The 53,272-nt window shown below is 70.6% G+C and carries 59 protein-coding genes and 1 pseudogene (1 of these 60 cut by a window edge); 42 read left to right on the plus strand and 18 right to left on the minus strand.

Going from position 1 to position 53,272, the window contains the following annotated elements:
- The 24 genes from ACSURM_RS39190 to ACSURM_RS39305 all read left to right on the plus strand — a co-directional run.
- Positions 1-175, plus strand: partial view of a DUF2637 domain-containing protein gene (locus ACSURM_RS39190; RefSeq protein ID WP_436961462.1) — the final stretch only. It extends 2,036 nt beyond the left edge of the window; 175 of the gene's 2,211 nt are visible here — the last part of the coding sequence; the start codon falls outside the window, past its left edge; the stop codon is at positions 173-175.
- A 203-nt stretch (positions 176-378) separates the two neighbouring features.
- Positions 379-894 carry a DUF6197 family protein gene (locus tag ACSURM_RS39195; protein ID WP_436961463.1) on the plus strand — a complete coding sequence of 172 codons (516 nt, stop codon included), beginning with the start codon at positions 379-381 and terminating at the stop codon, positions 892-894.
- Position 895: 1 nt separating this feature from the next.
- Positions 896-1,519, plus strand: a complete 624-nt coding sequence (locus tag ACSURM_RS39200; RefSeq protein WP_436961464.1) for a hypothetical protein — start codon at positions 896-898, stop codon at positions 1,517-1,519.
- A gap of 1,309 nt (positions 1,520-2,828) precedes the next feature.
- On the plus strand, positions 2,829-3,620 hold the full coding sequence (locus tag ACSURM_RS39205; protein WP_436961465.1) for a hypothetical protein: 792 nt from the start codon (positions 2,829-2,831) through the stop codon (positions 3,618-3,620).
- A 21-nt stretch (positions 3,621-3,641) separates the two neighbouring features.
- Positions 3,642-4,022, plus strand: a complete 381-nt coding sequence (locus ACSURM_RS39210; RefSeq protein ID WP_436961466.1) for a hypothetical protein — start codon at positions 3,642-3,644, stop codon at positions 4,020-4,022.
- A gap of 94 nt (positions 4,023-4,116) precedes the next feature.
- Complete coding sequence (locus ACSURM_RS39215) at positions 4,117-6,444, plus strand: hypothetical protein (protein ID WP_436961467.1); 2,328 nt, start codon at positions 4,117-4,119, stop codon at positions 6,442-6,444.
- A 312-nt stretch (positions 6,445-6,756) separates the two neighbouring features.
- Positions 6,757-7,221, plus strand: coding sequence for an RRQRL motif-containing zinc-binding protein (locus ACSURM_RS39220; RefSeq protein WP_436961468.1), 465 nt, complete (start codon positions 6,757-6,759; stop codon positions 7,219-7,221).
- 29 nt (positions 7,222-7,250) lie between these two features.
- Positions 7,251-7,805: a hypothetical protein gene (locus ACSURM_RS39225; RefSeq protein WP_436961469.1), complete on the plus strand. Its 555-nt coding sequence runs from the start codon at positions 7,251-7,253 to the stop codon at positions 7,803-7,805.
- Between the two features lie 4 nt (positions 7,806-7,809).
- Positions 7,810-8,094 (plus strand): hypothetical protein, encoded by a 285-nt coding sequence (locus ACSURM_RS39230; RefSeq protein WP_436961470.1) that lies wholly within the window; start codon positions 7,810-7,812, stop codon positions 8,092-8,094.
- 56 nt (positions 8,095-8,150) lie between these two features.
- Positions 8,151-8,612, plus strand: coding sequence for a Pycsar system effector family protein (locus ACSURM_RS39235; RefSeq protein ID WP_436961471.1), 462 nt, complete (start codon positions 8,151-8,153; stop codon positions 8,610-8,612).
- Complete coding sequence (locus ACSURM_RS39240; protein ID WP_436961472.1) at positions 8,612-8,962, plus strand: hypothetical protein; 351 nt, start codon at positions 8,612-8,614, stop codon at positions 8,960-8,962. The genes ACSURM_RS39235 and ACSURM_RS39240 overlap by 1 nt, the downstream gene beginning before the upstream one ends.
- Positions 8,962-9,129 (plus strand): pRL2-8, encoded by a 168-nt coding sequence (locus ACSURM_RS39245; RefSeq protein WP_397944067.1) that lies wholly within the window; start codon positions 8,962-8,964, stop codon positions 9,127-9,129. The genes ACSURM_RS39240 and ACSURM_RS39245 overlap by 1 nt, the downstream gene beginning before the upstream one ends.
- Positions 9,130-9,223: 94 nt before the next feature.
- Positions 9,224-10,177 (plus strand): AAA family ATPase, encoded by a 954-nt coding sequence (locus ACSURM_RS39250; RefSeq protein WP_436961473.1) that lies wholly within the window; start codon positions 9,224-9,226, stop codon positions 10,175-10,177.
- A gap of 88 nt (positions 10,178-10,265) precedes the next feature.
- Complete coding sequence (locus tag ACSURM_RS39255) at positions 10,266-11,108, plus strand: hypothetical protein (protein WP_436961474.1); 843 nt, start codon at positions 10,266-10,268, stop codon at positions 11,106-11,108.
- Between the two features lie 110 nt (positions 11,109-11,218).
- The gene (locus tag ACSURM_RS39260) at positions 11,219-11,719 is read left to right on the plus strand and encodes a hypothetical protein (protein WP_436961475.1); all 501 of its coding nucleotides are present in this window, start codon (positions 11,219-11,221) and stop codon (positions 11,717-11,719) included.
- Positions 11,716-11,910 (plus strand): hypothetical protein, encoded by a 195-nt coding sequence (locus ACSURM_RS39265; protein ID WP_436961476.1) that lies wholly within the window; start codon positions 11,716-11,718, stop codon positions 11,908-11,910. The genes ACSURM_RS39260 and ACSURM_RS39265 overlap by 4 nt, the downstream gene beginning before the upstream one ends.
- Positions 11,911-11,924: 14 nt before the next feature.
- A complete protein-coding gene (locus ACSURM_RS39270; protein ID WP_436961477.1) occupies positions 11,925-12,068 on the plus strand; it encodes a hypothetical protein in 144 nt (47 codons plus the stop codon).
- A gap of 110 nt (positions 12,069-12,178) precedes the next feature.
- Complete coding sequence (locus ACSURM_RS39275; RefSeq protein WP_436961478.1) at positions 12,179-12,361, plus strand: hypothetical protein; 183 nt, start codon at positions 12,179-12,181, stop codon at positions 12,359-12,361.
- A 209-nt stretch (positions 12,362-12,570) separates the two neighbouring features.
- Positions 12,571-13,248 (plus strand): GGDEF domain-containing protein, encoded by a 678-nt coding sequence (locus tag ACSURM_RS39280; RefSeq protein ID WP_436961479.1) that lies wholly within the window; start codon positions 12,571-12,573, stop codon positions 13,246-13,248.
- Positions 13,245-13,688 carry a hypothetical protein gene (locus tag ACSURM_RS39285; RefSeq protein WP_436961480.1) on the plus strand — a complete coding sequence of 148 codons (444 nt, stop codon included), beginning with the start codon at positions 13,245-13,247 and terminating at the stop codon, positions 13,686-13,688. Before ACSURM_RS39280 ends, ACSURM_RS39285 begins: the two co-directional genes overlap by 4 nt.
- The gene (locus ACSURM_RS39290) at positions 13,685-13,969 is read left to right on the plus strand and encodes a hypothetical protein (protein WP_436961481.1); all 285 of its coding nucleotides are present in this window, start codon (positions 13,685-13,687) and stop codon (positions 13,967-13,969) included. The genes ACSURM_RS39285 and ACSURM_RS39290 overlap by 4 nt, the downstream gene beginning before the upstream one ends.
- A 20-nt stretch (positions 13,970-13,989) precedes the next feature.
- The gene (locus ACSURM_RS39295; protein ID WP_436961482.1) at positions 13,990-14,193 is read left to right on the plus strand and encodes a hypothetical protein; all 204 of its coding nucleotides are present in this window, start codon (positions 13,990-13,992) and stop codon (positions 14,191-14,193) included.
- Complete coding sequence (locus ACSURM_RS39300) at positions 14,193-14,675, plus strand: hypothetical protein (RefSeq protein WP_436961483.1); 483 nt, start codon at positions 14,193-14,195, stop codon at positions 14,673-14,675. The genes ACSURM_RS39295 and ACSURM_RS39300 overlap by 1 nt, the downstream gene beginning before the upstream one ends.
- The gene (locus ACSURM_RS39305; protein WP_436961484.1) at positions 14,675-14,857 is read left to right on the plus strand and encodes a hypothetical protein; all 183 of its coding nucleotides are present in this window, start codon (positions 14,675-14,677) and stop codon (positions 14,855-14,857) included. The genes ACSURM_RS39300 and ACSURM_RS39305 overlap by 1 nt, the downstream gene beginning before the upstream one ends.
- 501 nt (positions 14,858-15,358) lie before the next feature.
- Here ACSURM_RS39305 and ACSURM_RS39310 read toward each other — a convergent pair.
- Entirely contained in the window at positions 15,359-16,384 is a 1,026-nt protein-coding gene (locus ACSURM_RS39310) for a ParB/RepB/Spo0J family partition protein (protein WP_436961485.1), read from the minus strand.
- A complete protein-coding gene (locus ACSURM_RS39315) occupies positions 16,381-17,430 on the minus strand; it encodes a ParA family protein (RefSeq protein WP_436961487.1) in 1,050 nt (349 codons plus the stop codon). The genes ACSURM_RS39310 and ACSURM_RS39315 overlap by 4 nt, the downstream gene beginning before the upstream one ends.
- Before the next feature lie 257 nt (positions 17,431-17,687).
- Between ACSURM_RS39315 and ACSURM_RS39320 the strand changes: the two genes are divergently transcribed.
- A complete protein-coding gene (locus tag ACSURM_RS39320; protein WP_436961489.1) occupies positions 17,688-19,010 on the plus strand; it encodes a hypothetical protein in 1,323 nt (440 codons plus the stop codon).
- Between the two features lie 361 nt (positions 19,011-19,371).
- Entirely contained in the window at positions 19,372-21,342 is a 1,971-nt protein-coding gene (gene mobF / locus ACSURM_RS39325; protein ID WP_436961491.1) for a MobF family relaxase, read from the plus strand.
- Between the two features lie 367 nt (positions 21,343-21,709).
- Here mobF (ACSURM_RS39325) and ACSURM_RS39330 read toward each other — a convergent pair whose 3' ends face one another.
- The gene (locus ACSURM_RS39330; protein ID WP_436961492.1) at positions 21,710-22,159 is read right to left on the minus strand and encodes a hypothetical protein; all 450 of its coding nucleotides are present in this window, start codon (positions 22,157-22,159) and stop codon (positions 21,710-21,712) included.
- A gap of 685 nt (positions 22,160-22,844) precedes the next feature.
- Between ACSURM_RS39330 and ACSURM_RS39335 the strand changes: the two genes are divergently transcribed.
- Both ACSURM_RS39335 and ACSURM_RS39340 read left to right on the plus strand, forming a co-directional pair.
- Complete coding sequence (locus ACSURM_RS39335; protein ID WP_436961494.1) at positions 22,845-24,461, plus strand: replication-relaxation family protein; 1,617 nt, start codon at positions 22,845-22,847, stop codon at positions 24,459-24,461.
- Between the two features lie 68 nt (positions 24,462-24,529).
- Positions 24,530-24,877, plus strand: a pseudogene (locus tag ACSURM_RS39340) (NF041680 family putative transposase); the annotation flags it as partial.
- A gap of 433 nt (positions 24,878-25,310) precedes the next feature.
- Here ACSURM_RS39340 and ACSURM_RS39345 read toward each other — a convergent pair.
- From ACSURM_RS39345 to ACSURM_RS39355, 3 genes are all read right to left on the minus strand, one after another.
- Positions 25,311-25,760 carry a hypothetical protein gene (locus ACSURM_RS39345; RefSeq protein ID WP_436961496.1) on the minus strand — a complete coding sequence of 150 codons (450 nt, stop codon included), beginning with the start codon at positions 25,758-25,760 and terminating at the stop codon, positions 25,311-25,313.
- Between the two features lie 120 nt (positions 25,761-25,880).
- Positions 25,881-26,267 (minus strand): ATP-dependent DNA ligase, encoded by a 387-nt coding sequence (locus ACSURM_RS39350; protein WP_436961497.1) that lies wholly within the window; start codon positions 26,265-26,267, stop codon positions 25,881-25,883.
- Between the two features lie 79 nt (positions 26,268-26,346).
- Positions 26,347-26,706 (minus strand): DUF6233 domain-containing protein, encoded by a 360-nt coding sequence (locus ACSURM_RS39355; RefSeq protein WP_436961499.1) that lies wholly within the window; start codon positions 26,704-26,706, stop codon positions 26,347-26,349.
- A gap of 65 nt (positions 26,707-26,771) precedes the next feature.
- Here ACSURM_RS39355 and ACSURM_RS39360 point away from each other — a divergent pair, with 65 nt between their 5' ends.
- Complete coding sequence (locus tag ACSURM_RS39360) at positions 26,772-26,990, plus strand: LexA family protein (RefSeq protein ID WP_436961501.1); 219 nt, start codon at positions 26,772-26,774, stop codon at positions 26,988-26,990.
- A complete protein-coding gene (locus tag ACSURM_RS39365; RefSeq protein ID WP_436961503.1) occupies positions 26,987-27,184 on the plus strand; it encodes a hypothetical protein in 198 nt (65 codons plus the stop codon). Before ACSURM_RS39360 ends, ACSURM_RS39365 begins: the two co-directional genes overlap by 4 nt.
- Before the next feature lie 20 nt (positions 27,185-27,204).
- Here the strand turns inward: ACSURM_RS39365 and ACSURM_RS39370 are convergent, their stop codons facing one another.
- Both ACSURM_RS39370 and ACSURM_RS39375 read right to left on the minus strand, forming a co-directional pair.
- Positions 27,205-27,453 (minus strand): hypothetical protein, encoded by a 249-nt coding sequence (locus tag ACSURM_RS39370; protein ID WP_436961505.1) that lies wholly within the window; start codon positions 27,451-27,453, stop codon positions 27,205-27,207.
- A 144-nt stretch (positions 27,454-27,597) separates the two neighbouring features.
- On the minus strand, positions 27,598-28,260 hold the full coding sequence (locus tag ACSURM_RS39375; RefSeq protein WP_436961507.1) for an HNH endonuclease family protein: 663 nt from the start codon (positions 28,258-28,260) through the stop codon (positions 27,598-27,600).
- Between the two features lie 1,127 nt (positions 28,261-29,387).
- Between ACSURM_RS39375 and ACSURM_RS39380 the strand changes: the two genes are divergently transcribed.
- The 3 genes from ACSURM_RS39380 to ACSURM_RS39390 all read left to right on the plus strand — a co-directional run bounded on the left by ACSURM_RS39380 (position 29,388) and on the right by ACSURM_RS39390 (position 31,888).
- Positions 29,388-30,221, plus strand: a complete 834-nt coding sequence (locus tag ACSURM_RS39380; protein WP_436961509.1) for a helix-turn-helix domain-containing protein — start codon at positions 29,388-29,390, stop codon at positions 30,219-30,221.
- Positions 30,222-30,258: 37 nt separating this feature from the next.
- Positions 30,259-30,789 carry a hypothetical protein gene (locus ACSURM_RS39385; protein WP_436961511.1) on the plus strand — a complete coding sequence of 177 codons (531 nt, stop codon included), beginning with the start codon at positions 30,259-30,261 and terminating at the stop codon, positions 30,787-30,789.
- 193 nt (positions 30,790-30,982) lie between these two features.
- Positions 30,983-31,888: a Ku protein gene (locus tag ACSURM_RS39390; RefSeq protein WP_436961513.1), complete on the plus strand. Its 906-nt coding sequence runs from the start codon at positions 30,983-30,985 to the stop codon at positions 31,886-31,888.
- Positions 31,889-31,922: 34 nt separating this feature from the next.
- On the opposite strand, the gene ACSURM_RS39395 is transcribed toward ACSURM_RS39390, so the two are convergent.
- Together ACSURM_RS39395 and ACSURM_RS39400 are read right to left on the minus strand one after the other, a co-directional pair.
- A complete protein-coding gene (locus tag ACSURM_RS39395; RefSeq protein WP_436961515.1) occupies positions 31,923-32,216 on the minus strand; it encodes a hypothetical protein in 294 nt (97 codons plus the stop codon).
- 218 nt (positions 32,217-32,434) lie between these two features.
- Complete coding sequence (locus ACSURM_RS39400; RefSeq protein ID WP_436961517.1) at positions 32,435-32,638, minus strand: hypothetical protein; 204 nt, start codon at positions 32,636-32,638, stop codon at positions 32,435-32,437.
- 218 nt (positions 32,639-32,856) lie between these two features.
- Between ACSURM_RS39400 and mobF (ACSURM_RS39405) the strand changes: the two genes are divergently transcribed.
- Positions 32,857-34,602: a MobF family relaxase gene (gene mobF, locus ACSURM_RS39405; RefSeq protein WP_436961545.1), complete on the plus strand. Its 1,746-nt coding sequence runs from the start codon at positions 32,857-32,859 to the stop codon at positions 34,600-34,602.
- Entirely contained in the window at positions 34,599-34,946 is a 348-nt protein-coding gene (locus ACSURM_RS39410) for a hypothetical protein (protein ID WP_436961518.1), read from the plus strand. Before mobF (ACSURM_RS39405) ends, ACSURM_RS39410 begins: the two co-directional genes overlap by 4 nt.
- A gap of 502 nt (positions 34,947-35,448) precedes the next feature.
- Here the strand turns inward: ACSURM_RS39410 and ACSURM_RS39415 are convergent.
- Positions 35,449-35,898, minus strand: coding sequence for a hypothetical protein (locus ACSURM_RS39415; protein WP_436961520.1), 450 nt, complete (start codon positions 35,896-35,898; stop codon positions 35,449-35,451).
- A 548-nt stretch (positions 35,899-36,446) separates the two neighbouring features.
- Here ACSURM_RS39415 and ACSURM_RS39420 point away from each other — a divergent pair.
- The 3 genes from ACSURM_RS39420 (at position 36,447) to ACSURM_RS39430 (ending at position 39,073) form a co-directional block, all read left to right on the plus strand.
- On the plus strand, positions 36,447-37,220 hold the full coding sequence (locus ACSURM_RS39420; RefSeq protein ID WP_436961522.1) for an SDR family NAD(P)-dependent oxidoreductase: 774 nt from the start codon (positions 36,447-36,449) through the stop codon (positions 37,218-37,220).
- A gap of 372 nt (positions 37,221-37,592) precedes the next feature.
- Positions 37,593-38,603 carry an aldo/keto reductase gene (locus ACSURM_RS39425; protein WP_436961523.1) on the plus strand — a complete coding sequence of 337 codons (1,011 nt, stop codon included), beginning with the start codon at positions 37,593-37,595 and terminating at the stop codon, positions 38,601-38,603.
- 50 nt (positions 38,604-38,653) lie between these two features.
- Entirely contained in the window at positions 38,654-39,073 is a 420-nt protein-coding gene (locus tag ACSURM_RS39430; RefSeq protein ID WP_436961525.1) for an SRPBCC family protein, read from the plus strand.
- 80 nt (positions 39,074-39,153) lie between these two features.
- Here ACSURM_RS39430 and ACSURM_RS39435 read toward each other — a convergent pair whose 3' ends face one another.
- Complete coding sequence (locus tag ACSURM_RS39435; protein WP_436961527.1) at positions 39,154-39,348, minus strand: hypothetical protein; 195 nt, start codon at positions 39,346-39,348, stop codon at positions 39,154-39,156.
- A 769-nt stretch (positions 39,349-40,117) separates the two neighbouring features.
- On the opposite strand from ACSURM_RS39435, the gene ACSURM_RS39440 reads away from it, so the two are divergent.
- The gene (locus ACSURM_RS39440) at positions 40,118-40,543 is read left to right on the plus strand and encodes an RICIN domain-containing protein (protein WP_436961529.1); all 426 of its coding nucleotides are present in this window, start codon (positions 40,118-40,120) and stop codon (positions 40,541-40,543) included.
- A gap of 456 nt (positions 40,544-40,999) precedes the next feature.
- On the opposite strand, the gene ACSURM_RS39445 is transcribed toward ACSURM_RS39440, so the two are convergent.
- The 3 genes from ACSURM_RS39445 to ACSURM_RS39455 form a co-directional block, all read right to left on the minus strand.
- The gene (locus ACSURM_RS39445) at positions 41,000-41,956 is read right to left on the minus strand and encodes a hypothetical protein (protein ID WP_436961531.1); all 957 of its coding nucleotides are present in this window, start codon (positions 41,954-41,956) and stop codon (positions 41,000-41,002) included.
- A gap of 2 nt (positions 41,957-41,958) precedes the next feature.
- Entirely contained in the window at positions 41,959-42,567 is a 609-nt protein-coding gene (locus ACSURM_RS39450) for a TetR family transcriptional regulator (RefSeq protein WP_436961533.1), read from the minus strand.
- 427 nt (positions 42,568-42,994) lie between these two features.
- The gene (locus tag ACSURM_RS39455) at positions 42,995-43,426 is read right to left on the minus strand and encodes a hypothetical protein (RefSeq protein WP_436961534.1); all 432 of its coding nucleotides are present in this window, start codon (positions 43,424-43,426) and stop codon (positions 42,995-42,997) included.
- A gap of 299 nt (positions 43,427-43,725) precedes the next feature.
- On the opposite strand from ACSURM_RS39455, the gene ACSURM_RS39460 reads away from it, so the two are divergent.
- A complete protein-coding gene (locus tag ACSURM_RS39460; protein ID WP_436961535.1) occupies positions 43,726-45,213 on the plus strand; it encodes a replication-relaxation family protein in 1,488 nt (495 codons plus the stop codon).
- Positions 45,214-45,432: 219 nt separating this feature from the next.
- Here ACSURM_RS39460 and ACSURM_RS39465 read toward each other — a convergent pair whose 3' ends face one another.
- Positions 45,433-46,143: a GmrSD restriction endonuclease domain-containing protein gene (locus ACSURM_RS39465; protein WP_436961536.1), complete on the minus strand. Its 711-nt coding sequence runs from the start codon at positions 46,141-46,143 to the stop codon at positions 45,433-45,435.
- A 454-nt stretch (positions 46,144-46,597) separates the two neighbouring features.
- Between ACSURM_RS39465 and ACSURM_RS39470 the strand changes: the two genes are divergently transcribed.
- Both ACSURM_RS39470 and ACSURM_RS39475 read left to right on the plus strand, forming a co-directional pair.
- Positions 46,598-47,410 carry a hypothetical protein gene (locus ACSURM_RS39470; RefSeq protein ID WP_436961538.1) on the plus strand — a complete coding sequence of 271 codons (813 nt, stop codon included), beginning with the start codon at positions 46,598-46,600 and terminating at the stop codon, positions 47,408-47,410.
- Between the two features lie 573 nt (positions 47,411-47,983).
- Positions 47,984-48,331 (plus strand): peptidase inhibitor family I36 protein, encoded by a 348-nt coding sequence (locus tag ACSURM_RS39475; RefSeq protein ID WP_436961540.1) that lies wholly within the window; start codon positions 47,984-47,986, stop codon positions 48,329-48,331.
- Between the two features lie 1,431 nt (positions 48,332-49,762).
- On the opposite strand, the gene ACSURM_RS39480 is transcribed toward ACSURM_RS39475, so the two are convergent.
- The gene (locus tag ACSURM_RS39480) at positions 49,763-50,059 is read right to left on the minus strand and encodes a hypothetical protein (protein ID WP_436961541.1); all 297 of its coding nucleotides are present in this window, start codon (positions 50,057-50,059) and stop codon (positions 49,763-49,765) included.
- The gene (locus tag ACSURM_RS39485; RefSeq protein WP_436961542.1) at positions 50,059-52,581 is read right to left on the minus strand and encodes a Helicase associated domain protein; all 2,523 of its coding nucleotides are present in this window, start codon (positions 52,579-52,581) and stop codon (positions 50,059-50,061) included. Before ACSURM_RS39485 ends, ACSURM_RS39480 begins: the two co-directional genes overlap by 1 nt.
- Positions 52,582-53,272 lie beyond the last annotated feature (691 nt).

A 53,272-nucleotide genomic window follows, 5' to 3' on the forward strand; every position in this document is an offset into this window, starting at 1 on the left:
CACCGAGCTCGGGCGCCGCCCGCAGTGGACGGAGATCCGCGACGCGCTCACGAAGGCGGGCCTGTCCGACAAGCCCGTCTCCCGCCCCACCGCCCAGCGCCTGCGTGAGCAGGTTGAGGAGAGCGCCCAGGACGCGCTCGTGAACGCGAAGGCGAGCGCCCCGGTGAACGCCTGAGCTTCTCCACCCCGGCACAGCACCTGCCGCTCATGGTCGCCCCCGGCACCCCGCTCACGCCTCCGAGCGTGAGCGGGGTGCCGGTGACGGCCACGGCCGGCAGGCCGCCCGGCCGCACCCGCCGCGAGCGGGCGCGGCCGATGGAAACGAGAACAGCGGGGGCCTTCGGCTTTCCCCTGACGACGCGTGAAGAAAGGAGCACGATGGCACCCACGACCGTGGGGCTGGCCCCCGAGCAGGGGCCTGTCGCACGTACGACGAGGCCGCCGACTCCCCGGCTGGCACCGCCGGCGGTCATCCCGCCGGCCCTGGCGATCTGGGCGCCGGACCCCCCGACCTGGGGGCAGCGGCTGATCCCGAAGGCGGTCCGGGCCGGGATGGCTGACCTGGGCCTGTGGGTGGAGCCGCGCCCCTTGAAGCCCTCGTTCCACCTGGTCCAGGTGATCCAGGTACTTGAGCGATACGGCTGGTGTCAGTCCTTTGACTTCAGCCCGACGGGAAAGATGTGCATTCGCGGCGCCCAGACGTTCCTGGAATCCACCGGGCACGTTTCGGCTATCGGTCGCGGTAAGGCCGTGAACTATCTTCAGTCCGCCCTCCGCAATCAGGGCAGCGGTATGGAGTTCTGGGCCTGGAATGACCTTCCCCACAACACCTTCGAAGGCGTGCGGGCGATGATCTCTCACGCCTCCGATATTGCACGGAAGAACGGAGAATGACATGACCCCCGAAGAGGAGGCCATGTTCCAGAGCATTTCCCAGGGAATCAACCAGGGAATGGCTTTCGGGAATGACGACCCGTACGAGGACGTCAATGCATACGGAACCCCGGTCACGAAGAACCAGAAGGCCGGTCTGACACGCCGCGGAAAGGTCGCCATCGCGGTAGCCGGTGTCGCACTCGTGGGCGGCGGAACCATCTGGTGGAACGTCCACTCCGCCAACGTGGAGGCCGACCGCAAGGAGGCCGCGGCACTTCAGGTCCAGATGAAGAAGCTGGAGCTGGAGGAGCTGCGGATCCGGAACGAGGCGAAGGCGAAGGACGACAAGGCCGACCAGGCGGCTGCTGCCGCCCGCCAGGCCAGCGTGGACCGGTGCGTGAAGGCCTCCTCCAACCTCCTCGGCAAGGGGTACGGAGCACCGTCGAAGGCCGACGTGATCGCGGACTGCAAGCAGCAGTACGACGCGGGCGTGAACAACTCCGACATGGCCGCGGTCGGCTCCGCGACGAACACCGACGGGGACGGCGGGGGGATCAACTCCGCCACCCTGCTGGGCCTCGTCGCCGGCGGCGCCCTGGTCGTCGCGGTGGTCGCGAACAAGGGCAAGAAGACCGCCAGCTAGTAACCCAGTGTAGTCAACGTGGTTACTCCTTACTTACTCCCGACCGCCTTGAACAGCGAAATGGCCCCTCTGAGGGTGCCGTAGGCGCTCTCTCGGCCTGGGAAGTAGGTAAGGAGTAACCACCCTGAGTAACAATCGAGGGGAATGACGCATGTCGACCGATACGGCTCCTCCTGCGGTCCCCGGGCCGCCGGATCCGCCCGCGACACCGGCCGCCAGCGGGGGGCCGACGCCGGTGACCGGGACCGGAGCCACCCCCAGCTGGCTGGCCGCGATCGAGCCGGCCCGACCCACCATCGACCCCTCCGCCGCGCGGCCGGCCGACGACGACCTGGGCAGCAAGACCAACGGCATCGTGGACGCGGACGGTGCCCTGGACCGGTCCGCGCCCGGGGCCTCCAGCGCCACCTACCGCGGCGCCGACGACCTCGTCGGCAAGGGATCCGACGCGGCCGGTGTGAAGCACAAGCGGAGCGTGATCAAGGAGTTCGGTCTGGCCATGGCCCAGCGCTGGGCCAAGGGCGGCGGGACCACGAACAAACGCCTGGACCTGGAGAAGGCCCGAGCCCAGGCACACCAGGTCAAGGAGGCCCGGACCACCACGGTCACGAAATCGGGTGGCCTGCCTCCCCGGAACAACTCCGGAGGATCTGGTGGGGGCGGAAGGAATTCCGGAGGAAACAGCGGTGGGAATTCTGGTGGGAAGGCCCAGCAGAATTCTTCCGGAAACGGATCGAGCGGCGTCGGCGGGCGCGGATCGGGAGGCGGCCGCAGCTCGTCCGGAGGATCCGGAGGCCCCGGAAGTGCCTGGGGTTCCGGGAGTTCCGGTTCTGGTGGATCGGGTGGTGGAAAGCAGCAGGCCAGTGGCGGAAAGCAGCAGACTGGCGGCGGTAAGGATGAAAGGACAAACAGCGCCGGTGGTCAGGGTGCGTCCGGTTCGGGCGGTTCGAGTGGCGCATCCGGAGGGCCCGGGAAGAACACTGGGTCCTCCGATTCCGGTAACGGGCCCGGGAAGGGATCGCAGGGCAGCGGGACGGGCTCCGGCGGCGGGTCCGGGAAGCCGGGCGCGCCTGGCAAGGACGGGAAGTCCGGCGGGACTGGCTCGTCCGGCTCCGGCGGCGGATCCGGCTCCGGTGGCAGGTCCGGCTCCGGCTCCGGCGGCGGCTCCGGCTCCGGTGGCGGCTCCGGCTCCGGGGGTGGGTCCGGTGGCAGGCCCGGCTCCGGTGGTGGGTCCGGCTCCGGCTCGGGCGCCGGCGGGAAGGGCTCGCAGGCCGGGCACGGCCAGGACGGAGTCGACCGTCGCACTCCGTTGGAGAAGTCCCGGGACATCGGCTACGGCGACGGAGGCGCGGTCCGTAACGGCGTCGACCACGTCAAGGCGTACGCGAAGGGCGCCAAGGACGGATGGGACGACAAGAAGGCGGAGAACGCGAAGGAACACGCGCGCCTGGACCAGGCCCGCGATGACCACCGGGCGCGGCAGGCCGCCAAGGACGGCCAGCCGAAGCAGGCCGGGGACAAGCCGGAGGACAAGGCGGGGCCGGCCCCGACCACCGCGACCACGGGCGACGGCCGGGCCGTCGTCATCACGACCGACGAGGGAGACGACGGAGTGAGCACGGACGTGAAGCCGCTGATGGTGAAGGACATCGACGCCAACACCCTGACCCTGGGCACCGACGGCTCCCGCGGGACGGTCAGCCGGAAGGAACTGCGCAACTTCAAGCAGTACGAGCGGAAGCTGGAGACCAAGGAGACCTACCTGGTCAAGATCGCGGAGGCGTGCAAGCAGCTGGAGAAGGCCGCGGAGAAGGAAGCCGAGGACTGCCAGAAGCTGCTGGAGCAGGCCAAGAGCGTCAAGGGCGGGGAGAAAGTCGCGGAGAAGCTGTCCAAGCTGGTGGAGGCGGCGAAGAGCCAGGCGGCGGAGGCCGCCGAGCTCCGCAAGCAGGCGCAGCGTGCCGCGGAGATGTGCAAGGTCGTGCGGACCAACATCGACACCCGCTACGCCCCGCTGTACAAGGCGGTCGTGGACTCCGATGAGACGAAGCCGGCGGAACTGCGCTTCTACAACGACAAGGGCTCGTACGCCGCTGCGGCGTGACCCGGGGACGGAGATCTGATCATGGCGGAACTGACGTACAAGGCCCTGGTGGCGAAGGTCGCGGCCAAGGAGAAGGCCCTGGCGCGTAACGCGGAGTCCGTGAAGAAGGCCGCAGACAACATCAAGGAGCTGGCCGACGACACGGTGAGCGACGCGCAGGCCCTGGCCGCGAAGTCGGTCGACCCCGACTCCCGCTCGGAATGCCAGGAGCTGGCGAGGATCATCCGGGGGGTGTCGCAGGGCGCGATCCAGTACGCGGCGAGGGCCCAGGACACCTCGAAGTCCGCCGCCGCAGCGGGCGAGCAGGCCCGTACTACCCACGCGGGCATCCAGGAGGCCTTCGACCGCTCGAACGTGACCGACCTGGAGAAAGTCTCCAGGGATTGGCTCGAGCAGGAGTAGCCGAACACCACTCACCACCCACTGCGCGCCCGTACCGGACTTTCGGTACGGGCGCGCTTGTGCTGACCACCCGGATCCAGGAGGAGAGTCCTCGATGCCCACGACCTTTCAGACCGTGCCGAACGCCCAGCCGGCGGAACGGGCCGCGGCCATCACCCAGGTAGTCCTCCCCATCGGGGCCGGGCTCCTGGCCCCCGCGCTGGACCCGAACGCGGCCGCGGCGGCCGGCGTCGGCTTCCTGGCCGGTGCGACCTTCGCCGGCGCCAACTACATGAACCGCCTGGGCCGCTGGGCGAACGTGCTCCCCGGCATCGACATCGCCCGCGCGCACCGCGACACCATGGGGATCTCCACGATCACCACGGGCATGTCCCTGGCGCTGGGCCTGGCCGAAGGCACCGACGGCGTCGACATGCTGATGGCCGGCGTCCTCGACCCCGTCTCTGTTCCCGGGATCCTGTCGCTGGGCTGGTGGGCCGCGGTCGGCCTGATCGGCTACCGGCTGCGCCGAGTCTTCGGCAAGCACCAGGTCGCCGTCCAGCAGCACACGCCAGCCGCCGCCGCGGCGAACACCAAGGCGCCGGCCCCGCTCACACCGGCGGAGAAGATCATGGCCGCCTGGGAGCGGACGATCTCCGACCCCGACAAGGGCCAGCACCGCCACCAGGTCCTGACCGACGTCTCGGTGTACATGACGTACTGGACCGGGCGGATCATCGCGCCCGCCGGCACGTCCGTGAACGTCACCAAGGAGGCCGTCTCCAGCGTCTACCGCGTGAATCCCGCCTGGATCACGATCCTGCACGGCGACCACGCCGGCGAAGCGCTGATCACCGTCTCCTACGTCCAGCCCACCGAACTGGACCCCAACACCCTCCAGGGCGCCTGGGAACGCGTGAAGAAGCGCATCCTGCCCAAGACCCACCTGGAAGAGGTCGGCAAGGACGAGAACACCGGCGGACAGGTGGCGCGCGTAGTGGCCGACGACGACCTGGACGCACTCCCCCGCGTCGTCAACCTCGGGGAACTGGCAGGCGCGCTGCGCCGCTCCATCGACCTCGTCTCCTACGAGCCGGGACGACGCGACCCGCGCCGGGCGGTCATCCGCGTCATGGACCACAACCCGCTGGAGGCCGGCCACGAATTCCAGGGCCTGGACTCGCTGAAGGCCACCCCGGGCGGCTGGGTCAACATCGGGAAGATCGTCTCCGGGTTCCCCGCGAAGATCCAGCTGTTCGACCCGAAGCTGGGCGCCCTCCACGTCGTGATCGCCGGTACCACCGGCTCCGGCAAGGGCGGCACGGCCCAGATGATCAGCCTGGCCTACCACGCCAACAAGATGGCCCAGATCTACGGCGACCCCAAGGGCGCGTCCAACCCCGCGATCCCGAAGATGGCCGCCTACAGCGGCCTGACCCAGGCCGGCGCCCTGGGCGCCATGCGGATCTCGTGGTGGGTCCTCAAGCACCGGATCGACGAGGCCGCCCGCCTGGAACTGAAGAACTTCCAGCCGTCCGCGATGCGGCCGTACTGCGCCACGATCCTGGACGAGGCCGCCCAGCTGCTGGCCCCGGGCGCACCGAACCGCAAGGAGGCCGTGAAGATCGTCAAGGACGGTGCCTCCCTGACCCGCTCCCTGGGCATGCCCTGGGTCCTGATCAACCAGACCGTGAACCTGGACCAGCTGGGCAGCGAGCAGGCGATCCGCGCCAACCTCCTGGCCGGCGGAACCTGGATCATCCTGCGCACCGACAGCGACCAGATCAACCTGGGCGACCTTCCCCCCGGCTTCGACGGGATCGACCCCTCCTTGATCCCGCCGGTGTGGGTGGAAGACGACGACGCGCTGGTGTACGACCCGACCATGGCGGAGTCCGACCCGCGCCGCACCTTCGGCCTGGGCTACGTTGCCGCACCGGGCGGCCGCGCGGGCATGATGCGCATCGACAACCTCGAGGACGCCACCCCCCACATCCGGCCGGAGAACATCCTCGCCCCGGTCGACGTCCCCTGGTGGGGCGACCAGGCGTACATGGAGGAGCTGGCCCTGACCCCCATCCCCGGCTTCGAGGAGAAGGACGGCGAGGGCGGGACCGGCGAGGCCGGGACCTCGTTCCCCGGCGTCGACCTCCCGAAGGCCAAGGAGCTCACCTCGGAGGAGAAGGTCCTGGCCGCCCTCCGCGACGAGTCCGACCCCATGTACGTGGACATGGTCGACCAGGGCGACGACATCGGCCCCGAGGACATCGACTACGTGGAGCGGGGCCAGCTGCAGGCCGCCTGCGGGGTCGCGGAGAGCACGTTCGCGAACGTGCTGAACAAGCTGGAGAAGGCCGGGAAGATCCACCGGCTCAAGAACGGAAAGACCTCGAAGGTGGCCCTGGGCCCCCGGCCGGAGGGGACCGGCGAAGAGGCCGCCTGACCGCTGACACACAACGGCGCGCTTCCCACACGGGAGGCGCGCCGTTCCCGTCCGCGCTGAACCCCGCCCCGGCCGCTCCGCCTAACTCCCGCCCACAGGCTGGGCAGAGAGTTGGCCGGCCGCTTCGCACGCGCCCGTTGGCGAACCCCGCCAGCGGGCGCGGCGCTTGCTGCTCACCGACATGTGACCGAGGAAGGACTAGCTCGTGCTCATCCTTCGCCCGCGCCGCCGGATCGGCCGGCCCCGCCCGCAGCGCCCCGGCCCCCGCTACCCGCAGCGTCCCGTCCGGCTGTCCGGCGCCTGGAATCGGTGATGCCCCGCCCCCGGAAGAAAGGGCGCCGCCGCGAGGTCAGGAAGGTGCCGCGCAGCGACGTGACCCTGGAGGAGTTCGACTGGCGCTCTTGTCCCGAGGGCCTGGTCACGCGCAGGCAGTTACGTGAGCGCGGGCTCAGCCCAGGCGGGCACGGACCGGTCGCGGTCCTGCGCTGCAAGGGGTGCTCATACCGGCCCGACCAGTCGTGCAACCACCCCACTCGGGCCTGGCTCTACGACGTGAGCCTCGCCCGGCCGAAGCGGACGCCGACGCTCGCCCAGGAATGGGCGCTGGACCGGGCCATGGCCGCAAGGTCCACGTGCCCGGAATGCGGGCGCCGGTACTACTTCTGCCTCCCGCTGCGCACCCAGGGCCGCTGCGACCCCTGCGCCAGGGGCTACGAGCCCAGCCCCGACACCTACTTCACGTCCACGGCCCCGGTGACCCACCGGCTGGCCGCCTGATCAACGCCTTTTTGGAGGAGAAGTCACCGATGCTCAGCCTGTTCACCCGCCGCCCCGCCGTGCAGGACCCGGCCCTCTCCTGGACGCCGCCGGGCACCACCGTCGTCCAGCGCTACCGCAACATCCTCGGACCGCTGGAGGGCGCGGTCGTCCTCGTCTACACCTCCGCCGGCGACCGCAGCTCCGCCTACGGCGCCGCGTGCCTGGGCTGCACCTACCGCGCGGCCCGCAACGACCGCCGCGTACGGCTGGGGGAAGCGGAGGCCGCCGACCTCGCCAACGCGCATGCCGCCCACTGCCGGGCGATCAACCGGGGCATCCCGGCGCCCCCCGACGACGCTGCCGCCGCGCGGATGGTGCGCAGCCGCCTGCAGAGCAAGCGCGCGCACGGCACCGCGGCGCACCAGGTGGACTTGACCGACTTCCTCGAGGACCGCGTGGACCTCCAGCGCGACGACGACTTCATCAAGCAGGCGATGTCCGAGATCGTGCGGACCGAGGGCCACTTCCTCAAGGCCGCGCCCGCGTACAGCGGTGACACCGGCACCCGGTTCCTGGTCCAGCCACGCCCGCCCCGGAAGTGACGCGGTGCGCCCCCGTACGACCGTGCTCCTGGCGGCCGTCGTCCCGGCCGCGGTCGGTACAGCGGCCGCCGTCCTCAAGGCCGGCCGATGGCGGCTGCACGCCGACCGGCACCGCATCGAGCTGACGCCCCGGCCCCGCCGCTCCTGTCCCGACTGCCGGGGCACGGGCGGTTGGTGGGTCGGCGGCGCGAACCCGGAGATGGAGACGTGCGGCTGCTGGGCGAACCGGCCCGAGCTGCGTATGCACCTCCTGCCCGCCCCGGCCTGGCCGGACGAACCACCGTTCTGACCCTGCCGGGCGGAGCCACGCGGTCCGCCCGGCAACGACAAGGAGATGCAACGCCCATGACCTCCACGGTCCCCTCCCCCGGCATCGACAAGAACATGGACGCCGCCTGCGCCTCGGTCGTCAGCGAGATCAGCCGCACGGACAGCAAGTCGGCGTTACTGCTCGCCTTCAACGGCGCCGTCCTCGCGGGCCTCGCGTCCGTCGCCGACAAGGACCTGCCCCTGTTCACCAAGGTGTTCGGCGCGAGCGCCGTCCTCGCCCTGGGCACAGCCGCCGTGCTGCTGCTCCTGGTCGTCCGCCCCCGGCTCAGCGGCGCCGACCGCGCGTCCTTCCCGTACTGGGCACGTCTGGACGAAGACGAGATCCGCGCCTGCATGGACGGCGACACCCGAGCCGCCCGCATCCGGGCCCTGTCCACCTTCGCCGTTCGGAAGTTCACCCACCTGCGGCGCGCGGTCGACCTGTCGCTCGCCGCCCTGGTCCTGCTCGCGCTGGCCGCCGCTGGACTCGCGCTGTGATGGCGGCCGTAACCCGCACACGCCTGGACCGCGTACGCGCCTCGGTCGGGATCGCTTCGCTGGCCCTCCAGCAGATCGAGGACGACCTTCGCGCCGACGACGTCGACCAGGAGGAGCTCGCCGCGATCCTGCGCGAGCTCATCGAGGACACCGACCCGCCCGGCGGGTTCCTCGCGGCCGTGGCGCAGCTGCTCACCGCCGCCGCGCGCCGTGCCGAGCAGATCGAACCCGACCGCGACGGCGACGCCTCCTGCCCGCTGCACGAGGCCGCCGCCCTGGTCACCGACAACGCCGGGCAGCGCCTCATCCGGTCTGCCCGCGCCCTTCACCCGCAGCAGGGAGGCATCTGATGCCGAGCGCGAAGGCGACGAATCCGCCCCGAGGAGAGTGCACGCAGTGCTGGTTCCACGCGTACGCCAGCCGCGAGGCCCACGCCGGGCTCGGTCCGCGTGAGGACTGCCCGCAGTGCGTGGATCACATGAAGAACGGCCACCCCGACCACATGATCGTCCGCTGACGCCGCTGCGGAAGCCCTCGCCCTGCTCACCGCCCACGCCGGGCAGCGTCCCATCCGGGCTGCCCGGTGCCCTTCACCCGCAAGGAGATCTTGCATGACCGTCTACCCGCCGATGCCCGAGCACAGCCTGGTGGTTCTCATCGGCCCCTCCGGCGCCGGGAAGTCCACGCTCGCCGCCACCTGGCCCGCCTCACAGGTCCTGTCCCTGGACGCACTGCGCGAGACGGTCAGCGACGACGCGGGCGACCAGGACGCCACCGCCGATGCGGTCGCCGCCCTGCACCTGCTCCTGGAAGCGAGGATGCGGCGGGGCCTGTTCACGGTTGTCGACGCCACCAACGTCACCCGGGCCGCCCGAGAGCCGCTGGTCGCCGCCGCCCTGCGGTACAACATGCTCCCCATCGCGGTCCTGGTCGCCACCCCTGACACGGTGTGCGTCAAACGGCAGGGCCCGCGCCCGGCCAACCGGACGGTGCCGGAAGCCGTGGTTCACCAGCAGCACCAGGACATGCTCGACTCACAACGGACCTTGAAGAGCGAGGGCTTCCGCGAGGTCATCTTCGCCGACGACCTCAGCCGACTGCTGCCGCTCCTGGAGCGGCTGAGCGCAGCCCGGCAGGCCGACCTCGGTCTGGACGGCGGCGACGGCCTCGGTGGTCTGCTGCTCGTACGCCGCGTCTTCGGCCCCGAAATCCTGCCGCTGTGGCAGTGGAAGCCCGGCTCGACCCTCGCCGGCGGTGACCGCGTCGCGGAGATCCGCCTCGGCCGGCAGCACCTCACCCTCGCCCTGCGCACCGACGTCGACGGCGAGGGTGACGTCGGGTTCGACGTGATGGTGCCGTGCCCGCACGACGACGCGTGCACCGGCCACGCCTGGGTGCCCGCCTACAGCGTCACCTGCCTGTACCGGGCGCTCAACGGCGACCTGGACGACGACGAGGACATCGTCTGCACCGTCCACGGCCCGAACACCGACGAGGAACAGGAGGACGACCCCGAGGGCCGCGCCGACCTGGAAGCGCAGTACGCGGACGCAGTCCGCGAGTGAGGCGTACCGCCGTCACGCCGAACACCCCCACCCCACAGGCGCCGGGCACGCCCGGCGCCCGCCGCTTTCCCAGGAAGGACACCCCGTCATGGGCATCACGATCACGAACACGTACGGCACCCCGCACAACGTCAGCGAGGACCACCCGGCCCACGTCACGGGCTGCGACTACTACCGGCTGCCCTTGGTCGCCACCATCACCCCCACGACCCCCGGCTACGAGGACATGGTCGACATGCTGAAGGAGAACGGCCACGACACCCGCGAGGGGTACGGGCTGATCTTCTTGGAGTCCGAGGAATTCAGCGCGACGTACTTCGGGTCGATCGAGCAGATCGAGCAGTACAAGCGCGAGAACGTCGACGGCAAGGCGACCTTCGACGCCTCGCAGGGGGTCCTGTACGCCCAGTGGCCTCACGGCAAGGGCTGGGACACGTTCATCCCCCGCGTCTTCTGGAACCAGGCACAGTGCGGCGCGATCGCGGACGGCGTCGGCCTCGTCACCGCCTTCGCGCACACCGAGATCCCGGGCGCGGAGGTCGTCGTCTTCGAGTTCGAGGGCAAGTGGCTTCCCGACAGTGAGCCGCAGCAACTGGTCACCTACCACTGCACCGGCTGCCACCTCGACACCTTCCACGACTGCGGGCACGTCCACGAGAACACCGGCCCCAGCAGCCGCCGCTGGGCCGCCCGCCAGGCCCGCCAGCACATCGTCAGCGCCCACCGGCACGGCGTCGGCGACAAGCACAGCGCCTGCCGCCCCAACAACGGCGAGATGCTGCGCGCCGTGAACGCGGTCGCCCGCGACATGTGGGGCACCACGGGCAACGCCCTTCCGGACACCGACGACGCGTACTGCGCCACCAAGGGCCCCTGCTCGATCATCCGCGAGCTGCGTGCCGGAGTCCGCCCGCCCGTCTACCGCGCCTGACGGATGCTCCGTGCCGCCCCGGCCTCTTCGTACGACGGAGGCCGGGGCGGTCGCGGTGGTCCCTCAAGCAGCCAAAACCCCGGGACCAGGACCAGAGAGGGATGGACGTCATGCCGAACCAGCAGGCCCACCGTGAAACGAGCGCGCAGCCGGACCGGACGGACTGGCAGCTCGCCCAGGAGTACCTGCATCGCGCCCGGTACGCCGACAGCGCCCGCCTCGCCGAACTGTTCACCGACGAGGAAGCCACCCGGGCCACCGCGTACCTGGCCGCCCAGCACCCCGACGCGGACCGGCTGACCGCCATCGAGGCCCGGCTGAAGGCCGTTCCCGGCGGCTGGTGGCAGAGGGGCGGTGACACCGGCGTCATCGAGGACGGCGACGGCCGGCCCGTCGCCGTCCTCGGCACCAGCGGCGTCGAACACCTCCCGCTGGGGGAGTTCATCGCCGCTGCCCCTGGCGACACCGAGTGGCTCACGCAGCAGCTGCGGCGGGCGTGGGCGCAGCTGGACAGGCTGCGGGACCGGATCGACGACGCCGGAAGCCTCATGCACATCCACCACGTCGCCACGGCCATCGACTACGTCCCCGGCTCGAGGGAGACGGAATGAGAGCCCAGCCGCCGCACCCGCACCCGCTCACCCCGGCCGACCTCCCGGCCGGAGACGACTGGTGGCACGGCTGCCGGGAGTGCCACCTCCCGATCCAGGGCGGGGCCGCCGGCCTCGCCGCGCACCGCCGCACGGTCCACACCGACGCGGGAGACCCCCGGCGCCCCATCACGATCCAGCTCGACCACTGACAAGGAGGCCCCTCATGGCCACCCAGACCCGCACGGACACCTTCGCCGCGCTCCGTGACTGCTTCGCCGCCGACCTCGCCGCCCTCATCGGCGACCAGGCGTCGCTGCTGGCCTGGGCGCGCACCCACCTGCGCGACGCCGCCACGACGGCCAGCTGATCCCCGCCTTCGAGTGAGCGCACTCTGTGCCGCCCCGGACCCCGTACCCGCCGGGGTCGGGACGGTCGCAGTTGCCCCTCAACCACGAGAGCGAGAGGAGATGGGTCGTCATGCCGCACCGCGAGGTCTATGTCGACGTCCCGATACACCACACCAGCAACCCGGCTCTGCGGGGCCTGCACGTCTTCGCCGGTGAGGCGGACTCCCGCAGTACAGCCCTGCGCCGCGCCCACGAGGTGTACGACGCCGCGCTCGCCGCCCGGCAGGCCGGACTGGAGATCCCCGGCCAGTAGCCGGACAGCTGGACCGCGCACGGGCTGCGACCCGGCTGGGAGCTCGACTGGCTCACCGCGAAGGCCGGCCCCTGGAAGAGCCCTACAGCTGGACCACCCGCAGCGACTTCGAGCTGTAGCTACGCCCCGGGACGGACGACACGGCGTCCAAACCAACCGCCCGTCCCGGGCCCACCCAACCCGTACGAGACGAGAGGGAGATCCCCAGTATGGACTCCGTCCTGCGCGTTCAGGGCCGGATCGGCCCGCGCACCCTCCTGATCACCACCGCCGCGCTGCCGCTGACCGGCTGGATCATGCACGCCGTCGCGCTGCACCGCCGGCTCGCGGCGACCCGCAAGGATCCGCTGACCGGCCTGCTGCGCCGCGACGCCTACACCGCCCGCGCCCGCCGACTCCTGGCCCGCCACGGCGCCAACACGGCCGTGGTCCTCATCGACCAGGACCACTTCAAGACCGTGAACGACACCATGGGTCACGCCGCCGGCGACGCCGTCCTGGCCGCCACCGCCGCCCGGCTCACCGCGTGGGCGGGCCCGCGCGCGGCCGTGGGCAGGCTCGGAGGCGATGAGTTCGCCGTCGTCCTGGAGCTGCCCGCCACCCGCACGGAGCAGCGCCTCGCGCAGCTGGTCCGCATGCTGCACACCCCGGTCGTCACCGAGGACGGCCGCACTATCGACGTCGCCGCCTCGGTCGGCGCCGCGACCCCGCACGCGGTCAGCTCCCGCGACCTGACCGTGCTGCAGCGGGCCGCCGACGCCGCCCTGTACGACGGCAAGCACACCGGCCGACCGCACCTTGCCACCGCCGCTCACACCACGGTGCCGTCCATCAACGGCCGCCGCGCCGGGCGCCCGGGAACGGCCGCATGGGGGCGAGCCGCATGAGCACCGCGCCCCTCCCGCAGGGCGACTGGATCCGCGGCATCACCGTCCAGCAGCCGTACGCCACCTGCATCCTCACCGGCGCCAAGAGCATCGAGAACCGGCCCCGCCCCTGGAGCTGGCGGGGCTGGATGCTCCTGCACGCCGGGCAGCGCACCGACGCGGCCGCCCTGCGCCTCCCGCTGGTTGCCCACACGATCCGCGGCCGGGAACTCACCACCGGAGCCGTCATCGGCATCGCGCGCCTGGTCGATTGCCACCAGGACCCCGAGGGCTCCGAGCCCTGCACCCCGTGGGCACAACCCGGCACCTGGCACCTGGTCCTCACCGACGTCCAGGAGCTGCCGTTGCCAGTCCCGGCTGCCGGGCAACTCGGGCCCTGGCAGCCGACGGAGGACCTGCTGGACCGCGTGCTACAGCAGCTGCCCGACTTCCGGCCGTGACCCGCCAGGGACGCACGAAGGAGAAGCCGCCGTTCGAGCCGGGCCTGATCCCGGCTCCCGGCGAGCTCCTCGTCTGGCGAGACGGCCAGCACTTCGACCACTGGCAGGACCTCCCCTGCACGCTGTGCGGACAGCCCACGCCCATGCGCTCCCACTCCGACGAGCCCGCGCACAAGGCGCGCGCGGAGGACTGGATCACCGCCAACCCCGTTGAGGCCCGCCTCGGGCGGTTCGCCTCCGACCTCGCGCCGAAGCCCAAAGGCCAAGGCGACCACGCCTGACCTCCACCTGGAGGACCTCCATGAACAGCACCGACCGCGACGTCGACCACACCCTCGCCTACCCCGAGCCGCCGGCCTCCCCGCTCTGGCACCGCCACGGCGCGAAGACCCGCCCGCTCACCGAAGCCCAGCAGCGGCGCAACCGCGAGCTGCTGGACCTTGCCCAGCGCACTACCCGACCCCGCTCCCCTCGCCCCACCGAGAGCCTGGCGGAGGCCAGCTGATGGACACCAAGCACTGCGCCGTCGACGGCTGGGTCGACGCGATCCCCGTCCCCGGCCCGCGTGACACCGTCACCTTCGACCTGGTCGTCCGGCCCGCCGACATCGACGCGCTCGACGACGACGCCCCCGACACAATCATCACCTGCACCAGCGGTGACCCCCGGATCACCCACGAACTGCTGAACGGCATACAGCCCGGCGACCTGCTGCGCGCGACCGGCACCCTGGTCCAGCCGCCGACACCCGGCGAGCACGCCCGGCTCACCGTCGACGCCCTGGAGGTCCTGGACACCGCACTGGTCCCGGTCCTGCGAGAGATGGTGCTCGACAGGTACGGCGACTACGTCGTGATCTTCGACGGAAACACGGACGCCGTACCCGTCTTCACCGCGCACGGGCAGTGGGTCGGCCTGGCGGACAACCCCGACGCCATCGCCACCCTCATCAACATCCACGAGCGCGTGAACGGCGGTGACGCCTGATGGCCACCACCACCGCGCCGGCCACCCGGACCATCCTGGAACGGTTCCCCGCCGGAGCTCCCCGCGGCTCCTGGCCGGCCGAAGAGTGCGCGGCCGCCCAACGCGCCCAGGGCGTCAACGCCCAGGTCGTGATGGACCTGCGCAGCGACCAGTTCCTCGTGGTCACCGACACCACCCAGTAGCACCAACCCGGAGCGCCGCACCCGCCCTCCCGGCAGGGCGCGGCGCTCTGAGTGTTCCCGGTCGGTGATGCGTTCGCGGATCCCGTCACCGCCCAGGGTCTTGTCGCGGTGGCGGACGGCGCCCTGGTGATAGTCGCTGGCAAGAGCAGCTCGCCGGCGGGAACGATGCGCTACAGGACACGATGGGGGCGATGACGACCTAGGGAACCCGCTCGGTGCCGGCGGAGAGGTGGTTGCCATCGAGGGAGGTCTTGAACTGGCGGGCGCCAAGACGCGAATCCACGGCGCATGGCCCGATACCCACCGGCTCCTCACTCATACCCTCGCCGGGGCGCGACCCCTCGGCTGACCTCAACCTGACCTTCCAAGACCGCGAAGCGGCCCTTGCCACCTGGACCCGGTCCAGACGGCAAGGGCCGCTTTTCTGCGTCCGCGCCCTGCCCGCTGAGCAAGATCGTTCTTACACAATTGTGCAAGAAGGATCTTGCGGGTATGCATGCTTCAGCCTGCAGCTGCCTCGGTGAGGCTTTCCACGAGCAGCTCCGCAACAGCGGTCAGATCCTGCGGAGACAGATGCTCCTTCAACGCAGCCACGATGCTTGCCGGAGAAGCAGCGGAGATGACGATGGACGTGGGAACCGAGGGAGCCGGGTCTACCGCCGCGGCGTTAACGCCGTTAATGGTCTGCTCCGGTACCGCGGGAGCAGAGGAAGCAGCATCGGAACCGTTAACGCCGTTAACGGTCTGCGCCCCGCTCCCGTCCCCCAGCCGCCGACGCGGCGCGCGCTGTCGCGGCGTCTTCGACGCGGCCATGACCTCCTGTGCAGCAGGCGCCTGCTGCTCCTTAGGCAGCCGTCCGATGCGCCTGGCGGGCTCTACCTTGAGTTCACCGGCCTCGACGGCGGTCTGAAGCTCTGGGGTGAGTTCCAGCAGTGCCAGCCGCTGCGATACCCATGCTGGCGTCTTCCCCAGCCGCCGGGCGACCTTGCCCTGGGAACCGTGTACGTCGACCAGTTGCTGGATGGCCTTGGCCTGGTCGAGGGGCGGCACGTCTACCCGGTGTACGTTGGCGATCAGCGCCGACTCCAGGATGTCGGCGGCGGTGGCGGCCAGATCGTCGTTGACGTCGATCCGCAGCTCGGCCAACCCCGCTGCACCGGCGGCCTTGAGTCTGCGGTTACCGTCGATGACCACGTACTCGGCTGCCCCGATCTGCTCCTCCTGATCAGGGTGAGCGGCGAGGAAGGCGGCCCGCCGTGCGACGGTGACCGGCTGGATCTGCCCCCGCACACGAAGAGACTCAGCAGTCTCCTCGATCTCGGTGTACTCGTCGCGGGGATTGAACGGATTGTGCGCCAGTTCCGCCAGCGGAACCGAAGCCGGCGGACGCTTGCCCTCCCCGTTGATGATCTGCTGACGTGTCCGCACCCGCCGCGGCGCTTCCTTCGGACTGGCCTGACCGTCCTCGTCCAGGGTGAAGCCGCGCGTCACACGCTCCTGCGTCCCTTTGGGCTTGGTCTTCCTCATACCGCCAGTTCCTTCGCCAAGTCGCGCATCGCCTGCGCATGCTCACTGTCGGGCGCGTACTCCAGCAGCGGGATCTCCCCGTCAGCCGCTTCGCGCCCCTCCTTCAGATCACCGATGACTGCCAGCACCGCCGGTGAACTGCTGCGCTCCCACTGGTCGCGGTTCTCCTTGACCAGCTTTCCGCGGCGGCTGTCATAGGCGTTGATGACCAGGCCGAGGTAGTCGATGGTGATCCGGCCCTTGCGGCACAGGTCTTCCATCTGCTCGCGCAGCAGCCGGAAGGCCCGATGGGAAGCCTTGTTCGCCCATACCGGCGTGATCACGCCGGACCGGTCAGACAGCTCGCCGTCGCGGCGCCGCACGTAGTACAGGGCCGTATCCATGTTCAGGCCGAGACTGGGCGGGCCATCGATGATGATGACGTCGTAGTCGTTCTCCAGCGGCTCAAGTGCCCGCTCCAGGGCGGCCTCGCTGAACGACACCTTGGACAAAGCAACATCCCGCAGGAACGCGTCATCGCTCGCGGGCAGGAGATGCAGACGCTCGCCGAAACGCTCCTGGTCCAGGGCTACCAGCAGGTCGTGAATGTCACCCTTGGCGGTCCCGTCCATGTGCATGAGCAGTGTCTCGACGTCGTCCTCGTACATGAGGTCCTCGAAGCCGAGCTCCGCTGTGAGATGCCCCTGGGGGTCGTAGTCGACGATCAGCACCCGGTGGCCGGCTTCCGCGAGCGCTTGGGCGATGCCGCTGGAGATGAACGTCTTGCCGACCCCGCCCTTCTGATTGGCCACTATGACGCGGATAACCGGCTGCTCGGTGAGGGGCGACGCGGGGGAGGGGTGCGCCTCGAGCCAGAGCGTCACCGCCTGAGCCAGGCCCTGGACGTAGGTGACCCCGCGCTCGCTGCACGCGTTCTTAAACGCCTCGGGCTCGCCAGCAGGAAGGAAAGTCCCCCATGTCTTCGCGCCGGTGGTATCGACGTCAGGGACCTGGTCCGCGGTGTACCAAGCCTTGATGGCGTGCTCAGTGGCGTCCTGAATGTCCATTCCATGCTCGAAGGCACGGATCTTCAAATGTCTGCGGAGCTGGGGAGTCAGGGCTGTAATTAGCTTCTCCCGCTCCCCTCGGGGGCTAGGGATGCTCATGCGACCGAACATTACTAGGCCATCAGTGATGTGCAGAGGTGCCGGTCCCCGCATTCACCCTCCCGGTCGGGAGCGGCAGTGCCACGCGACGACCCGTCGGAGGGCGGCCTCCAGGAAATCTGCACCCCAGATGGTGCGCGCGGCATCTAATGGTCGGCATGACAGACCGCCCTACCTCACAGCTCTGGCGCTACGTCAGCGATGACGACTCCAGCTCCCTGACCCTGGTTGTCGAAACCCCTAACGGGCCCTACATGCGGCGCATACCGCCGGCTTTGCCCCTGCCTTCCGGCGTCGATCACGGCCCCGGTGCCGAAGCAGCCGCTCACACCGCCGCCGCTACATGGGGCCTGCCCGACTTCGTCTTCCAGCAGACTGCGCACGCAAGCAAGGGCTCGGGGCAGCGAGAACTGGGCGACCGCCTGCTGCTGGCCGGCCAGCGGGGCGCGGTCGTGCAGGTCAAGGCCCGCACCATCCCGCCCAAGCCGGACGCCGAGGAAAGCGGCTGGATCCAAAAGGTGGCGGCGAAGGCGATGCGTCAGGCGAAGGGCACCGTACGCCAGTTGCGTCTGATGCCCGCAGACATGGTCAATGGCAGGGGCCGGACGCTGCACGTCGACGGCAACGCGTTCGAATGGATTGCGGTTTTCCTGCTGGACCACCATCGGCCCCCACAGGGCACAGTGGCCCTCTTGGAGCCGATTGGTATGCCAGCGATTGCGCTGACCCGCCGCGACTGGGACTTTCTGTTCGACCAGCTGCGCTCCACCACCGCCGTGCTCGACTACCTGTTCCGTGCTGCTGCCGCGCCTGCCATTCCGCTGGGTGAGGAGCCGGTGCGCTACTACGAGTTCGCTGCCGCTGATGCCGCCGCACCGCCCGGCGACATCGACACCGAACTCGTCGGCCCCGGTGGCATGCTGCACTCCACGCCTCTGTTGCCCCAGGCTCCCGTCGGCGCCGCCACCACCCGTACGCATGTGGTGATCCGGTTGGTCCTTGAGGACGTCACCACCAGCGCGCTTCCCAGCCACGCGAGCGAGGCCGACCGGCATGCGATCCTCTCGGATCTCGACAGCCTTCCGGTCGGCGACCGCGAAGAGTGGGGCCGCCTTCTGCTGGACATGCTCGACGACGTCGTCCAGGTACCCGACGATCAGCTCAAGTGGCGCTTTCGCCGGCACCTGAACGCCGAGGCCACGCGGCAGACGATCTACGCATGCGCCACCCGCTTCGACCGTGACGTCCAGGCCATCTTCGGCAGTTACGTCCAGCTACGTCACCACGAAATAGCCGAGCGTACCGGCCGGCCGGACGAGCTCGTCACGATCGGGGTGATGCTGACACCGAACTACGGCGGAAAGCGTCCCTGGGACACCAGCCTCGTCCGCACCTACGGACCCAGCGATCTGACGGAGGAGGAGTTCACCACGCTGGATCGGATCTGGAACCGCGATCACAGCCAAAGCACACCTAACTGAGCCGGGCCAGGACATGCTGGCGTCGAGGCCGACGCGACGAAGGGTCTTGAGAAGAAGCTGCGATCCCGCCCGCTGCCTTGACCGTCCGCGTCACCGCAACGAAGCCCTCGGCGGTTGCCGAGGGCTGGGTAGGCGGTCGTTCCTTGGCGGTGCTTGTCGGCTCGTGGATGTCCGATGGTGCTCAGTGGTGTTGTTCAGGTGTTGCCGGTGTTGCCGGAGAGCGTTGACACTGGGTCGCTGGTCGAAGCCGCGTCCCGCCCGGCGGGACGCGACAAAGAAAGTTCGGCCGCTGCTCCCGTCTGGCGGGACGTACCGCTGATCGGTCTTTTCTTGCAGGTCAGAGCCGTGTGGCGTGGTCTGCATGACAGTGGATATCAGGGTTGTCCGGGCCGGTCAGATGTACCGCTACTACCTGCGCGAGACCGTGGTCGGTGACGGCCGCCGACCGGCGCGTACGCCGCTGCGCGTCGCCCAGGAGCAGGCCGGGGTCCCGGTCGGGCGCTGGATGGGCCGGGGACTTGCCGTGCTTGGGCTGACGGCGGGTGAGGAGGTCACCGAGGCGCAGCTGCGGAACCTGTTCGGCGAGCGGGGACGGCACCCGTACGCGGACCGGATCGAGGCCGAGCGGCTCGCCAAGGGCGACTCCCCGAAGAAGGCGTTCCAGGCCGGCGCTCTTGGACGCCGAGTGACGGTTACGGGTGTCGACTTCGTGTTCCGGCCGCAGCCGACGATCTACCTCTTGTGGGCGCTGGGGGACGAGGAGACCCGGCGGGTGATCGAGGCCGCGCACGAGTACGCGATCGAGCGGGTGCTGGAGTGGATCGAGGACGAGGTGGCGGTGATCCGGTACGGCAAGGACGGCATCTACCGGGTGCGGCCGCCCGGCGGTCTGGTCGCCGCCCGCTTCCGCCACTACGAGGCGCGCTCCGGGCGGCCCTTGCTCCATGACCATCTGCTGCTGTCCGTGAAGGGGCAGCGCCTGGACGGGAAGTGGGGCTCGATCCACACCACGGCCCTGCACGAGAACACCGTGGCCGCCTCCGCGCTCTACAACGAACTCGTGGCCGCGGAGGTCTGCGAGGCGCTGGGGCTGGCGACCGAGCCGCGCACCGTCACCCCGGGGCGCCGGCCCGTGATGGAGATTGCCGGGGTGCCGCACGAGCTGATCCGCTGGACCTCCCGGCGCAGCGACCAGATCGCCGCCTGCCTGACCGAGCTGGAGCACGAGTACGTCACCGCCGTCGACGACGACGGCGAGCTGAAGTTCCTGCCCGTGGTCTCCGAGCGGGCCCGCGCCAAGATGAACCAGATCGCCGCCCGCAAGACCCGCCCGCCCAAGCGGAAGACCCAGCCGCTCGCGCAGCTGCGCAAGGAGTGGAAGGAGAGTGCGATCCGCACGTCCAGGGTGGCCGCCGACGTCATCAACTCCCTCCTCGAGCACGCCCGCGCCGCGGCCGCCGCGATCCGGGCCCGGGTCGCCGCCGTGGTCGACGTCGCCCTGGCGGCCGTCGACGTCGCCGCGACCGTGTTCGTGATGAACGAGGGCGGCCGCTTCCACCGCCGACACCTGCTCGCCGAGGCCCGCCGCCACCTCGCCCTCGTCCTGCGCGGCCGCCGCCGCGACCCCGGCCTGGACGAGGAGATCGTGGCCACCGCCATCTCCACCCACTGCCTGGACATCAGCGAGCCGAAGACCGTCCGCGGCCTGGAGGCCGGCTACCGCCTCTACACCACCCGGTGGTCCCTGTCCGACCTCCCCGCCCGCCGCCGGTCAGCCACCCCCGCGCCCGACCCGGACCGGCAACCCCCGGCCGATCCCGGCGAGCCGCCCGCGCACCGGCCCCCGGGCCAGGATGCGGGGGAGTGGGAGATCCCCCGCATCCCGCTCCAGTACGAGCGCGCCGTCCTCGCCGGCGCGGTGGTGCGCGAGCAGCTGCGCGCCACCACCGCCACCACCGTGCGGAGCCGGGCGTACGACATCGTCGCCCACCAGCAGGCGGCAATGCCCGAGCAGCTGCTCGCGCCCCTGGCCGCCGAAGCCGAGCACGACGACCAGGAGCCGGAGCCCGGCCGCCGGGAGGCGATCGACATGACGGCGCTGCGGGCCCTGCGGAAATCCCGCACGGACGTGGAAGCCCTCGATCTCACGGCCGACCGACTGCGCCACCTCCAGGAGGTGGCCACCAAGATGGCCGACGACTCCCGCGTCCGCGCGGACCGCCACACCGCACAGGCCGATGCCGACGCAGTGCGCCCGGTGCGCCCGGACGACCAGCAGGCGCACCGCCCGCAGCAACCCGGACCGCACCGCGGCCGGGAGGCCGGCCACTGAGTGGACCCGATGGGCGCGCAACCAGGTGCGGTGGTGCGCACCGACGACACCCCGCGTCCACTCCACCGAGTGGAGTCCACCGTCCGGGAGTGGAGCCCACCGAGTGGAGCCCACCGAGTGGAAGTGGACGCCACCGACGGGGGTGGGGCCGCGCCTCCACTCGGGCCCACTCCACCGAACCGTCTCCACTCGGTGCGCGCCACTCCCGCGCGTCGGCCGCACCCGTGCGCTCCGCCCACCGAGTGGAGCGCACCGGATGGACGGTGGTGCGCACCGGATGGGCGCGCCACCGCACCGGTGCGCACCCGATGGTGCGTTCCACCGCACCGGTGCGCTCCCATCCGGTGCGGTGGTGCGGTTGGTGCGGTCAGCGGTGCGCACCAGGTGCGGAGTGCGCCGCGTGCGCCAGCGCCAGGTGCTCGTCGCGCATCGCCTCCAGGGTGGCGTGAGTGTCTCCCTGGTCGTTGGGGTCGGGGATGACGTTCTCGATGCAGCGGATGATGCTGCGGGCGATGCCGGGCACCGCCGTGGTGGCGGAGTCGCGCGCCCAGTCCCGCAGCGCGGACAGCAGCACGCACCCGACCTCGTCCAGCACGAAGGAGTCCGCGCACAGGTCGGCGGCCTCTCCGTCCACGGCCGCGACGGGCCAGATGATGTCCTCGGCGAGCCGCAGCAGGATGAACGCCAGCTCCGGGGTCGCCTCCGCCCGACCAGCGGCGTAGGTACCGCCGCCCGTCTGCAGCGCCAGGAGGTAGTCGAAGCCCTGCTCCACCTGCTCGGGCGTCAGCGGCGTACGGGTCGGGATCAGGTACGGCATGAACCTCTCCTCACGATGACCGCCGTGCGACTCACGGCGTCGTCCCAGCAGGGTCGGCCCGCCAGCCTGTGGACAGAGGCCAGAGATTTCTCCCTCCGAGCCGAAACCGGCGAATCGGGTCTGCAAGGGGTAAACCGGGCCCCCTTGTCCAGAGCGGTCGGGCCGACCACGAACCCGACCGCACCCCCTTGTCCACCTCTGCTACCGACCCGACCACGGCCGCGTTTCTCCTTGACCTGGCCACGGTTAGACCGCGGACAAGGGGGGCCCGTGCACGCTGCTCCTTCGCCCCGACCGCCCCGGCCGGGGCCAGCGAAGGAGACGAGACGATGACGAGCACCCACCCGGGGGCCGGGCAGCACCGCCGCTCGGGCCGATCACACCGGAAGGCCGGCGCCTGGCGGGCAGGCCCAAGGGGGATCCCTGGGCGCCCCCTTCGAAGGCCCCTTGGGAACCCCCTTTGGTGCCCGCCGCCCAGGGGCGGCGGAAAACCCCTTGTCAGCGCGGGAATGGGCGCGAAAATCGCGCCGTCACAACCCTCTTCTCTCCTCTTGAACTTCTCTGTGTTGTCCGTGGAGGAGGAGATCATCGGGTTCCGGGAGGCCCGGATGCCCTCTCCGGCCGGGCGCGGCCGGCGCGCGGCAGGTGGCCGAGCGCGGTGGGCGACAGGAAGGGAGCGGGGCTGATGGCGGGGAAGCGGAAGACCAACCCGGCGGGATCGACGAACAACTACCGCGGTGACGTGCTGCGCGTGCTCGGGGCGCTGAAGGTGGCCACGACGGATCAGATCCAGCGGATCGGCGCTCCACACCTGACGTTCCGGCACGCCGACAAGCCGAGCCCGTCGAAGCGGAAGCAGGCCCGCACCGCCTCGCACACGGCCGCGCTCTCCGACATGCGGGGGCACGGCCTGTCCGAGAACGGCGGCTCCACCGAGACCGGCGACGCCCTGCGCAACCTGACCTCGAAGGGCCTTTTGGCCGCCTCCTACGAGCTGAACCGGCCGGTGACGGAGATGGGCTCCACCGTGCGCGGCGCGGGCTCCAGCGGCGCCTCCCACCCGATGGCCGTCAACGAGACGGTCATCGCGATGCTGCGCCCGAAGCCGAACATGGCCAGGCTCACCGTCGACCCACCGCACGTCCGGGCCGCCGCCCAGGCCGCCGTCGACTCCCCGGACGGCATCGGCACCATCGCCTCGTACTGGACCGAGGTTCCGCTGCCCGCGACCGGCACGTGGAACGCGCCCGGCAGGGGCGGCGCCCAGGCCGACATCGTCCTGACCGCCCCGCAGGACGGGGTGCCGCTGCTGTTCATCGAGGTCGACAACTGCCACGAGACCGCCGAGGAGCTCGCCGACAAGCTGGAGAAGTACGCCCGGTTCTTCCGGCGGAAGGTGAAGGACACCGACGGCACCGAGCGGCCGATGTGGCGCACCCGCTGGACCGTGCCGACCACCTCGTCCGGTGATGCGGCGCACCCGCCCGTCCTGCTGGTGTTCAACCGCATCGGCGAGCGCAACCCCGACCGCACCATCGCGCGCCTGCACGAGCTGACCCGCCACCTGTGGCAGGGGGAGCGGGCGGAGGGCTTCCACGACTACGACGGCAAGATCCCCATCATCGCCACCAGCCTGAAGAAGCTGCGCGAGCACGGCCCGGCCGGGCCGGCGTTCCTGCGCTTCGGCCGTACCCACCTGCAGCCCTTGCGGGAAGCGATCGGCAACCCCCGCCGTGAGGCGGCCCGGGCCCGTGCCCGCGAAGCGGCCAGGGTCCGGGAGGAGGAGTACCAGGCGCGGGTGCGGCGGGCGGCTCAGGAGCAGGCGGCCGAGCGGGAGGCCCGTCGTCCCGTCTGCACCGGCTGCGGGGCGAAGTTCACCGACGAGCGCTGGGAGGCAGCCCAGGCGAGGGACTGGGGAGCCCCGAAGGACTCCCACCCGCACCTGTGCGACGGCTGCAAGGCCGACGCCGTCGTCAGCCCAGCGGCTGACACCCAGGAGCGCCGGAAGCCGGTACGCGGCGTTGCAGGGCCGGACGATTTCTGGCCCGCGCCCCAACGCCCCGTCTGCACCGAATGCGGTGCCGCGTTCAGCGACGAACGATGGAAGGCGACCGCGCGCGTCGGCTGGGGCCCTTCCCTGGCGAAGCGCCCGTCTCTGTGCGGGGACTGCGACCAGCGGTTCGAGTCCGACGTGGACCTGGCCTGGGGTGTGAGTCACCGGCAGGAGGAGCGTGACCAGGAGCAGGAGCCGGCCGTGCCCGAGCAGAAGGCAACCGGCTGGCTCTGGCGCCTGCGCCGCTGAGCCGGGCACGCCGCCGGCGGCCGGGCGACGGGTACACACGTATCGGTCCGCCCGGCCACCGGTGGTGCCGGTGGACCTGGTTGGTGATCGCCGCCTATGCCCAGCTCCGGCTCGCCCGACCGCTGGCCGCCGGCCTCCGCAGGCCCTGGGAGAAGCCGACCGAGGCGAACAAGCTCACGCCCTCCTGCGTCCGGCGAGGGTTCAGGAACCTGCGCACGAAGACCGGCTCCCCAGCCGGTGCACCGAAACCATCTCGTCCCGGACCCGGACGGCCTCCGGGCTCGAAGAACCGTCAGATGGCCACCCGCCATGAAGTGGGGAGAGTTCTCGCGACCGGCGAGGCATACACCCGTCCGGCCCATCACAAAGTTGGCACCAAGCCCCGACGTCAAGCGTCTCACCCGCCCCGGCAGTGAGATCTCCGCGGCAGTCGGGTTGGATAGCGATGCGGCGTGGCAGCCAGAAGCAGCGGGGAAGGGATTTGTTCACGTTCCTTGTACTGAGCTTTGTGCTGGTTGCCCTCGCCATCGCCCTGGCCGTCATCGGGGTGCACGCTCTACTGCTCGGCCGTATGCCCGGTCGATGGCTCCAGCAGCGAGTACGGCAACCCAGATTCTGGGGAGCAGGGGCGATCTTGATACTGATCAGCTGGAACTTGCGCTCCTCAGCGCTCCTGGTTGTCGGTGTCGGCCTCATCGCGATTGGACATGCAGTGAAGCCCCCGCGATGACGCGGGCCGACCCTTGACGTTAAACGTCAAGCTGAGTAGCTGTGCCATATCCCTTGATCAGTGACGGCCTGTGATGGATGGGCAGGTTCGGTCACTTCGAGGTTGGGGTGGGGCCCACTTCAGTTGCCCGGCCCCTTACGCTGGTCCAGGAGGCTGAGGAGATTCACATGGTGCAGGTCCAGGCTCTCCACAGCGTCTCTCCTGCTCTGCGCGATCAAGGACTCCGTCCAATAGCTCGGGGGTTCCTTGATCACACGCTCCAGCACGGCCAGGATCTGCCCCAGCGTGTATTCGGCCTGCATGTCCCACCGCCATGTCGAGACGATGAACAACGCCACTTTGAGTGCTCCCAGCATGTGCCGCACGTCCTCCGTCGACGCGTCGGGGCCAAGGGCGCGTTCCTGGGTCTCGCTGCGTAGGTAGTCGGCGTGCATCGTGGCGGCGATGCCGTCCTCCCGGAGTCGGCGGGCCAGAGCCGCGCAGGCGTCCACGTCGACGGAGTCGGCCTTCACGAGAGCGCCCAGGGCCGCCGAACAATCTGAGGCCAGACGGAGCCTGTCAGGGGTCATGGAGGAATCCTCCCTCCTCGGGGACGAGTCCGGCCCCGCTTCCGAAAAGGCCCGGAGAACAGGACTGCCTATCACCACGAACAAGTGGCAGACCGTCACTGATCAAGGAATATGGCACAGCTACTGAAGCGTCATGACTGGTCCTGTTCGAGGAGTTGGGCTTCGAGCGGGCGCCCTCGAGTGGCGTGCCGCCTCCACGGCTCCGGTCCCGCGTCGGGCGAGGCGCTGCTGGAGCCGCTCGAACGTGAGCCGGCCGGACTCCCAGACCACGAGCTCGCCGTCCAGGCCGGTGTCGGCGGGCAGCTGCGCGAGGGCCGCCCGCCGGATCTCGGGGAACGCCGAGGTCATGTCCGTTCCCTGCCTCGAGCGCAGCAGCACCCGGCCGCCCGTGTGCACGGCGAGCTGGGCGCGGAAGCCGTCCCACTTCGGCTCGGCGGCCCACCCGGCGGACAGGGCGGGGCCGTCCACGGCCACGGTCAGCATCGGCTCGGGCAAGGACCAGGTCATGAGTGATGCCTTCCCGCCGGCCGCCAGGAGCACGGTGCGCACCAGCCCGGTCACCCGGCAGCCGGCCGGGACGACCGGTCTACTCGAGGATGCCGAGGGCGGTATCGGGCCGGCAATGGACACAGGCCGGGACGTGCTGGAGCAGGGCGTCGCGTGCCTGCTGCCGGGTGGCGGGGCGGCACCGGCCGCTCTTGGCGGCGGCCCAGCAGTCACCGGTGTGCACGGCGTCGACATTCGAGCGGTTCAGGCCGTACTGGATCAGCCACTGCGCCGGCTCCGGCCGCCGCTCCTGGCCGCGGCGCCGCTCGGCCTGGCGGTGTTCCTCGTCGGCGATCCACCGGTCGATGAGGGCCAGCTGCCGTGCCGCCTGCTGTGCGACGACGCGCCGGGCGAAGCGCAGCGCGTCCAGACGCGAGAGCGGCTGCTCGCCACCGCTCACCTGCTCCTCCCGGTCCCTTAAGTCCCAGCTTGCCCCTGAATTCGAACAAGCGCTCTAATTGGATTATGCACCGCGTTGACCACCTCACCGACACCCAGGAGCGCATCCTGCGCTGCATCCGCCGGCACATCGCCGACCACGGCGAAGCGCCGACGGTGCAGCAGATCGGGCAGGCGGTCGGCATGCGCAGCCGGGCCTCGGTGCACTACCAGCTCATCGAGCTGGAGGCGAAGTCCGCGATCGTCCGCGAGCCGGGCCGCACCCGCGGCATCCGCCTCACATGAGCGGCCCCGGCCGCTACCACCTGCTGCTCACCATGGACGGCAGGCCGGTGCAGCACGGCTGGTGGAACCAGGAGGAGACCGCGCAGGCCAAGTTCCGGCGCTGGATCGGCGAGCGCGGCGGCAGGCCGGGCACCCGCGTGGTCCTCCTCGATGAGGAGACCGGTGGGGTGCTGGCCGACTGGCCCGACCAGTAGCCGTGGCACCGCCCGCGGAATTACTCGTCGGCTACGCTGTCCTTGGGCTCGGGGTGCCGTACGGCCTTCTTCACGGCCTGCTCGAGCTCGTACCGGCTGGCTTTGACAGCTGCGGCGTGCACGGTGACGGCCGTGTGGAAGGCGGCGGAGGCCTCGCGCCAGCGGCACAACTGGGCGTCGTAGTCGTCACCGGTGAGGCCCGCGAGCCGGGCCCGCTCCTTCTCGGCGGACCGTTCTAGGCTGATCAGCTCGTCGGGGATCTCTTGCACGCTCATGGATTTTAGGCGGCCGGTGTGCCGTGCCGGCTGCTGTCTCCGCCGTCCGATCGGGTACGGCGGCGGCCGGCGGGCGCCTTTCCACCGGTGTACGTGCCGGGGCCCGGGCACGGCCGGGGCCCGGCGTCCTGTGGCGGGTTAGGGGGCGGGGTCGTAGGTGAGGGTGGTGTTGGGGCAGCCGGCGGCGTAGTGCAGGAGGGCGTCGCGTTCGGCGGGGTCGACGGAGAGGTTCCAGCGAAGTTTGGTCTCCACCCATTCACCCAGGTACTGGCAGCGGGCGGCCGGGATGGGCATCCATTCCGCCGGGTCCTTGTCGCTCTTTTGGCGGTTGGAGCGGGCGCTGACGGCGACGAGGGTGGTGTCGCTGTCGAGGTCGTTGGCGTAGCGTTTGCGGCGCTCGGGGCTCCAGCTGTGGCCGCCGGAGTCGTGGACCTCGGCGAGCGGCACCAGGTGGTCGATGTCGATCCTGCCGGGGCCGGAGCCGTGAATTTCCTGCGCGTCGTAGTAGGAGTACCAGACGCCGCCGGTCAGCTTGCAGCCCGGGCCGACGTCGGGGTCTTCGATGGCCTCGTTGATCAGGACGTCCTTGTCGGCCGGGCAGCCGTTGCGGTCGAGGTCTTTCCAGTGCGGGTAGAGCTTGTCGCGGTCGTAGCCGGTACGGTTCTCGGCTTCGACGGGCAGGGAGGAGATGCCGTCGAGAAGGCGGGTCTGGTCGGCGTGGGCGGGGCTGGCAGTGGTGGGCGCGAGGGCGGCCGCGACCATGACGGCCGCGGCCAGGGAGCGCCTGAGGCTGGTGATCACCGTCTTGTTGATAGCGGTGCACCGGGTCCGGGCGGGGGTGCGCGCCGGTTGTCTCACCTGGGCGGGCGAAGCGGTTCACCGCAGAAACGACCCTGCCCGGCGCTCTGCTGACACTGCGTCGCGTCGGGACCTGGTGCCTGGTTCCGCCCTGGAGGGCAGGGCGGGCGGCGTGGCCGCGCTGACACCGCTTCTACCTTGGCGGACGTGTGAAACCACGTGCGCGTCGTGTCGGCTGTGCGATGCGTTGGTTGCTGCTTGATTTTGTTGACACGCTTATTGATCTTCAGCAGGGCGGGAGGGGGGCGCTCGGTGGGCGCGCGGAGGGACGGGCGGGTCTGCGCGGGCGCACTCAGAATCGCGTATTCATCCCGGATGTCCCGCTTTGGGTGACCGTTTCTGATCGAATGCTGCCGTTTGCGCGCAGGGCTTTCTGGGCGTGACCGCTCGGAGGGCGGCGGGCGCCCATACCCGCGACGCTACGTTCCGGCATCACGGCGCTGCGCAAGGTAGTAGCGTCCTGGTCCCGGCAATCTTCCGCCGGACGGCAAAGACCCCGGCGCCAAATGGTTGGTAGCCCGTGCGCCGGGGTCCTGTCGCTCTCAACGCCAGCCCAGTACAAGGGAGAAGCCCGATGCTCCTGCGCCGACGCCGAACTCATTTCCCTGCGCGTGCAAGCGCACCCGCCCGGAAATCGAGTCGTGACCGTATCATCCCGCCGCCGCCCCCGGCCCAAACATGGGTGTGGCATGTCAAGGCTGTCACGCTCCGCGGAAGCCTGCCCATCGCCGTCATCTGCCTTCCCCTGCTCGCGATCCCGCACGCTTGGCCGCCGCGTCTGCTGCCCCTCGCCGCCCTCTTTCTGACAGCCGCTCACGGGTCTGTGCTGGTCCGCCACTGGATCTGGCGCCGCTGACCTGCTCACCGGCACGGGGTGCGCACCACACCGCACCCCGTGCCGGCGCCGACCCCCGCCCGGCCGCCCGCGGCCGGACGACCGGTACAGATACCCGTCCAGCACCCCCGAAAGAGGTGTCCCCTTGTCCACCCGTTCCACCATCCAGACGGCTGACGGCAGCCCGCGGCCCTCCCGACCCGCCACCCCGGCCGGCCCCACCCGCGTCACCCGCATGACCGAAGCCATCCGCGACCTCGCCGAGGACTGCACCATGGTCTCCGGAGACCTGCTCCTCAGCGCCGACCGCGCCGCCACACCCAACACCGAACTCCTCCAGCACCTCATCACCCTCCGCTCCCTGGCCGACGAGGCGATCGCCGCCGTCGTCATCCGCCAGCGCGCCCAGGGCAAACCACTCGCCGACCTCGCACCGATCGCCGAGCTGACCGCGGACCGCCTGCGCAAGAAGTACGACCCGCTCTCCGTCGAGAAGGCCCTGGAAACGCGCCGGCGGCCCAAGCCGGCCACCGCCGCCCACGACACCGCCACCGCCACCGGCGCCCTGATCCTGTACCGGCCCAGCCAGCGCCTGGCCTGCGCCCTCACCCGCATGAAGAACGGCTCCGGCCGCCGCCAGCGCGAACTCGCCGAGCGCATGGCCGTCGACGAGTCCTACGTCTCGCGCATGCTCTCCGGCCAGCGCGCCCCCTCCTGGCTGCACGTGAAAGGCATCTGCGACGCATGCGGCATCGAACCGGACCTGATGAAACCGCTCTGGGAAGCAGCCGCCAACGTCCAGCCCTCCAACAGCGACGACCCCGTCCGCTACCTCCAGACCTACCTACGGGCCCTGCACTACGCCTTCGGCTCCCCGGCCCCCGAGAACATCACCCAGCACTCCATCAGCCCCGACGACCTCCACCACGCCCTCAACGGCCCCGGCGTCCCCGACTGGCCGGTCATCCACCGACTCGCCCTCGCCCTGCAGAGCCTGCCCAACATCGCCCGGCCCCTGTGGCGCCGCGCCCGCTCGGCCGCCGAAGAAGACACCACCACCCCGAGCTGAACCCGCCAGTCCACCACCAAAATAGGGGGGAAGGACCATGAAGCCCGCGCCGCCCGCCGCAGCCGTACTCACCACCGCCTTCTACGCCTTCTACGACCTGCACCGCCCCGCCTACCACGCCTACGCCGCAGCCCGCCTCCCACACGAAGAAGCCCAGCTCAGCGTCACCCAGACCTTCGACCTCATCGCCAGCAACTGGACCTGGCTCATGACCAGACAGCGCCCCTCCGCCTGGGCCTGGCAAGAACACACCCGGGCCGTCGCCCGCCGCGCCGGCCGCACCCCCTCCCCGGCCGAGGACACCGCACTCCTCCACGACGACCTCCGCCTGAGCATCGACCGCATCGCCACCGTCACCGGCACCGACCCCGCCCGCGTCACCGCCCTCCTGGCCACCGCCCGCCGCACCCACCAGACCCGCCAACCCCCCGGCCCCAGAACACGCCGAGCCCGCCAGCCCCCACGGCCTGCCCGGACTCCCGGACCCGACCGGCACGACGACAGCCCCTTCCCCAGCTGCCCGAAGCGAGCGTCACCGACCAGCCGCCTGACCAGACCCCCCTGCTGAACACCCCCGTACCGGCCCTGACCGCGCCGTCCTCCTTCCACCCCCGGCCGGACCGCCGGCGCCCGATCGTCGGCGGGACCCCGCACGCCGTGTGGTCAGCTGCCACAGCAACCCTCGTCACCCTGGAGCGCGTGCGGGACCCCGGAGGGGTTCATAACCTGGTGGTGCTCGGGGTGAGTGGGAGAGGTGTGCCATGCCCCGAACGATCTGGTCCGGCGCGATCACCTTCGGCCTGGTCACGGTGCCGATCAACGTGGTCGGCGCGTCCGAGGACCACAGCATCCACTTCCACCAGTACCACCTGCCCGACCAGGGCCGGGTCCGCTACCGCAAGGTATGCGAGCTGGAGGACCGGGAAGTCCCCCAGGACGAGATCGGCAAGGGCTACGAGCTGACCAAGACCCAGGTCATCCCGATCACGGACGACGACCTCGCGAACCTGCCCCTGCCGACCGCGAAGGCGATCGAGATCGACGCGTTCGTGCCGCTGGAGTCGGTCGACCCCATCCGGATCGCCGAGGGCTACTACCTCCAGCCCGCCGGCCAGGTCGCGGCCAAGCCGTACAAGCTGCTGGTCAAGGCCCTGTCCCGCTCGGCGAAGGTGGCCGTCGCGAAGTACGCCTGGTCCGGCCGCGAGCGCCTCGGGCTGTTGCGGGTGCGCGACGACGTCCTGGTCCTGCACGCCATGCGCTGGCCCGACGAGATCCGCGACCCCACCGAACTCCTGCCCCCACCCACCGAGGTCTCCGAAGACGAGATCGCCGGCGCGCTCGCCCTGATGGACACCATGACCGTCGACGCCCTGGAGGGACCGGAGTTCACCGACCGCTACACCGAGGCGATCGCCCAGATCATCGAGGCGAAACGGGAGGACAAGCCCCTGCCTGCGGTGGAGGAGCCGGAGCAGCCGGCCCAGGTGCTGGACCTGATGGCCGCTCTGCAGGAGTCGGTGTCCAAGGCGAAGGCCTCCCGTGGCGACGCCGGTCCGGCCGACGTGCACGAGCTGCCGCGGCCGAAGAAGAAGACGGCCACGAAGAAGCAGCCGGCCAAGCAGACCGGGGCGAAGAAGACGGCGGGCCGCCGACCGCGCAGCGCCTGACCCGACGACGCGGTTGACGGCGACGACGCCGTGTTCACGGCTGGTTGAGGATGTCGTGGCCTCCGATGCGCCGCCAGACGATGTGCTGCGTGCCGCGCACCTTCTCCGGCCCGTAGCACCAGGTGGCCCGCCCGCCACCGCTCCAGGTCAGCTCGTAGACCCCGGGCATGAGGCGCACACCCTTAATCCGTAACCCCGGGCGGAACGTGCGCCCGGCGCGCAGGTCGTCGACGAACGCGTTGACGGCCTGGCGGAAGGCCCGGCGCTGTTCGGTGGTGAGGCGGTTCAGGTCGGCGGTGAAGCGGGGCAAGGCCTCGTACGTAGGCACGGCGAACTCCTCCGGGAAGCACGAAGCCCCCGGCCGGGCGGCCAGGGGCGGGGGTGGCTGTTCGTGTTGAAGGGCGTCGGTGACGTAGTGCTCAGTCGTGGTGCGTGGTCGGGGAAGTGGTGCGGTGGTGCACGCTCAAGGACCGTGCAGTCCGCGAAAGTACAAATTTGAGGCTGGTGGTGCTCTTGTGGTCGCGGCGCAGTATTCGCACGGCGTCGTCAGGCGTCCTCGTCGCCGGGGAGCGGCGGCATCTTCTTCCTCCAGCGGTCGTGGTGGAGCAGGTGGCAGCCGGCGGGGCACCAGCGGTCCTTGACGTGCTCTCGCTGGGGGAAGGGCGACTGGGCGCTGAGGACCAGGTACACCAACTCCTCGGTGGTCGTGGGGCAGAGGGGACAGCCGATTCCGGCTCGAATGATTTCCATGCGGGGAGAGTGCACAGGTCGGTGGCTTACCGTCTCGGGCTGGCCCGGCGGCCCGCCTGACGGGCGCTCCGGTAAAGAGTTGGTGATGTGCTCCCGCCCGGCGGGACCGGCCTCGGATCACGCTTCTGTGCAGGTCAGCGCCGGGGTTCCATGGGCTGGTGATCAGCATGTCGCCTGTGCGCCCGGGGGCCGGGCCGCGTTACCTCTTCCGAGGCGTGATGGTCGGCGACGGCCACCGCCGGGCGGGCACGCCGCTGCGCGCCGCCCAGGACGAGGCCGGCGTCCCGCCCGGCGTGTGGAAGGGCCGGGGCCTGGCCGCGCTCGGCCTGACGGCCGGGGACGTGGTGACCGAGCGGCAGGCCGAACTCCTCCTGGGCGAGGGCCGGCACCCGGACGCCGACCGGATCGAACGCGAGCTCCTGGCGCAGGGCAAGAGCCCGGCCCGTGCCCGGCGGGCGACCGTGCTGGGCAGGCCCATCGAGCACAACCGCTCCCCGAAGACGGAGAAGGCGAAGGAGCGCACGCCGTGGCTGGCGATGGACCTGGTGTTCCGGGCCCCGTCGACGGCCCACATCGCGTGGGCGCTCGGAGATGACGGGACCCGGCTGGTGCTGGAGCTGTGCCAGGACATCGCCCGGGACAAGACGCTGGCGTGGCTGGAGGAGTCGGTCGCCCAGATCCGCTGGAAGGCTGGCGGCAAGCGCCGGGCCCGGGTCAAGGACGGTCTGATCGTCGCGGTCTTTAGGCACTACGAGTCCAGAGCCACGGAATCGAGGCCACTTCTTCACGATCACGCGGTGGTGTCGATCCGCGCCCGGCGGCCGCACGACGGGAAGTGGGGCAACCTGTCGGCGGATTCAATGCTGGCCCACATCGTCGCCGCCGACACTCTCTACACCCTGTACTTCATGGAGGAGGTGACGGCCCGGCTCGGGTGGGCGTGGGAGCCGCGCGAGGTGACCCCGGGCCGCCGGCCCGTCATGGAGATCGCGGGGATCGACCGGCGGCTGATCGGCTGGCAGTCGACCCGTCGCCAGCAGATCGAGGACGCGCTGCCCGTCCTCACCGTCAAGTACGAGGAGAGGCACGGGCACGCGCCGGGGGAGCAGGTCTCCTACGCGCTGGCCTGTCAGGCCGCCGACCAGACCCGCCTGCCCAAGCGCACGGAGCTGCTGTCGCTGACCGAGCTGCGCAAACGGTGGCGTTCCTCGGCGATCCGGGCGTTCGGGGCCTGCACCGTCTACCGGCTCGCTGAGCGGGCGCGGGCGGCGGCCGCGGCGGTGTGGGCGCGGGTGCGGCCGGTGGTCGACGTCGTCCTGGCCGCCGTGGACACCGTCGCCGTGGTGTACGTGATGCGTGGCGCCTTCGCGCGCCATCACCTGCTCGCCGAAGCCCGCCGCCACCTCTCCTACGTCCTGCGCGGCCGGCCACACCAGCCCGGCCTGGACGAGAGAACCGTGCAGACAGTCGTCGATGACTACACCCGCCCCGCCGGACGCGGCCGAAAGATGACCGCCGACCTGCGCGCCCTCTACCCGCGTGACACCGAGGACCAAACCGTGCTGCGTCCGCTGACCCGCAACCGGACCGTCCCGCCGTACGAGCGGGCCCGCCTGGCCGCCGACGCGCTGAGGACCCGGGCTCAGGCCGTGCGCCGCGCGGACCGACTCGGCTCCCGCCCCCGGCCGCGCACCGTCGCCGTGCCAGCCGCCTCGAGGCCGCGCCCGCGGCCGTTGCGCACCGGCCGGAAGGCCGGCCGCCTCCTGGAGCAGGAGACCGGCGTCGGCACGGTGGAGCAGACGCGCCGGACGCTCGAAGCCGTCGCCGCCGAGCTCCAGGACGGCATCCGCGAGCGCGCCCTCGCCTTCGGCCCCAGGCCGCGGCCCGCCCCGGCGACAGCCCCACAGCCGCACACCCCGCAGCCCGGCACCCGGCACACACCGACCACAGGAGGAGTTGCGTGAGCACCCCGGAAGAACGCCCCCACCCCGACGAAGCCCTCGCCCGCGCCCAAGCGGCCCGCGCGAAGATGGCCGCCGCGCTCGACAAGGTTCGGGAGCCCGGGGCCGCCGAGTCGCTGGGATGGCAGCCGGTCTGGAAGCGGCCCCGCAAGCCGAAATCGAAGGCGGCGAAGAAGGCAGAGCTGCGCAGGCAGCGGGGGCGGCTGAAGGCTGCCGGACGGCGCCGCCTTGCCGCCGGGCAGTCGCGCCGGCCCCGGCCCCGGCAGAACCGGATCGGCAACGCGGCCGCGCGCCGGGATGCGCGGGCTCTGTCCCGGCTGCGGCACTCAGGCGCCTGGCTGGGGTGAGGATGGGCGGCACCGTCCACTGAGTGGAGTCCACCCGACGCCGCGCATCGCCACCGGATGCAGACATCGAGTGGGCTCCACTCAGTGGGCTCCACCCGATGGACTCCACCGAGTGGAGCCCACTCTCCGGTGTGCCGGACGACGGTGGACTCCACCGTGGTGCGCACTGCGATGGTGCGCTACCGCGTCCGGTACCGCACCACTCCGGCGATGTCCGGTACTCTCGCGCGCCGGTGCGCCACACCCGACGCTCCGCACCGGTGTGCCCCCGTCGGGTGTGGTCGGACGCGCGCGACCCCCTTGACCGGCTCCGCTACCGCGACGTTTCCCCTTGCCATTGCCGGTTTCCGCTGGCGAGCAGGTCCCGGTCAAGGGGGCGTGTGATAAAGGCGCCCCGGCTGTAGTGCGCCGCGCCTCGGTGCGGTGTGGTGCCCGGCAGCGGTGCGGATGGCAATGGTGCGGTCCCGGTGCGCACCGCACCACCGCAGTCCTGGAGGTGCGGCTACCTGGTGGTGCGGTGCGCCGGGTCCGCCTCTAGCGCCTGCTTCATCCCCGCGGCCTCCAACTGGCACAGGACGTCGGCGACGTCGCCGTGGTCCTCGGTGAGGATGTTCTCGGTGAAGCGGATGATGGTCCGGGCGATGCCCGGCGAGAAGGCCAGGCAGGCGCCGTCGGCGTGGCACAGGACCTCCAGCAGCAGTCGCCCGAGCGCTGCTGCCAGGAAGGAGTGCGCGCACGGCTCCCCGTCGCAGTCGTCCACGGCGGTGACCGGGATGACGATGCGCGCGGCGACGTCCAGGAGCAGCCGGCGCAGCTCGGGGCCCGTGTCGTTGGCGACCGCGCAGGCGGTGTCGATGTCCCCGGCCTGCAGCGCCCGGATGTAGGCGAAGGCGTCGGCGACGTCGTCCAGCTCCATCGGGGCGAGCGGCGTGGTGACGGTGTTCTCGGTCATGGTGGCTCCTCATCGTCGGGCCGCCCTGCTGATCGCGGCGGCCTCGAGCCCGATGCTCGAACTGCGGCCCTGTGGACAGAGTCCGGGCCGCCGACGGAGGAAAGCTCTCCCCCTTGATCGAAACGGGACGAATCGGGGCTGTGCCACGTCGACGTCCGTGCGGATGCGGTGCGGCCGGACGGGGTGTCGCCACCGTCCGGCGCTGTCCCGGGCGACGTCGACGGCCACCTCGTGAGTGTGCTCGTACTCGCGTCGGTCTTGCGCTGGGCCGGGGCCACCGGTGCGTCCAGGCCGCTGTCGAGGGGCTGGCAGCGGGCGAGAGTCCGGGAGCCGAGCAGAGTACCGGCGAGGTGCGGGCTTCGCCGACCTGCCGAAGAATCGGTTAGAGCCTGGTTCCTCGCCATGGCCGCTTTCACCGCACCAGGCGATTTCCACTCACCATGGATCGGTCCCGGTTGGCCCCGGGTCCGGACGGGTGCCGGTGCGGCTGCGGGCGCGAGTCGGAGACGGCGATGGGCCGCTGTCACTTCTGGAGAGGTGTTCACCCGATGCGGATCGATCTCAGTGGACGTACCGCGCTGGTCACCGGTTCGACGGCGGGGATCGGGGAGGCGACGGCACGGGCGCTGGCCGACGCCGGGGCCGATGTCGTGGTAAACGGCCGTAATGCCGACCGTGTCGCCGAGGCCGCCAAGCGGATCGGCGGGCGGGGTGTCGCGGCCGATGTCGGGACGGCCGGGGGGACGGCCGAGCTGATCCGGCAGTTGCCGGATGTCGACATCCTGGTCAACAGCACCGGCATCTTCGAGACCAGGCCGGTCTTCGAGATCACCGACGCGGACTGGCTGCGCCTCTTCGAAGTCAACGTGCTTTCCGGTGTGCGGCTGGCGCGCCACTACGCACCGCGGATGGCCGGGCGGGGATGGGGCCGCGTGATTTTCGTCAGCAGTGAGGCGGGTGTGCAGACGCCGACGGACATGGCCCACTACGGGATGACCAAGACGGCGCAGCTGGCCGTGTCGCGCGGCATGGCCCAGGAGGTCGCCGGTACCGGGGTGACGGTGAACTGTGTGCTGCCGGGACCGACGATGAGTGACGGCGTGCTGGCCATGTTCGACGAGCTGTATCCCGGTCTCGACGCTGACGAGCAGGAGCGGCGCTATCTGGCCGAGAACCGGGCGGCCGGCTCCCTGCTCAAGCGCCTGATCCGTCCCCATGAGGTGGCCGCCATGGTCACGTACGTGGCGTCGGAGCAGGCCTCGGCGACGACGGGCAGGGCGCTCGGTGTCGACGGCGGCCTCGTCCCCACGATCCTCCCGTGAGGCGGGCGCCTGGCATGGGGCCGAGACGGTCACCGCACAGGCGCCTTCGGCTTGCGGGCCCGTCCGTACCGCGGTGGGGCTGGAAGCGCCCCCGTCACTGGCCCCGCGTGCCTGCTGCACTCGCATCGGCCGGAACGCCTGACGGGACCCCCTTTGCATTTACCCCGCGTCTGCAACTATTGTCTACGCCTGTAAGGCGCTCACGCAATCATTGCTGCGGCGTCCCGGCCCTGACGGAGGACCGCCGTGCATCCAGTGACACGGCCCCGTACGGCAGGGCAGCCCCCACAGAGGCACCCGATCCCTCCCGTGCCTCCCCTCCCGTGTCAGGGACGCCCCCGGCACGGAGACACCGATCGAAAAGGCACCATCATGACCCTCAAGAACCTCCTTCCCGGCCAGCTCGGCTTCGGCACCGCCCCGCTCGGCAACATGTTCCGCGCGATCCCCGACGAGGAGGCCCGCGCCACCGTCGAGGCCGCCTGGGACCAGGGCATCCGCTACTACGACACCGCCCCCTTCTACGGCGCCGGCCTCTCCGAGCAGCGCCTGGGCCAGGTCCTGTCCACCAAGCCCCGCGACGAGTACGTCCTGTCGACCAAGGTCGGCCGCGTCATCCTCGACGAGCTGGAGGAGGGCGCTCGCGACCTCGGCGAGAAGGGCGGAATCTTCGAGCACGGGAACCCGAACAAGATCGTCCACGAGTGGACCGCCGACGCCACCGAGCGCTCCATCGAGGGCAGCCTGAAGCGCCTGGGCGTCGACCGGCTCGACATCGTCTGGGTGCACGACATCGCCCAGGACTTCCACGGCGACGCCTGGATCCAGAAGTTCGAGGAGGCCCGCACCGGCGCCTTCCGCGTCCTGTCCCGCCTGCGCGACGAGGGCGTCATCAAGGCGTGGGGCCTGGGCGTCAACAAGACCGAGCCCATCGAGCTGACCCTCGCGCTCGACGAGCCGCGGCCCGACGGCTTCCTCCTCGCCGGCCGCTACACCCTCCTCGACCACGAGCACGCCCTCCAGCGCCTGCTGCCCATGGCCCAGGAACAGAACGTCGGCATGGTCGTCGGCGGCCCCTACAGCTCCGGCATCCTCGCCGGCGGCGCCCACTTCGAGTACCAGCAGGCCCCGCCGGAGATCATCGAGAAGGTCAACCGCATCAAGGAGCTCACCGCCAAGCACGGCATCTCCATCAAGGCCGCCGCGCTGCAGTTCTCCCTGGCCCACCCGGTGGCCGACGCCGTCGTCCCCGGCGCCACCAAGCCCAGCCGCATCGCCGAGGACATCGCCGCCCTCGACGAGAAGATCCCGGCCGCGTTCTGGTACGACCTGCGCGCCGCCGGCCTGGTCAGCCCCGCCGCCCCCCTCCCCAACGGCGCCTGACCCACCCACCCCGAATCTCTCACCCGGTCCCAGAATCCAGGAGAAAGACCATGGCCTCCACTTCCGTCAGCCGCATCGTGCCCGCCTCGCCCGAGAAGGTGTGGAGCCTCATAGGCGGCTTCGACGCCCTGCCCGACTGGCTCCCCTACATCCCCGAGAGCACCGCGCTCGAAGGCGGCCGGGTACGCCGGCTGAAGAACCCCGAGGGCGAAGTGATCATCGAACGCCTCGTCGACTTCAACGAGACCGAGCGCCACTACAGCTACGCCATCCTCCAGGCGCCCTTCCCGGTCAACGGCTACGTCTCCACCATCCGGGTCCACACGGTCCCCGGCCGTGACGACGTTGCCGAGGTGCAGTGGTCGGGCCGCTTCAACCCCGACAACGCCACCGAGACGGAGGTCGTCGAGCTGTTCACCGGGATCTACCGCGACGGCCTCGACGCCCTCCACAAGACCCTCTCCACCTGACACTCCAAGCTCACCCACCGCGCGGCCCGGGTACGCACCCCGCTTACCCGGGCCGCGGTGCGCCCAGGACATGGAGCCGATCATGGGGAGGGATACAGGACATGCCGGGGTCTCAGCAGCCGGCTCTCGCCGAACTCGGCGACCAGAACGGCCAGCGGCTGCTCGCCGCTCCCTCCGCGCGTCAGCGCGGCCAGGGCGTCGTCGTCACCGTCCCATGCCGCTTCCAGGGTGGCGATCACACGCAGGACTTGGTCCGGAGTCAGTTCTGATGGCATGGGCAGCACCGTAGCTCCGCCGGGTACGGGCCCGGGCGCGCTTCGGCAAGGTCAGCTCGACGAGGACCAGGAGCCCGAGTCCGATGTATCCCTGGGTGGCAGCCGGTCTGGAAGCGGCCCCCAGCCGGAGACCGCCCGGGCGGCTGAAGGCCGCCGGACAGCGCCACCTTGCCGCCGGGCAGTCGCGCCGGCCCCGACCCCGGCAGAACCGGATCGGCAACGCGGCCGCGCGCCGCCCCCCCCCCCCCCCCGCGCCAGCTGCGGCACTTCACCGCTTGGCTGCGGTGACGATGCCGGACATTGTCCAGTGAGTGAGTCTCCGCCGAGGAGACCACCCTCCCGCGGGACTACCAGCGCCTTCTTGCCGCAGTACGGCAAGCCGCAGGACTGGTGATGGCTCGGCAGGTCGGCGAGATGCTGGGAATCGACGTCACCGTGCGGTCCGAGCTGGAACCGTTACGTGGAAGATTTGTCCGACTTGTTGACTGCGGCTGGCTGTGCAAACTGCCCGATGGGCGCTTCACCACTCGCCTGTGATCAGGCACGACCGGCGGCGCCTGCCGCCTGCTTCAGCAGTCTGCGGCCAGCCGGGCGCCGTGACGCATTCTGATCACACACCAACCGAAAATGCGTAGCTACTTTCACCCCAAAGGGTGGTTTGGACTTCTTCCGGGCGCTGTCCGTCACGGGTGACGTCAAGATCACTGATGTTCCGTTCAGCTTCGGCCTGCCGCTTCAGAAGGCAGCCTCATGGGAGGAAGCGAGTCTGATGTCCGCTGTGTTCACCGCCGCGCTGATCGCCCGGCACAGTGAGAAGGCCGTGTCTGTCAACGGGGAGAAGAAGGATGACGGCACCGCCGTCATCCAGTGGCCGTTCCAGGGCGGCGACCACCAGAAGTGGAACCTGGAGGCGACGACCGGCGGCTACTACGTGGTACGCGCCGTGCACAGCGGCAAGGCCCTGTCGGTGGAGGGCGAGAGCACCGCCAACGGCGCGAAGGTCATCCAGTGGGGCCAGGTGACCGGACCGCATCAGCAGTGGCGTCTGGTTCAGAAGGACAACGGCTACTTCGCCCTGCAGAACCGCCACAGCGACCAGTACCTGTCCGTCAACGGTGAGAGCACTGACAACGGCACCGATCTGGTGCAGTGGCCCGGCGGCGACGGACATCACCAGCAGTTCCGCCTCGGCTGATCCGTGACCTCCCCCTCTCCCCGGCCTCTATACCAACTGCTGCGGGAGGGAGGAGGCGTCCTTGGCCGTCAGGTGGGTGAGCGGTACGTGGATGTACGGGCGGGTGGCGTCTGCTGGTGGTTTCGGGGCTTGTGGGGCGGGGGTGACTGGGCGCCGTGCAGCATTAGGTGACGCCGGGCCTGTGCCCGGTGATGGAGATAGCCGGCGTCGACTCCGGACTCACCTGGCCGACGCCAGCCGGCTGCGGACGGCGCTGTACCCGTCGCCGAAGCCGCGGCCGGTCCCGCGCCGCTCCCGGCAGTATCCCGGCGGCCGGCCGAACCCGTGGCGCACCGCGCGCCTGCGCCGCCGCTACTTCCGGTGAGTGGACACGGTGGACTCCACCGCCCACCCGGTGGGCGGCGTGACGCCCGGAGAACGGAGCCCACCGTGAGGATCCACCCGAGGGGAGTCACGTCAGTTGGGGCGGCCATCTGGCCGTTGATATCTGGTGCTCATGGCATGGAAGACCTTCTTCGGTTCCCAGCGGGTCTCGTCGAGCATGCGCACGACGCCGTAGGAGGCGATGTCACGGTCTCGGGGCTTGTCGTAGTTGGCGAAGGAGAACCACAGCGCGGTATCCACATCTTCTTCCTCGAAGGTGTCGAGGAGTTCGTTGAGGTAGCGGACCTGCTCGTCCTCGTCCGGGATCGCTCCTTGCGGTGGCTGCCAGGCCATGCCACCGAGGTCGCCCGCGCCGCGGTAGGCGCACGTGCCGTACTCGGTGACAGCGACAGGCTTGCCGTGGGAGAGGGCCTCGCGCAGGTGGATGCGGAAGGTGTCGGCGTTCTGCGCGGTTCGGTAGGCGTCGATGCCCACCAGGTCGAACGGGCCCCAGTCGACGGGCTCCCAGGGGCCGGATGCGTAGGTGATCCTCCCGCCGAAGTGGGCGCGGACCGTCGTCGCGGCTTGGGCAAGGAAGGTGTTGAGGCGTTCGGGGACCGGCCCGAGGGAGGTCCACCACTGGATGTCGGCGGTGGCCATGGCATGGAGGCGGTCGAGGTAGGTGTCGCCGGGAAGGAAGCCGTGGGCGAAGGCGCTGAGCTCGCAGCCGGCGACGAGCACCACCTGGGCGCCCTCCTGTCGCAGGGCCTCCGCGCGCTGCGCGCAGTCGGCGAAGAACGCCAGGACCTGCCCCGGGGGAAGATCGGCCGGGAACGGGGAGAACCAAACTTCGAGGCCGACATCGGCTGCATGCCGGGCTGCGATGCTCAGCCGCTCGGCGTCGCCGCCGGAGATGCGCACGGCGTCGCAGTGCAGGCTGTCGGCGATCGCGGCCATCTCGTGCCGGACCTGCTCGGGATCGAAGGTCTTTCGGGTGAGCAGGTGGCCAGGGAAGGTTCCGGTGTCGTAGTTGATGCCTCGTGCGCGCAACGTCAGTGCCCTTCAGCGTGAGTGAGTCCGTGTTCCAGCAGGTCGAAGGCCAACTCCACGTCCCGGGCCAGAGCGCGGCCGGCGTCCTGGGCGGAGGTGCCGCCGAGCAGGCGCTGGAAGTATGTCTCCTGGAGAGTGAGCAGGGACGCCGCGATCTGGGCGGCCATGAGCGCGGCTGCCGTGGGGCCGTACTCGTCGGTCAAAACCTGCGCCAATGCCTGGCGCTGCTGGTAGAGCAAGCCGTTCGCCGCGTTCAGCAGTGCCGGGCTGTCCTGGATCACACGCACGCGAGCGAGCAGCGCGTCAAGGCCCGCATCTGGCATCTGTCCGGCCGCGAACGCACGATAGTGCGCTCGTAGCGCGTCCAGGAAGGTCTTGTCGGCCGGGCGCCGGGCGACAATCCCGGCCAGGTCGTCGCCGCCCACACCATTCAGGGCGAGTGATTCCTTGGTCGGGAAGTACGCGAAGAGCGTCGCCTTGGCCACTTCGGCGGCCTCGGCGATCTCGTTGACCGTCACTGCATCGAAACCGCGCTCGGCGAACAGCCGCAACGCCGCCGCAGCGATCCGCTGCCTGGTCTGTTCCTTCTTGCGCTCGCGAAGACCTGCCACCCAATAATCATACTCGGTTCAAAAGCGAACTCGGTATGCCATTCGATTCACTGACAGATGATCTTCTCCGCGGACTGCCACCCACAACCAGCACGGAAGGCCGTCACACCATCCCCGTGACCTGTTTCTTCAAGTTGGCGGAGGCTCAGCGCACCGCACCGAGCGCACCACTGCACCGGGAGTGCACTCCACACGGTGGACTCCACCGCACCCGGTGGCCGGACGGGGTGGACTCCACCCGATCGACGGCACCGGGTGGGAATGGATAGCGGCACGGCGGGGGAGTGGGCGCCGCCCGTTCCACCGTCCACTGCAGGTCGTGCACCCCCTTGTCCGCCTCCGCTACCTACGACATCACCATCGAAAACGGGCGGCGCCCGGGGGAGGAGAGATCACCGTCCCGGGGCGCGGTCCCGGCCGGTCCGGCTCAGGTCGCAGCCGTCGGCCGCCCCGCGCTGGCGTCGCGGCGGACGTCGGCGAGGAACTGGTGGACCTGGTCGACCTCCTGCATGCACTCGATTAGGAACCCGGCGGCGATCCACGCGGTGTGCGCCCCGGCCCCGCTCGCGAGGCACCACCGCTTGAGATACCGGCCCGCGACCGTCGCCAGCTTCCCGGCGACGTACGCGGACTCGCAGTCGGCGTGCTCATCGGGCACGACGGCGAGGTAGTCGGCCAGCAGCAGCGCACCGAACTCACCGATCAGCCGCGCCAGCTCCGGGCCGTCGGCGTGGAACTCCTCCAGCGCGGCCTTCTCCTCCTTACTGCCCTGCTCCTGCCAGACCAGCTCCACGGAGTCGCAGGCCCGCAGGATCTGCTCCGGCGCGAGCTGGGGCACCTTGGGCGACATCGTCTCCATGACGGCTCCTTGCTGTTCGCTGGCCGGGTGCCTGGTGCGCCCGGCCGATCGCCCTTACGGTGCGCGCCCGGCCCTGTGGATACAGTCCGCGCTCCGGGACGCGGGCCGGGCGTGACTCCGGTCACGGACAAACTCAGACTGCAAGGGGCGGTCAAGGAGGAATCGGGCGCCGGTTGTTGGTGGCCGTCAGACCGCGGTCAAGGGGTGGCTTCACACGGTGGTCTCGGCCCGTGCGCAGATCCGCGTGCGGGCCGGACGACCGCCGACCCGGCCCGCCGGCCGGAGAAACCGAGGACACCGTGCCGACCGACCACACGCCCGACCCCACCCACGAGGACCGCGCCGCCCGCGACTGCCGACCCTGCGACGGCGTGGACCAGGTCCCGCCGGCCCCCTCCACGGGCCCCTCCATCGCCCCCTCCACGGCCACTTCGCCCACCCGGCGCATATCCGCAGGCCAGCCCCGCACGTCAAGGCTCCGCGACGCGTTCGACAACCCTCCTAGGCCGGCACAGGTCTGGAAGCCGACCGGAGCACGACGCAAGGAAGTACTGAAGGCGCTGGGGATCTTCCAGCGGGCGACCGCCGATCAGTTGTGGCGGATGCTGCGTCCCGCCGACCGGCACGACCGGATCACCCGCGACACCCTGAACGCGTTGAAGGAGTCGGGCCTGGTCCGGGTGGAGACGCGACTGCAGTCGGGACACCAGCTGTGGGTGCTCACCGAGAAGGGCCACAAGGAAGCCAGGCTGCTGCTGCCGAAGACGGTGCGCCTCTCCGCGCTGCGCAAGCTGGACCATGACGACGAAGGCCGGCCGGTCCAGGCCGACGGCTACGACGAACACGCCGCTGCCGTCACCTCGACCGCCGCCGTGCTCACCGGGGCCGGCTACGGCACGCCGCTGTCCTGGCAGACCGAGATCGCTCACAAGCTCCCGTACGGGTACACCCAGTACGCCGACCTGACGATGCGCGCGCCGGACGCCGGGGTGCCCGCGATGCTCGTGGAGGTCGACCGGGTCACCGAGCCCGTCGACGTCCTGGTGGACAAGCTGCGCCGCTACCACGAGTGGTTCGAGCTCCTGGCGCCGAAGGCCGACGCGAACAAGGAGATGGTGGCCCGTCACCACAACGGGGCGGCGGTGCACGCTTTCCGGCTGTGGTCGCGCCTCTACCCGGCGACGGGCCGGGAGGGGTACGTGCCGGTGGCGTTCGTGTTCACGGGCAAGACCGCCGCGCAGCGCGCCAGCCGGATGCGGCGCCTGGAGCAGGCCGCCCGCTGCTACTTCGCCGGCACCCCGCACCGGGGCGCAGGGTTCACGTCGGTCGACTACCACCAGGCGGTGCCCGTGGTCGTCACCGAGCTGGAGCGGATCACCGCCTACCCGGCCGGGGCCGCGGGTGCGGTGTGGCGCAGGCTCGGGCGCGATGAGTGGCAGACCCTCACCCAGGCTCTGGACAATCCCGACGGCGAGCGGCTGTACCAGGTCCAGCTCCGCGAGGCCCGTTGGCGCCAGGCAGAGCGCGAGGCCGCGGAGCGGGAGGCGCAGCGGCCGGTGTGCACGCAGTGCGGCATCAAGTTCACCGACGAGCGCTGGCAGGAGACCAAGCGGTCCTCGTGGCCCGGCGCATGGGACCGGCTGTGCGGGCCGTGCGCGACGCAGGCCGCCGACCGTGCGGAGGCTGAGCGCGCCGCGCGCCACCAGGCGGAGGAAGCCGAACGCGCGGCAGCCCAAGCGCCGGCCGTGAAGCCCCGCAGCGGGTTCGGCATCGGGCGCCGCCGGTAACAGACGGGCTCGGGGGCCAGGGTGGTTGGGAACGCTTTCCTGAGCGCACTGCCTCACGAGGCGCCGGGCAGCGGCGGTCGCCTCGGTGGCCGCCAGTGCCCGCCGCGCGGGTGGTGGCACGGTGCACAGCGCTGGCCCCCGGATTGCTCGGCAGGGCTGCCGCGGTGGGTAGGTCACGCGCCGGGCGGATGTCCACATCGTGCGCCCGGCGCAGCGGGCCTAGGGGACGGGGGTGTAGGTGATGGGGGTGTTGGGGCAGCCGGCGGCGAGGCGGTTGAGGGTCTGGAGTTCGTCCTGGTCGACGGACAGGTTCCAGGTGAGTTTGATGGGCACCCAGTAGCTGATGTACTTGCAGTGCTCGGAGGCGACGGGCAGCCATGTAGTGACGTCCTGGTCGGCTTTCTGCCGGTTGGAGTGCTGGCTGACGGCCTCCAAGTGCCGGGGGTCGTCGAGATAGTTGGCGTAGGCGACGCGCTTGTCGTACGTCCAGGCGCTGGCGCCCGAGTCCCAGGCTTCGGCGAGCGGGACGACGTGGTCGATGTCGGTGAGGGTGACCGTCTGGTGGTCGTACCAGCTGTACCAGCTGCCGCCGTCCAGGGAGCAGCGGCCGGTGACGGTGGGCGGGGTGACGGCTTCGGCGAGCAGGACTTCGGCGCGGGTGTTGCAGCCGTCGCGGTCGGCGTCGATCCAGCCGGGGCCGAACTTGTTCCGCTCATAGCCGGTGCGGTCTTCCGCGGCCACGTCGAGCCGGGTGATGGCCGTCCGCAGCGGCACGGTGACGGCCTTCGTCTGGGCCGGGTGTGCGGGCGCGGCCGCGTCCGGGTGGGAACCGCTGGCGGCAGCCGGCCCGGGCGCGGTCGCCGCAGAAGTGGCCAGGACGGCCAGCAGGGCTGCCGCGGCCAGGGCGCTACGGCGTACGAGGTGGTGCATGGGGTGGCTCCCCTGTCTCGTCGGTGTCCGGTCTCCGGGATACCGGCAGGCCCGGCTTGCTTTCCGTCTCAGGTGGTGCCGAAACCACACCAAAGGGCGTGCCGGTAGCGGCAGGTGAGACGGGTGTGCGCGCCGGGCGCGCGCCGGGGGAGCGTTCTCGGAGCGAGTGATTCCGCATGGCTGGTTACCTGCTGCGTGCATGGCAATGCTGTACGTGAGTGACCGCCGGGAGTGCGCTCGGAGCACGCGCCGTGCACGGCGGCGCACTTCAGCACTTCGGCGCCGGCCGCGCATCGTGCGGCGTGACGGCGCAGACCGTGATTGCGGGTCCGGGGCTGGGGACCGGACCGGGGGCACGGCCACAGCGGGCGCCGACACCGCTCCCGACATCTACTCCACCCGCGCGAGGGCATTGGCATGCCTCTGCGTGCCCACGGAAAGAGAAAGGCCCGTCATGGCCGACATCACGAAGATCACCGCAACCATCAAGAACGCCGACGTCCCCGAGGCACAGACCAGGAACGGCACCGCCTACCTGGGCATCGCCGGCAGGGAGTTCGTCCTGAAAATCGCAGACGCCACCGACAAACAGCGGGGCACCACCGACACCTACGTCTTCGGTGAGGACGCCAACGTCGCCGAAGCGCAGTACAACGACCCGCGCAGCCCGCAACTGACCACCGCCGACCTGGACCGCTACCCGGTCTACATCCGCTTCACCGGCACCGACGGCTGGTGCATCGAACGCGTCTGGGTCAACGTCGAACCCGGCGGCCACGGGTTCGACAACCTCGACCTGGAAAACGTCGCCGACAACCGCCGCATCTGGCTGCGCAACGACTACGGCCAGGCCCTTCACCTCACCCGGACCAAGGGAACACCCGACCCCTCCAACGGCGGCGGAAACGGGTCGGAGGCGGAGACAAGCGGACTCAAGGGGGTGCAGTTGGTGTGGGGCGACATCGACGCGAACGGCGACGTACACAGCGGCAGTGGCAACTTCTACGTCTTCAAGGACGACACCGGTCGCTACCGTATCGAGTTCCAGCACCCGTTCGCCGCTGTGCCAAGTGTCACCGCCAACATCCGCGGTGAAGGCTGGCGCATGCTGGACAACACTCACGTCAACGTCATCGAGACCGGCCACACGGTCATCACCACCGGCCACGATCGCGGTGACTGGGCCGACCGTCCCTTCAGCTTCCAGGTCATCGGCCGTGGCGCGACGCGGCCGACGACGCCCACCCCCCAGCCCCGCGTCTTCTAGGCACCATCGCGCACACAAGGCAGCCGGGCCCGGGCCGCCGCCGACCGGGGCACACCTGAACATCCCCAACCGCGTACGGGTGAACGCGGACAGTTCCTGACATGTTGAGTGCCGGTACCTGGCACCCTGCTGCTCAGCCGGTTCGGGTGACAGAGGACGGTTGACGATGGTCCTTGATCCGCATCGCGGGATGGAACTGCGGCGCTTTCGTGGCCTGCTCGAAACCGGGACGATGAGCCTGCCGGAGATCACCCGGGAGACGGGTCTTGACCGTAAGACAGTCCGCAAGTACCTGGCCGGCGGTGAACCGGTCTCACCGCCGCGGCGGGCTTCGAGCGGTCCACCCCAGCAACGGCGTCGGCTAGTTCTAAGCCGTGCGTCACCGCGCCGGATGCCGCCACGGGCTGGGCCAGTCGGGCGAGTTGCCCCGCGCGCCCGGGCTCTTGCCTCGGGGGTGCCTGTAGTCACCCCTGGGCGGCCAACACCACCAGATCTGCTCGCAGACCCGCACGAAGAAGGTCCCGCTCCTCCAGAAGCCGGACCACCAACTGCCCCCCCGATACAGGAGGAACCATGCGCTCCACCAAGCTCCAGTCCCTCGTCCGTGCCCTGGCTGTCGCCGGTGTACTGGCAGCGAGTCTGGCGCCCGCCTCGACGGCGTCAGCCATTCCCAACGACCGCTGCCCCGAGGGCTACGTCTGCTTCTGGACCGGCTACGACTTCACCGGCACCATGTCCGTCTACAACAACCCCCGATTCCCCGACTACCTGTGCACCGGCATCCGGCCCGCGGCACGCACCGTGTTCAACAACGACGACCAGCCCTGGAACTTCTACCGCGACACCAACTGCCAGCAGTTCGCCGTCGCCCTCGAGCCCGGCGATGTCGAGACCTCCGACCGGCTCCTCAGCTGGAAGTAGTCCTGTCGCTCGCCGGCCCCGGTGTACCGGTCGGCACGGGACCCGAAGCGCCGGTGGCGGTGCTGCCGGCATGGGTCATATGAGATTCGTGACCGGCTGTCGGGGAGATACCGGCTGGGCAGCCTCCCGCAGCCCGTGGGGCCCTCGCCGTTCAGAGGGCGAGGGCCCCATGGCGACATGGTGACGACGGTGGACCGGCCGCAGGGGCGGTCAGCCGATGGCCTGGAAGCTGAGCTTGGCTCTGTCGGGCATCGAACGGCCGAACGACGGACTGTAGACCAGCCTCATGTCCCGTCGGCAGAGCGACACGAGGCATGGCCGTACCGTCCTGCCGGACCCGCGCTGCTTGCACGCGAACGCCACCATCCGGCGCCGTTCTCGCCCGGGGCAGCTCACTGGAGTGGGCTGACGCCGTTCCGGCAGCCGCCACCGTCGCCGGCCTGCTCGGGCCAGCTTGAGGACTACCCGTGGCGGGCCGACGACCATGCAGGTTGCCGTCGACCCGCCCCGGTCCTGCTGCCGGCTGTCGGCGCACCGGATCCAGAGGCCGTCGTAGGGAGGTCGTTCGCCGGGAGTTCGTATCGCCGGTGACCGGTACCAGTGGCTGGTCGCCGGCGAAGAGCCGTGCGGCGGCGGTGGTGTGGGCGGTGTGGGCCGGGAGTTGCGCTTGGTGGTCCTGGTGGGGTTCCGGGTGTGAGCAGCAGGGGTGCTTGGTAGCCGATGGGGGTGAAGTTGGCGCTGTCAGGCCGCGCTGCTGGAGGCTGCCTGGGGGTGGTCTTGTGGGGCTACCAGGTGATGCGTAGGTGTTGGGGGCTGCGCAGGGCGGTGTTGGCGGGCCAGTGGGCGGGTGTGTCGGTCTGCGGGGTGCGGAGGGCTGGTCGGGGGCAGGACGTGGTGAGAGCGGTGATGGTTCGCTGGGTGAGGTGGAGGGCGAGCGGGGCGCCTGGGCAGTAGTGGATGCCGGCGCCGAAGGCGAGGAGTGGGGGTGTGTCGGTGCGGGTGGGGTTGAAGGTGTCGGGGGAGTGTACGGGGTGGTGTTCGTCGCGGGCCGCCGAGCCGAGCAGGGGGAGTCGGGCCGCTGAAGGTGGGCGGCCAACATGGCGCTGGACGCGGCGCGCCCCCGTCCCGTGGTGGCGGTGGTGTCGGCGATGCGCAGCAGGTAACTGGCGACGTCGCGGACTCCGGCGTGCCAGCCGTCCTCGAACCGCGGCTCGGAGCCGTGCGGGGCGGTGCTCTCGGAGATCCAGGTGTGGGCGCCGGCTACCGCCCCGGCCTCCAGCTTCGCCACGATGTCGTCGGCCTGCTCGTGTCCGATCCCTGCGGCGGCCAGGGCCTGGAAGACCGTGAACCGCGCCGCCATGGCCTCGTGCTGGTGGTGGCTGATGCGGGCCAGCTCCTGGCCGTACGCGTCGGCGTCGTGCTGCTCGGTGCTCACGGGGTCCCTCCCTTGTCGTGGTGGGTGCGGTTGGCGACCCAGTCCGGATCGCGTACGGGCACCGGCACCGGGGCGTCGGTGGCCGGGGCACGCATGATGCGCCAGCTGGTGCGCGGCGCGGTGACGGCGTGGACCAGGACGACGACGGCCTGGCGGCCGGCGCCGCCCCGGACCCACGCCCCGGTGAAGCGGACCTGATCGGCCGCCCAGTCGCCCAGCCGCTGCCACGGGCGCAGCCGCCCGAGCAGATAGCCGGCCGCGAGCGCGACGGCCGCGATGACGACGACGTCCATCAAGACCACCGCATCCCGATCGCGGACAGCAGCTCCACCCGCTCCGGGGACAGCGTCGCCGCCCGGGAGCGCTGATTCCCGATCCAGGCCCCCAGCTTGTGCTCCCGCACCTCCTGGCCCTCGCCGACGATCCGCTCAACCCACTTCCTGGGAACCTGAAGGTGCCCCTCACGCTTGTAGAACTGGCGGGCGGCCTCGTAGTTCATCGCCCACTTGTCGGCCTGCGTACGGCGCGGCGGCGGCTTCTCCTCCTCGGCTGCGGGCTCGATCCCGAGAACCTGCTCGCACAGCCACTGCTGCACGGTCGTGAGCTGATCCCACCCGAGCCGCACCGACTGCACCCACCGGCCGAGATCCTCGCCCTGGCGCACGACGGCGCCCGCCTCGGTGGGCAGCGCCTCACCGGCGTCCAGGTGCATCCGCACCAGGTGGAAGCATCGCTGCCACGTCACCGGCCAGCTCGGGCACCAAGACGCGTCGATCTCCTCCAGCTGCTCGCGCCGCTCGTCCGACAGGGCCCCGGCCGACGACTCCACCGGCAGCCCTTCCGCACGCCGCTGCGCGATCTCCTGCGCCTTCCGGGCGGCGGCCCGCTGGTTCTTCAGCCAGATGCCCACCCGGTACCCCTGGTAGGTGGCGTCCAGCGGGGCCAGGAGGTGCCCGTGTTCGGCCGCCCACCCGCGCGCGGCCGCGAGACCCTCCTCCCACGCGACGTCGAAGTGCGACCAGATCATGCCGAGCTTCTCCAACTGCGCGACGCGGTCCTCGTCCATGTCGCCGCGGGCGTAGAACCGGCGAGCGTCGGCGATCCACTGCCCCAGCGGGAACCCGGCGAGCGAGGCCGGCCACCCCTCCCCTTCCGCCTCCTGGTCCTCGACGGCGGGCACGCGGAACGTGAACGGCACCTTCAAGTCGTCGTGCAGCCGTGCGTAGATGACAGCGGCCTCCACGCCGCGCCGCCAGTGCTCGTGCTCGGGGTTGAGGACCCGCAGGTTGATGAACGCGGCGAGGGCGGCCGGGTCGCGGGGCGTGGAGAACTTCAGCAGGGCCTTGGCAGGGGCGCTGATGCCGCCGGAGCCCTCGCCGCTCCCGCCCGTGCTCTTGCCGCTCTCGTCCTTGCTGACGGGCTTGTAGCGGCTCGGGGCCTGCTGCTCTGCCAGGGTCTCCACGATCCGCGCGTCGTGCGCCCGCAGCGCCTCCAGCAGCTTCGCCAGCCCGCCGAACGCCCGCGAGGTCAGCATGTTGTCCGCCGTCTCCCCGGGCCCGAGCAGGACCGGCACGACCAGGCTGGCCATCTTCCCCTCGCCCGGCTGCATCCGCAGCGCCCGCCCCACGGCTTGGACCAGGTCGGGCATCGAGCCGCGAACGTCAGCCCAGTACACGGAGTCGCAGTTCCTGGTGTCGACGCCCTCGCCCAGCACCTTCACCGAGCTGAGGAAGCACTTCTCCACCACGGTGCCGTCCGTGGCGATCCCGGCCGCGAACTCGCCGAGCAGCCGACGGCGGTGAAGCGGCTTGTGGTCGCCGCACAGCCAGTCCGCCCAGATCGTCTTCGGGTACAGCTCGGGGTCGGAGGCGTGCAGCTGCGCGGCGACATCCGGAAGGCCGGCCGCGAACGCCTCGGCCTCGCGAACCTGGTGGTGGAAGACCAGCGTGCGCCGGAAGCCCTCCTCCGCCGACGCCTTCACCAGGGCGGTCTGCAGAGCGGCGAGCCGCGCCCCGCGGACCTCTGCCGAGCGGCCTTCGGCACCGAGGAGCTGCGCGGCCTGGAGCGCGGTGTCGGTGACGTCCACGCATACGACCTGGTAGGGGGCACAGATTCCCCGATCGATGGCCTCCGAGAGCGACAACGTAAAACAGCGGCTGCCGAAGGGGCCCTCAGGGTCGTCTTCCATGCTCGCGACCAGCTCGCCCGGTGCGCCGGCCGCGTCCTCGTCCCCGAGCTGCCACAGCCGGGGCGTGGCCGTCATGTACAGACGGCGCAGGGACGGGATCTTCTGGTTGTCGTGGACGACCGCCCACGGCTTCCCGATCCGGCCCGAAACGCGGTGGGCTTCGTCCACCACGATCAGGTCCCAGGCCGCAAGGCCCCCGGCGTGCGCCCGCTCCAGCGTTCCCAGCCCGAGACTGGCGTACGTGGCGTACACGGTCACCTTCTCCAGGCCCCGCGTCCACTCCACCAGCTCATCCACGTCCGTGGTGTTGGGGAAGGGCACCTCCTCACCCCGCAGCGAGGACACCCCGATCATCGGCCCCCGGCGGCCCCCCTCCCGCCACGCGGCCTCGGTCTGCGCCAGCAGGTCCAGCGAGGGCACGAGCACCAGCACACGGCCCGCGTGGAGCTCCTCCGCGCTGCGGACCGCCACCCGGGTCTTCCCGGACCCGGTCGCCATGATCACCTGCGTTCGAAGCCCTCGTTCGGGCACAAGTGATCTAGCAGGCAATTCGAGGGCACGCACGACCGCGTCAATGGCTTCTCGCTGGGCTGCCTCGCGCTGATCAGCGCGGTCTGTGCTCGACATATCGCCTGCCTTCTCCTGCGGTGCCGTCCGGTCGATTCGAGCGGCGGAAAACGGGAAACCTGCACGTAGAGGAGCCTCAAGGACTACGGTTGGTCTGACGCGATCGGCTGGTTGATCCGCCCTACCGGAGCACCGGCGAGGCGGCCGGGTGGATCTCGATAACCCTCCGGAGCGATCCGGGGCGGTGTGCTCTGAGTCCAGAGTCTATCTTGAACTCAGAAATGAAGCACAAAGAGTGCCGAGATTCCCCCGAACGTGGCTCAAAGCTGTTAGTCTTGCCTTATCGCCAGCCAATCCGGGACCTTGACGCCCCCTCAATTCGGTCCGCCCCTCTGGGTAGTCGGCCCTGAGCTTCCGTCACCCGCCCGACTACCTGTCACCTCCCCTTCCTCTTGCTGCTGCTCGGGCCGTCAGGCCCGTGGGTGGGCCGCGCGAAGCGTGGCACACCTGGTGGTACGGCGGGTGACGTCAGGTCAGGGGGCGGGGCGGCGGGTGGCTGGAGCGCAGCGGAGGCCACTGGTCTGGCCGGAGGCCGGCCCCGGCCCGCAACGCGGGCCGGGTGCGCTGCGGTTGGCGGGGCGCGCGGAGCGCGTGCCGCCCTGGCGGTGAGCGGAGCGAGCCGCATCCGCTCACGCGGAGCGGGAGCGGCCAGGGCGCGGAGCGCCCTGGCTCGCTTCTTCGGGCGAAGCCC

Source organism: Streptomyces sp. SudanB182_2057 (assembly GCF_964272715.1).
Taxonomy (GTDB): Bacteria; Actinomycetota; Actinomycetes; order Streptomycetales; family Streptomycetaceae; genus Streptomyces; species Streptomyces rubradiris.

Coding starts and splice junctions, on each gene's coding strand:
- ACSURM_RS39195 (WP_436961463.1), top strand. CDS start 379: ATGGCACCCACGACCGTGGGGCTGGCCCCCGAGCAGGGGCCTGTCGCA.
- ACSURM_RS39200 (WP_436961464.1), top strand. CDS start 896: ATGACCCCCGAAGAGGAGGCCATGTTCCAGAGCATTTCCCAGGGAATC.
- ACSURM_RS39210 (WP_436961466.1), top strand. CDS start 3,642: ATGGCGGAACTGACGTACAAGGCCCTGGTGGCGAAGGTCGCGGCCAAG.
- ACSURM_RS39215 (WP_436961467.1), top strand. CDS start 4,117: ATGCCCACGACCTTTCAGACCGTGCCGAACGCCCAGCCGGCGGAACGG.
- ACSURM_RS39220 (WP_436961468.1), top strand. CDS start 6,757: ATGCCCCGCCCCCGGAAGAAAGGGCGCCGCCGCGAGGTCAGGAAGGTG.
- ACSURM_RS39225 (WP_436961469.1), top strand. CDS start 7,251: ATGCTCAGCCTGTTCACCCGCCGCCCCGCCGTGCAGGACCCGGCCCTC.
- ACSURM_RS39235 (WP_436961471.1), top strand. CDS start 8,151: ATGACCTCCACGGTCCCCTCCCCCGGCATCGACAAGAACATGGACGCC.
- ACSURM_RS39240 (WP_436961472.1), top strand. CDS start 8,612: ATGGCGGCCGTAACCCGCACACGCCTGGACCGCGTACGCGCCTCGGTC.
- ACSURM_RS39245 (WP_397944067.1), top strand. CDS start 8,962: ATGCCGAGCGCGAAGGCGACGAATCCGCCCCGAGGAGAGTGCACGCAG.
- ACSURM_RS39250 (WP_436961473.1), top strand. CDS start 9,224: ATGACCGTCTACCCGCCGATGCCCGAGCACAGCCTGGTGGTTCTCATC.
- ACSURM_RS39255 (WP_436961474.1), top strand. CDS start 10,266: ATGGGCATCACGATCACGAACACGTACGGCACCCCGCACAACGTCAGC.
- ACSURM_RS39260 (WP_436961475.1), top strand. CDS start 11,219: ATGCCGAACCAGCAGGCCCACCGTGAAACGAGCGCGCAGCCGGACCGG.
- ACSURM_RS39265 (WP_436961476.1), top strand. CDS start 11,716: ATGAGAGCCCAGCCGCCGCACCCGCACCCGCTCACCCCGGCCGACCTC.
- ACSURM_RS39270 (WP_436961477.1), top strand. CDS start 11,925: ATGGCCACCCAGACCCGCACGGACACCTTCGCCGCGCTCCGTGACTGC.
- ACSURM_RS39275 (WP_436961478.1), top strand. CDS start 12,179: ATGCCGCACCGCGAGGTCTATGTCGACGTCCCGATACACCACACCAGC.
- ACSURM_RS39280 (WP_436961479.1), top strand. CDS start 12,571: ATGGACTCCGTCCTGCGCGTTCAGGGCCGGATCGGCCCGCGCACCCTC.
- ACSURM_RS39285 (WP_436961480.1), top strand. CDS start 13,245: ATGAGCACCGCGCCCCTCCCGCAGGGCGACTGGATCCGCGGCATCACC.
- ACSURM_RS39295 (WP_436961482.1), top strand. CDS start 13,990: ATGAACAGCACCGACCGCGACGTCGACCACACCCTCGCCTACCCCGAG.
- ACSURM_RS39300 (WP_436961483.1), top strand. CDS start 14,193: ATGGACACCAAGCACTGCGCCGTCGACGGCTGGGTCGACGCGATCCCC.
- ACSURM_RS39305 (WP_436961484.1), top strand. CDS start 14,675: ATGGCCACCACCACCGCGCCGGCCACCCGGACCATCCTGGAACGGTTC.
- ACSURM_RS39310 (WP_436961485.1), bottom strand. CDS start 16,384: ATGAGGAAGACCAAGCCCAAAGGGACGCAGGAGCGTGTGACGCGCGGC.
- ACSURM_RS39315 (WP_436961487.1), bottom strand. CDS start 17,430: ATGGACATTCAGGACGCCACTGAGCACGCCATCAAGGCTTGGTACACC.
- ACSURM_RS39320 (WP_436961489.1), top strand. CDS start 17,688: ATGACAGACCGCCCTACCTCACAGCTCTGGCGCTACGTCAGCGATGAC.
- mobF (WP_436961491.1), top strand. CDS start 19,372: ATGACAGTGGATATCAGGGTTGTCCGGGCCGGTCAGATGTACCGCTAC.
- ACSURM_RS39330 (WP_436961492.1), bottom strand. CDS start 22,159: ATGCCGTACCTGATCCCGACCCGTACGCCGCTGACGCCCGAGCAGGTG.
- ACSURM_RS39335 (WP_436961494.1), top strand. CDS start 22,845: ATGGCGGGGAAGCGGAAGACCAACCCGGCGGGATCGACGAACAACTAC.
- ACSURM_RS39345 (WP_436961496.1), bottom strand. CDS start 25,760: ATGACCCCTGACAGGCTCCGTCTGGCCTCAGATTGTTCGGCGGCCCTG.
- ACSURM_RS39350 (WP_436961497.1), bottom strand. CDS start 26,267: ATGACCTGGTCCTTGCCCGAGCCGATGCTGACCGTGGCCGTGGACGGC.
- ACSURM_RS39360 (WP_436961501.1), top strand. CDS start 26,772: ATGCACCGCGTTGACCACCTCACCGACACCCAGGAGCGCATCCTGCGC.
- ACSURM_RS39365 (WP_436961503.1), top strand. CDS start 26,987: ATGAGCGGCCCCGGCCGCTACCACCTGCTGCTCACCATGGACGGCAGG.
- ACSURM_RS39380 (WP_436961509.1), top strand. CDS start 29,388: ATGACCGAAGCCATCCGCGACCTCGCCGAGGACTGCACCATGGTCTCC.
- ACSURM_RS39385 (WP_436961511.1), top strand. CDS start 30,259: ATGAAGCCCGCGCCGCCCGCCGCAGCCGTACTCACCACCGCCTTCTAC.
- ACSURM_RS39390 (WP_436961513.1), top strand. CDS start 30,983: ATGCCCCGAACGATCTGGTCCGGCGCGATCACCTTCGGCCTGGTCACG.
- ACSURM_RS39400 (WP_436961517.1), bottom strand. CDS start 32,638: ATGGAAATCATTCGAGCCGGAATCGGCTGTCCCCTCTGCCCCACGACC.
- mobF (WP_436961545.1), top strand. CDS start 32,857: ATGGTCGGCGACGGCCACCGCCGGGCGGGCACGCCGCTGCGCGCCGCC.
- ACSURM_RS39415 (WP_436961520.1), bottom strand. CDS start 35,898: ATGACCGAGAACACCGTCACCACGCCGCTCGCCCCGATGGAGCTGGAC.
- ACSURM_RS39420 (WP_436961522.1), top strand. CDS start 36,447: ATGCGGATCGATCTCAGTGGACGTACCGCGCTGGTCACCGGTTCGACG.
- ACSURM_RS39425 (WP_436961523.1), top strand. CDS start 37,593: ATGACCCTCAAGAACCTCCTTCCCGGCCAGCTCGGCTTCGGCACCGCC.
- ACSURM_RS39430 (WP_436961525.1), top strand. CDS start 38,654: ATGGCCTCCACTTCCGTCAGCCGCATCGTGCCCGCCTCGCCCGAGAAG.
- ACSURM_RS39435 (WP_436961527.1), bottom strand. CDS start 39,348: ATGCCATCAGAACTGACTCCGGACCAAGTCCTGCGTGTGATCGCCACC.
- ACSURM_RS39440 (WP_436961529.1), top strand. CDS start 40,118: ATGTCCGCTGTGTTCACCGCCGCGCTGATCGCCCGGCACAGTGAGAAG.
- ACSURM_RS39455 (WP_436961534.1), bottom strand. CDS start 43,426: ATGGAGACGATGTCGCCCAAGGTGCCCCAGCTCGCGCCGGAGCAGATC.
- ACSURM_RS39465 (WP_436961536.1), bottom strand. CDS start 46,143: ATGCACCACCTCGTACGCCGTAGCGCCCTGGCCGCGGCAGCCCTGCTG.
- ACSURM_RS39470 (WP_436961538.1), top strand. CDS start 46,598: ATGGCCGACATCACGAAGATCACCGCAACCATCAAGAACGCCGACGTC.
- ACSURM_RS39475 (WP_436961540.1), top strand. CDS start 47,984: ATGCGCTCCACCAAGCTCCAGTCCCTCGTCCGTGCCCTGGCTGTCGCC.
- ACSURM_RS39480 (WP_436961541.1), bottom strand. CDS start 50,059: ATGGACGTCGTCGTCATCGCGGCCGTCGCGCTCGCGGCCGGCTATCTG.
- ACSURM_RS39485 (WP_436961542.1), bottom strand. CDS start 52,581: ATGTCGAGCACAGACCGCGCTGATCAGCGCGAGGCAGCCCAGCGAGAA.